The sequence below is a fragment of the Curtobacterium sp. PhB170 genome, assembly GCF_003752345.1.
In the GTDB taxonomy this organism is placed as follows: domain Bacteria; phylum Actinomycetota; class Actinomycetes; order Actinomycetales; family Microbacteriaceae; genus Curtobacterium.
Genome location: NZ_RJUM01000009.1, coordinates 399,966 through 456,706, shown reverse-complemented (window position 1 = coordinate 456,706; position 56,741 = coordinate 399,966). Strand labels below are relative to the sequence as shown.

The following is a 56,741-nucleotide window of genomic DNA, read 5'->3' as shown; positions in this document are numbered from 1 at the left end:
GGGACCCGGAACACCGCGGCCGACTCGCGCTCGTCGACGACCCGGATCGGGGACGGCTCGCGCCACCACCCCAGCACCGGGCGCACCAGGTGGTTCGAGAACGCCAGCGGCACCGCGGGCAGCGTGCCGAGGACCTCGACGCCCGTCGGGTCGAGCCCGGTCTCCTCCTGCGCTTCGCGGAGGGCTGCGGCGACGGCGTCGGCATCGCCCGGGTCGATCCGTCCGCCGGGGAACGCGACCTCGCCCGGGTGCGCGCGCAGGGTCGTGGCACGGGCGAGCAGCAGGACGTCCAGGTCACGCTGGACGTCGGCGGCGACGGCCGGACGGTCGCTGGGGGTGCGGTCGAGCGTGCCGAAGAGCATCAGGACGGCGGCGTGCCGCGGGCTGGCCGTGCCGCCCGGTTCGACGAGCGGCTCGGCGTCGCCCCACCCGGTCGCCGCGACCCCCGCCAGTGCTGCGCGTGCGCGCCCGTCGTCCATCACCCGCCCACCCTAGGCGTGCGGCGCCGGTGGCCGTGCGGCGTGCGCCTGCGCCGTGCTTCGTGAGCAGAAATGGTCGGGTCGGGAATCGGCACTCGACCATTCCTGCTCACGAAGTCGCTGGAGGTGCCCGGGTGCAGTCAGCCGGACCGGCCCGCTCGCCAGTAGCCGGTGAAGGCGATCCGCTCCTTCGGGATGCCCGCACCGACCCAGTGCCGTCGCGCTCCGCCGGCGAGGGACTGCTCGCCGGCGACCCAGGCAGCGTGGTCGGGGCTCACCGACGATCGGGTGACCGCGTCGAGCGCCGCGGCTCCGGGACGTCGACCGGGTTCGCGGGTGATCCACGTCACGTCGATGCCGGTCGGGGCATCGACAGTCCGCACGTCGGCGTCCGTCGGGACCTCGAGGATCGCGGTGCCCTTGGTCGAACCGGGGAGCGATTCGAGGATCCCGGCTGCAGCGGGCAGGGCGCTCTCGTCCGCGACGATCACGATCGGACGACCGAGGGCGTCCCGGTCGAAGCCGATGCCCTCGTCGATGAGCCCGGCCACGTCGCCGGGCTGTGCGACGAGCGCCCACCCGGCCGCGGTCGGTCCGGTCGGTGCGTGGTCGTCACCACTGCCGTGCACCACGAAGTCGACGTCGAGCTCGTCGCCCTGGTGCAGTCGGCGGAGGCTCCGGACGGTGTAGCTGCGGAGGATCGGTCGGCTCGCCTTCGCCACCGTCAGGAACTTCAGGTAGCTCACCGTGTCGAGCTTCTGCGGGGCCCGCGTGAGGTCAGGGCCGTCCACCGGCAGGAACAGACGGAACCACTGGTCGTAGCCCATGTGGGTGAAGCGGCTCAGGTCGTCGCCGCCGAACACCACGCGGATGAAGGACGGCGAGATCCGTTCGGTCCGCACGACGTGCAGGGTGAGGAGCTCGACGCGTTCCGGCTTCGTACGGGTCGCCTGCATGTTCGTCCGTGCCATGTAGGTAAGGCTAACCTAACTAATACCCGAGCGGGAGGTTCAGTCGACTCCCGGGAGCCGTCGGCATGGTGGAGGAACCGAGGAGCACTCGCACATTCGATGAGGAGACACCGTGGACCGCTTCCGAAGACTGCCGCTGCCGGCGCTGCTGCCCATCCTGTTCGTGCTGGTCGGCGGACTGTACTTCGCCATCGGTCTTGCTTCGAACCCCGACGGTGGCGGTCTGGCCGCCCGCGCGATCGGATCGCTCTTCTCCGCCGTCTTGATGACGGTGTTCTTCGGCTTCCTCATCGCCTACCGTCGCCGCCGAGCGGGTGGCACCGAGGGTGCTGCCGCGATCCAGCGAGCGGTGCGCTCGGGAGACCTGCCGGCTGACATCGACCACGTCGTGTGGACCCGCGAGCTCGAGTCGACCCGCAAGCGGTACCGGAACAACCGGGTCATCGTGCCGATCATGGTCGTCGTCTTCGCGGCCTTCTCGGTCTGGGCTGCCATGACGGTCAGTCCGTTCTGGTGGGCGATCCTGGCGCTGTTCGTGGGGATGTGCGCGTACTCCGTCTGGGAGACCCGACGGGCACTGCGGAACATCGAGCAGCTGCTGACCAGCCTGCGCGGAACCTGGACCGTGCGCTGACGTCGCGGTCCTCATCCAGTGAGCAGAAGACGTCGGGTACCCGTGCGGGACCCGACGTCTTCTGCTCACTGTGGGCCGAACGCTCACTCCGTGGTGGAGACCCAGTCGATGAGCAGGTTGCCCCGGTCGCCCCAGTTGCCGACCTGGAACATGAAGCGGTGCGGGGTCGTCGGCACGTCGTGGGTGATGGTGTCGAGGACCTTGCCGTCGACGCTGTAGGTGACCGACTCTCCGGGCACCCAGTCCACCGTGTAGGTGTGCCAGTCGCGCCACGAGACACCGGTGCCGATCTGGACGCGGTCGGCTTCCTTGCCCGGGGTCATCGAGTGGTGGAAGGCCGAGGGGCTGTCCTCGAAGTTGCCCTCGGGGAAGTCGATCTCGCCGTCGGACCAGGTGCCCGACGTCGGCCACAGCATGAACGCCGCGCCGTTGCCGTCGCCACCGGTCGCCTTGGCGCGGACGGAGAACGAGCCGCCGACGTGGTCCCAGGCTCCAGCGGAGGAGCCGAACGTGCCGGCCGCCCCCGCTCCGGTGCCGAGGGCGACGTCCATGACGCCGTCGTGCACCGAGACGGTCTTGCTCGGCGCGTAGATGCCGGAGGTGCCGTCGGGGTAGGGCTGCCACGACTGCGGGTAGAGCCGCGAGACGAGGCCGGTGACGGCGTCGGTGGTGAAGTCCTCGACGAACGAGGCGTCCGGCGCAGCGGAGGTGTCGGCGACCTCGTTCTGCGGTTCGGCCGAGGCCTCGGCCTCCGGCTCCGCGGCTTCGGTCGGGGTGGTGTCCTCGATCGGTGCGGCCTCGGCGGTCGGCGCGGGCGTCTCCGTCGGCGTCGCGTCCGACTCCTCGTCGTCCGAGGGGGCCGGGGTCGCAGTGTCCGAGGGGGTGGGAGTGGGGGTCACCGGGGCGTGCTGCCCGTGGCGGTGTCCGCCCCAACCCCACCAGCTGTCAGCGGAGGCGGCGGAGGCGGTGGGGACTCCGAGTGCCAGGCAACCGGCGGTCGCTGCCGCCAGGATCGCGCGACGGCGGCTCATCGGGTGTGCCGTTCGGTGGTGGGGGTGGTGGGGGTGTTGGGCGTGGTGGTCGCGGGGGTCGTGCCGCGCATGGGCGTGCACGTGCTTCGGGTCGAGATGTCGGGCTCCTCGTGGTGCTCGGGCGCAGGATGCGGGGAGGGGACGGCGCGCCAGGGGGCAGGATGCCGAGGGGTTCGGTGACGCGTCCACGGACATCTTGCATCATTTGTGCCCCGTTCGGGGGTAATCGCCCGAATCGGCACTCGAACACGCGGTGAACGGCGGGCACACGAGACTCGGGGTGGGCGACCGGGCTCGCGGCCGAAGCCGCGGGAACCGTCGCCCACCCCGAGTCTCGGGCCAGCCCGCAGCCTCAGCCGCGCGGCACCGGCTGCAACCGCTGCAGCTGCGTCACGTGCCCGGGCTCGAGCTCGTCGAGCGACGTGACCCCGAGCAGCCGCATCGTGCGCTCGATCTGCTCCGACAGGATCTGGATCATCCGGTCGACGCCGGCCTCGCCTCCCGCCATCAGCCCGTACAGGTACGCCCGGCCGACCATCGTGAACTTCGCACCGAGTGCCACGGCGGCGACGATGTCCGCGCCCGACATGATGCCGGTGTCGAGGTGCACCTCGGTGTCCATGCCGACCTCCTTGACCACGGAGGGCAGCAGGTGGAACGGCACGGGTGCGCGGTCGAGCTGGCGTCCGCCGTGGTTCGACAGCGTGATCCCGTCGACGCCCATGTCCGCCAGACGACGCGCGTCGGCCAGGGACTGCACGCCCTTGACGACGACCTTGCCCTTCCACTGGTCGCGGATCCAGGCGAGGTCCTCGTAGGTGACGGTCGGGTCGAACATGTGGTCGAGGAGCTCCCCGACGGTGCCGGACCACCGGTCGAGCGACGCGAACGCCAGTGGCTCGGTGGTCAGGAAGTCGAACCACCACCACGGCCGCGGGATGGCGTTCAGCACGGTCCGGGCGCTCAGTTGCGGCGGGATCGAGAAGCCGTTGCGCTTGTCACGCAGTCGCGCGCCGGCGACGGGCACGTCCACGGTGACGAGCAGCGTGTCGAACCCGGCCTTCTCGGCGCGGGAGACCAGCGCCATCGACTTCTCGCGGTCCTTCCACATGTACAGCTGGAACCAGTTGCGGCCGTTCGGGTTGGCGTCGCGGACGTCTTCGATCGCCGTGGTGCCCATGGTGGAGAGCGAGAACGGGATGCCCGCGCGTCCCGCTGCTTGGGCCCCGGCGCGCTCGCCCTCGGTCTGCATCATGCGCGTGAACCCGGTGGGGGCGATGCCGAACGGGTACGCGACCGGCGCGCCCAACACCGAACGTGACGTGTCCACGGACGACACGTCACGCAGGATCGCGGGTGTGAACTCGATGTCCTCGAACGCCTGGCGGGCGCGGGCGAGCGAGATCTCGGCCTCGGCGGCGCCCTCGGTGTAGTCGAACGCGGCCTTCGGCGTGCGGCGGGCGGCGATGTCGCGCAGGTCCCAGATCGTCAGGGCCTGTTCGAGGCGCTGACGCCGACCGGGCAGCGAAGGCTTCTTGAACTGCATGAGCGGCGCGAGGTCACGCACGGTCGGCAGCTGCCGCTTGATCGGTGTCCGCCGGGTCGACGGCGCCCCGGGGGTCGCTGCCGGAGCCCCGGTCGCGGGGTCGACTCGGTGCTGGTCGTCGATCGAGGTCATACAGACATCCTACGTCTCGGTGTGGATTGTGGGGAGGTGTGATCGGCCCGCGGGGTGTACCGGACGGGCTCGACGGTGCGGGCGATCGTCGCGCGCAGGGCCTCGAGCGAGGCGCCGCGCAGGCCGCCGAGTCCGGCTGCCCGCGCCTGCACCAGGATGTTGCCGAGTGCCGTCGCCTCGACGGGCCCGGCCAGGACGGGCACCCCGGTGCGGTCGGCCGTCAGCTGGCAGAGCAGCCGGTTCTGCGATCCGCCGCCGACGATGTGCACCTGTCGGACGTCTTTGCCCGTGATGGTGCTGATCGTCGCAAGTGTCTCCGCGTACGCGGCGGCCAGCGACTCGAGGATCGAGCGCACGAACTCGGCCCGCGACGCGGGCGCGCTCAGCCCGTGGTCGCCGCACCAGGCGGCGATGCGCGCGGGCATGTCGCCGGGCGCCGTGAACGACTCGTCGGCGGGGTCGAAGACGGGGACCGGGGCCGTGACGGCCGCGGCGGAGGCGAGCAGGGCCTCCAGGTCGATGCTCGCGCCGTCACGTTCCCAGGTGCGGACGCTCTCGGAGAGCAACCACAGTCCGGACACGTTCTTCAGGAACCGGACGCGGCCGTCGACCCCGCCCTCGTTGGTGCAGTTCGCGTCGCGCGCCGCGTCCGACAGGACGGGTGCGTCGAGCTCGACGCCGACGAGTGACCAGGTGCCGGAGGAGATGTACGCGAAGTCCGGTTCGGTCGCGGGGACCGCGACGACGGCGGAGGCCGTGTCGTGCGAGCCGACGAGCGTGACGGGTGCCTGCCCGCCGACCGCGTCGGCGACGGACGGCAGCAGGGGCCCGAGTCGGTCGCCCGGGTCACGCAGGGTGGGCAGGAGGCCGGCCGGGAGGCCCGCAGCAGCCCGCAACGCCGGGTCCCACCCGCGGGTCGTCGCGTTCAGGACCCCGGTCGTCGACGCGTTCGTGCGCTCGGCCGCCTCGACACCGGTGAGCCAGTAGCCGAGCAGGTCGGGGACGAGCAGCGCCCGCTGCGCGAGCTGCAGCGACGGGTCGGCAGCGAACTGGAACACCGTGTTGAAGGGCAGGTGCTGCAGGCCGTTCCGTGCGTACAGCTCGGCCGCGTCCATCCGTCGGTGCACGCGGTCGACGCCGCCCTCGTGCCGCTCGTCGCGGTAGTGGTACGGCAGCCCGAGCAGCCGACCGTCGCGCAGCAGGCCGTAGTCCACCGCCCACGAGTCGATGCCGATGCTGACGATCGCCGGGTGCGTGGCGAACGCCTGACGGAGGCCGTCGGTCACCTGTCGGTGGAGCTCGACGACGTCCCAGTGCAGGGCCTCGCGGTCGTGCTCGTGCAGGGTCACGGGGCCGTTCGGGAACCGGGCGACGTGCTCCATCCGGACGCCGTCGGTGTCGACGTGCCCGAGGATCACGCGGCCGCTGGTGGCCCCGAGGTCGACGGCGGCGACGGTGCCGCTGGTGGACACTGCTTCTACCTCAGGAACGCGGCGGCGACACCCGCGTCGACGGGCACGTGCAACCCGGTCGTGTGCGAGAAGTCGTCGGTGCAGATGGCGTAGACGGCGTTCGCGACGTTCTCGGGCACGACCTCGCGCTTGAGGATGGTGCGCTGGGCGTAGAACGCGCCGAGGTCCTGCTCCTCGATGCCGTAGGTCTTCGCGCGGTTCGCTCCCCAGCCGCTCGCGAAGATCCCCGAGCCACGGACGACGCCGTCGGGGTTGATCCCGTTGACGCGGACACCGTGCTCGCCGAGCTCCGCCGCCAACAACCGGACCTGGTGCGCCTGGTCGGCCTTCGTCGCCGAGTACGCGATGTTGTTCGGACCGGCGAACACCGAGTTCTTCGACGAGATGTACACGATGTCACCGCCGAGGCCCTGCTCGATGAGGACCTTCGCCGCCGCCTTGGACACCAGGAACGACCCCTTCGCCATGACGTCGTGCTGCAGGTCCCAGTCCTGTTCGGTGGTCTCGAGCAGGCTCTTGCTGAGCGACAGTCCGGCGTTGTTCACGACGAGGTCGAGGCCGCCGAAGTGCAGCAGCGTCTCTTGGATGGCCTGCTCGATCTCCGCTGCGGACGTCACGTTCGCCGCGACGCCGATGGCCCTGTCCGTGTTCCCGATCTCCGCGGCAGCGTCTTGCGCCTTCGCCAGGTCGAGGTCGGCGATGACGACCGCGGCACCCTCGGCGGCCAGGCGCTTCGCGATCGCCTTGCCGATGCCGCTCGCGGCTCCGGTGACCAGGGCGATGCGGGTGGCGAGCTTCTTGGGGGCCGGCATCCGCTGCAGCTTCGCCTCTTCGAGGGCCCAGTACTCGATGCGGAACTTCTCGGCCTCGTCGATGGGGTCGTAGGTGCTCAACGACTCGGCGCCGCGCATGACGTTGATGGCGTTCACGTAGAACTCGCCGGCGACGCGGGCGGTCTGGGCGTCCTTGCCGTACGAGAACATCCCGACGCCGGGCACCAGCACGATGAGCGGGTCGGCACCGCGGATCGCGGGGGAGTCCGGGTTCGCGTGGCGGTCGTAGTAGGCCTGGTAGTCCGCGCGGTACTGCTCGTGGAGTTCGTGCAGGCGGGCGGTCTGCTCGTCGACGCTCGCGGTGGCGGGCAGGTCGAGGATGAGGGGCTTCACCTTGGTGCGCAGGAAGTGGTCGGGGCAGCTCGTGCCGAGCGCGGCGAGCTCCTCGGCGCGCGACGACGCCAGGAAGTCGAGCACGACGTCGCTGTCGGTGACGTGCCCCACCACCGGCTTGTCGCGCCCGGCGATGCCGCGGATCGTCGGTGCGAGGGCGGCGGCGCGTGCGTGGCGTTCGTCGGTCGGCAGCGCCTCGAAGCCTGCTCGGGTCCCGCCGAACGGGTCGGCCTTCCCGTGCTCCGCGATGTACTGCTCGGCGGTGTCGATGATCCAGCGCGAGTTCGCCTCGGCCTCCTCGCTCGTCTCGCCCCAAGCCGTGATGCCGTGGCCGCCGAGGATCGTGCCGATCGCCTGCGGGTTGTCCCGCTTGATCGCGGCGATGTCGAGCCCGAGCTGGAACCCGGGTCGGCGCCACGGCACCCACACCACCGTGTCGCCGAAGATCGTCGACGTCAGAGCCGGTCCGTCCGCCGCCGTCGCGATGGCGATGCCGGCGTCCGGGTGCAGGTGGTCGACGTGCGCGGCGTCGACCAGGGCGTGCATCGCCGTGTCGATGGACGGGGCAGCACCGCCCTTGCCGTGCAGCGTGTAGTCGAACGCGGCGACCATCTCGTCCTCGCGCTCCACCCCCGGGCCTGTGTCTGATGCGTACATGTCCTGGAGGGCACGGACGCGGTCGACGCGCAGGACTGCGAGGCCCGCCGGGGTGAGGGTGCCGAGGTCGCCCCCGGAGCCCTTCACCCAGAGCAGCTCCACCGGCTCGCCCGTGACCGGGTCGGTGTCGGTGCCCTTCGCCGAGGTGTTCCCGCCGGCGTAGTTCGTGATCCGCGGATCCGAGCCGAGCGCGTTCGAGCGCGCGATGAGTGCACTGATCGTGGTGTCTGCGTCGGTGCCGTGCGTTGCGGGGTCCACCCGAGCCTCCAGTGTGTGTGCCATGTGTCTACGCGCCCCAACCGGCCTGGACGCCGCCGACGCGGTCCTCGGCGATCGACTGCTGGTACCCGGAGTCCAGGTACGCGCGCATCGGGTTCGCCGGCAGACCGCGGGATTCGCGCCACGCGGCGAGGTCCGCCCGGACGTCGGTCTGGTACGCGTCCATGAAGACCTCGTTCGCGCCGAGGACGTCGTGGGCCTCCTGCGCTGCGGTCAGGGCCACGCGGTCGAGGAGCAGTGCCCGGGCCGTCATCTCCTGCACGTTGAGCACGGAGCGGATCTGACCGGGGATCTTGTCCTCGATGTTGTGGCATTGGTCGAGCATGAACGCGACGTCGTGGTTGTCGTAGCCGCCGCCGCGGATGACCTCGACCAGGATGCGGAACAGCTGGAACGGGTCCGCTGCGCCCACGATCAGGTCGTCGTCGGCGTAGAACCGCGAGTTGAAGTCGAAGCTGCCGAGCTTCCCGAGGCGCAGGAGCTGCATCACGATGAACTCGATGTTCGTGCCGGGGGCGTGGTGGCCGGTGTCCAGGCAGACCATCGCCTTGTCACCGAGCGCGGCCGTCTGCACGTAGCTCGTGCCCCAGTCCGGAACGTCGGTGTGGTAGAACGACGGCTCGAAGAACTTGTACTCGAGCACCAGGCGCTGGTCGGCACCGAGGCGGTCGTAGATCGTGCTGAGCGACTCGTGCAGGCGGTCCTGGCGGGAGCGCATGTCCTCCTGCCCGGGGTAGTTCGAGCCCTCGGCGAGCCAGATCTTCAGGTCGCGGCTGCCGGTGGCGTCCATCACGTCGATGCAGCGCAGGTGGTGGTCGATCGCCTTCTGCCGGATCGTCTCGTCGACGTGGGTCAGCGCGCCGAACTTGTAGTCGTCGTCCTGGAACGTGTTCGAGTTCACGGTGCCCAGGGAGACGCCGTGCTCTTCGGCGTGCCGCTTGAGGTCGCTGAAGTCGTCGACGAGGTCCCAGGGGATGTGCAGTGCCACGGTCGGTGCGAGGCCCGTGTACTTGTGCACCTGGGCGGCGTCGGCGATCTTCTCGTACGGGTCGCGCGGGGTGCCGGGCGTGCTGAACACCTTGAAGCGGGTGCCGGAGTTGCCGAAGGCCCAGCTGGGCAGCTCGATCTGCTGTCGTGCGAGCTGGTCGGCGATGCCGGTGAAGGTCGGGGTCGATGTCATCGTGTCACTTCCTCGTGTGCGATTGAATCGTTTCATACAGTACGGGTCGCGGCGGGCTGCCGCAACCGTGTGGGGTGGTGCTGCGTCGCGCGCCCCGTTGCGGTCTTCGCGCCCCGGAGAGTCGGGGCGCGATGCGCGCACGGGGGCGCGACACGGGACGGGCGGGGGTCGGGCGCGACACGGGACGGGCGCGGGACGAGCGCGGGGCGGGCGCGGGGCGGGCGCGGGACGAGCGCGCTGGCGGGTTGCGCGCCCCGTTGCGGTCTTCGCGCCCCGAAGAGTCGGGGCGCGAAGACCGCCCGGGGGCGCGACGCCGGGCGAGCGCCGTCAGGCGTCCCACGCGCCCACGCGCCCGCGCGCCCACCGTGACCGGCCCATCTTCCGCGCTCCCCCCCCCCTGCTACGCCGCGGGGACCGCAGCCGGCGCGCGCAGCTCGTGCGAGCCGGCGCCGAGCTGCTGCTCCGCTGCACCAGGCAGGCGCACAACCGCGGTGACACCCTCCGGCACCTGTGCACGGACGAGCAGCTCGCCGTCGACGAGCTCCCACCGCACCGCGATGTGCCCGTGCACGGAGTCGAGCGACGTCGACGCCCACGTCAGGCCGCCGCCCGGCTGCGGCGCGATGAGCACGGAGGCGTACCCCGGCTCGAGCGCCGACAGACCGCCGACCACCCGGTGCATCCAGTCCGCCACGGCACCGAGTGCGTAGTGGTTGAACGAGGTCATCTCACCCGGGTTGATGGTGCCGTCCGGCAGCATCGAGTCCCAGCGCTCCCAGACCGTCGTCGCACCCATCGTCACCGGGTACAGCCACGACGGGCACTCCGTCTGCAGCAGCAGCCGGTACGCGTCGTCGAGGTGGCCGGTCTGCGTCAGCGCGTCGGTGATGAACGGCGTACCCGCGAAGCCCGTCGAGATCCGGTACCCGGACTGCTCGGCCAGCTCCGCCAGGCGGTCGCCCGCACGGCGCTCGTCGTCCTCGTCGAGGATGCCGAACACGATCGCGAGCGCGTAGACGGTGGTGCAGTCGCTCCGGATGCGGCCGTCGGTCACGTAGTGCTGACGGAACGCGGCCTGGAGGCCCGTGGCGAGCTCCTCGGCCTCCGTCGCCTCCGCCTCGTGGCCCGTCAACCGCGCCGCCTGCGCCACCAGGGTCGCGCTGCGGTACGCGCACGCCGTCGCGACGACGCCCGGGTCGGCCTTCGCCTTGGCGGCGTCCTCCGGCGGGGCGTCCGGGTCGAGCCAGTCGCCGAACTGGAAGACGGTGTCCCACAGGCCCTCGGGTGACAGGTGTCCCTTGATGCGGTGGAGGTGCGCCGTCATCGAGTCGAGCTGCTCCTCGAGCACCGCGGTGTCGCCGTACGCCTGGTACAGGGTCCACGGCACCCACACGCCGGCGTCCGACCAGATGGCGGTGGCGTCGGGGGTGCCGAAGTCCTCGGCCGGGGAGTACTTGAGCACGTCCGGCACCACGAACGGGATGACACCGTCGGCGTGCTGCTGCTCGAGCCACACGTCGCGGAGCCAGTCGCCCAGGAACGCGCGGGTGTCGAACAGGTAGGACGCCGTCGGCGCGAACGCCGCGATGTCGCCCGTCCAGCCGAGGCGCTCGTCACGCTGCGGGCAGTCGGTCGGGACGCTCAGGAAGTTGCCCTGCATGCCCCGGATGACGTTGTCGTGGAACGTGTTGAGCAGCTCGTGGCTGGACTCGAAGGTGCCCGTCCGGGTCAGGTCGGAGCCGACCTGCACCGCGGTGACGGCCGATCGGAGTTCGTCGAGCGTGCCGGTCCATCCGTCGACCTGGGCGTACCGGAAGCCGTGGAAGGTGAAGCGGGGCTCGAAGTGGTCCTCGCTGCCGCTCAGGGTGAAGTGGTCCGTCGCCTTCGCGGTGCGCAGCGGGCGGGTGCCGAGCTCGTCGTGTTCGAGCACCTCGGCGTGCTTCAGGGTCAGCACCGTGCCCGCGGGCCCAGAGGCGACCACGCGGAGCCAGCCCACCAGGTTGACCCCGAAGTCGATCAGCGTCGCGCCGGACGGACTCGTCCAGACCTCGACGGGGGCGATCTCGGCGAGGGGCCGGACCGGCGGCACGGTGTCGGCGACGAGTTCGCGCTCGCCGATGTCGACGGTGCGCACGGCGCTGGTGCGTCCCTCGTGTCCGTCGACGCTCGGTGTGGTGACCTCGCCGGGCGTCAGGAAGGAGGCGTCGCGGAGCCGGGCGTCGATGTCCTCGCCGTCGTACAGCTGGTCGTCGGTGATCGCGCTGGACAGGGCCTGCCAGTCCGTGTCGGTGGCGACCAGCTGTTCGTGGCCGTCGGCGAAGGTGATGCGGAGCTCGGCGAACCCGGCGGCCTCGTCGGCGTACCAGCCGCCGCCACCACCCCAGGCGAGCCGACCGGCGGCCCAGCCCTTGCCGAGCACGAGTGCCAGCACGGCGGCGCCACCCGCGGGCGTCTCGGTCAGGTGCGCCGTGACGTCGTGCGAGACGACGCGGATGCGCCACTCGTAGCTCGTCCACCCCGGTTCGAGCAGGTGGTCGGAGACGCGTTCGCCACCGAGCCACGCCTCGACGACGCCGAGGGCGCTGACGTCGAGGGTCGCTCCGGTGACCGCGCCGTGGCCGTCGTCGAGGGTGAACTCACGGCGCAGGATCGGTGCGCTCCCGAGGTCGGCGTCGCTCGTGATGAACGGTGCTGTCCAGGCGGTCATGTGGTGTGTCCTTTCACGCGACCGGTCGTCGTCGACCGGTGCGGGGTCCGGGGCCCGGCCGCCCGCCCGGGTGGGCGGTGCGGCGGAGGCGGGTCGCGCCTCCAGGCCGGGGTCGGGCGTCAGCCCTTGACGGCGCCGCTGGTCATGCCGGCGACGATCTGGCGGTTGAAGAAGATGTAGAGGATCAGCGGCGGGATCGTGATGAGCAGGACGTCGGTGAACAGCAGGTTGAGCTGGCTGACCGACTGGCTCTGGAACGAGTAGAGCGTCTGCTGCACCGTGGCGTTCTCGGACCCCGGCAGGAAGTACAGCGGGTTCGTGAAGTCGTTGAACACCGTGACGGACTGCACGAGCACGACCGTGATGATGACCGGCTTGAGCAGCGGCAGTACGACGCCGAAGAACAGACGGATCGGTCCGGCGCCGTCGAGGACGGCTGCCTCGTCGAGCTCCTTCGGGATCGTCGCCACGAACGCCCGGAAGAGCAGGATGCAGAACGACAGGCCGAAGGTCGCCTCGATGAGGATCATCCCGCCCATGGTCTTGAACAGGTTGAGCCCTTGCAGCACCCAGATCGTCGGGACGATCGCGGGCGGGACGATGAGGCCCGCCAGGACGAAGAAGTTGATCACACCGTTCCACTTGCTCGGACGACGCTGCAGCACGTACCCGACCATCGCGGAGAACACGACCATCACGATCACGCTGCCCACGGTCAGGACCGCACTGTTCAGGAACGCGCGGACGATCACGCCGTCACCGGATCCGAACACGGCCTGCAGGTTCTGCCAGAGCTGCCACTCGGTCGGCAGGCTGAAGCCGAGCTGGTTCGCCTCGGCCGGGTTCTTCATGGCTTGCAGCAGGACGAAGACGAACGGCACCAGGAACACCACGAAGCTGACGACGATGGCGATCGAGCCGATGATCCATCGGCGGGTCCGGCCCGGGTGGCGGTTCTGGCTCGCCGGCGTCGGCGCACGGCCGGCGGTCCGGCGGGGGCTGGTGACGGCGGTCACAGGTCCGCCTCCTTGCGGTTGAGGAGCCACGAGATCGGGACCATGATCGCCGTGACGACCACGAACAGGACCACGTTGCCGGCGGTCGACAGGCCGTAGAACCCGGCCTGGTACTGCTTGTAGATGACGCTCGCGATGACGTCACTGGTGAACCCTGGCCCACCGCCGGTCATCGCCCAGATGAGGTCGAAGGACCGCAGCCCGCCGATCAGCGACAGGATGATGACGGTGCCCATCGCGGGACGCGACAGCGGCAGGGTGATGTTCCGGAAGATCGACCACGCGCTCGCGCCGTCGACCCGTGCGGCCTCGAAGTACTCCTGCGGGATCGCCACGATGCCGGCGATGAAGATGAGCGTCGCGATGCCGACGCCCTTCCAGACGTCCACCGCGGCGACGCTCCACAGGGCGAGTGCCGGGTCGGTCAGCCACCCCGGAGTGGGGAGGCCGACCGAGCCGAGGACGCCGTTGATGATCCCGTGGAACGGGTCCATCAGCGCCTTGAACGTGATGCCGATGCCGATCGTCGACACGAGCACCGGGAAGAACACGACCGCCCGCAGGTAGCCGCGCCCCAGCACGGGCGACGTGAGGAGCAGGGCGAGGGCGAGTCCGATGACCACCTTCGCCGCGCTCGTCACGAAGCCGTACTGGAACGTGTGCACGAACCCGGAGACGAGCTGCGGGTCCTGGAAGAACCGGACGAAGTTGTCGAAACCGATGAAGGTCTGGTCGAACAGCGTCCAGCGGGTGAGGGAGAAGTAGAACCCGGCGAAGGTGGGGACCGCGAAGAACACGACGTACAGCGCGATCGCGGGGATGAAGAACCACGCGGGGTAGAACGAGCGCATCCGCTTGCGCGCGGGACCGGTCCCGCCGGAACCCGCTCGGGTCTTCGCCGGCTCGAGTGCCGTCGTGAGTGTCGCGGTCACCGTGTCACCAGCCCTTGATGCCGAGCTGCTGGGCCTGCTGGACGACGTCGTCGTCGTACTGGTCAGCACCCTTGGCTGCGTTGGTGATGCCCGAGCCGACCTGCACGCAGATCTTCTCGAGGTTCGGGCCCTTGATCGGGGACAGGAACTCGAGCGCCGGGCTCGCCTTGCCGTCGTCCAGGTACTTCTGCAGGTCGTCGATCATCGGGGGCACGTCGTCCGGCAGCGAGCAGGTCGAGATGACGTACGGGCCACCGGGCGTTCCGGTGTCGTTCTGCACCTTGCAGCCGTCGGCCGAGTTCGCGAAGGCGATGAACTTCTTCGCCGCGGCGAGCTTGTCGCCCTCGGTGGTCTTCGGGATGTACAGGCCGTTCGGTTCCCAGATGGTCAGGTTCGTGTCGTCGGCGTCCTCGGCCGGCAGCGCGAACGCTCCGATGTCCTTGACCGCGTCGGGGCTGTCCTGCTGCAGGGTCGAGATCGCGTTCGTCAGCATCGGGTACTGCGCCCCCGTGCCGTCGGCGAGCATCTTCAGGCCGTTCGCTTGCGTGGCCGAGGCGTAGTCCTCGTTGTAGAGGTCCTTGTCCTTGCCCTCGGCGAGGTGGTCGAAGCCGGCGAGTGCGGGTTCCTTGGCGTAGGACTCCTTGTTGGCGGTGTAGTTCTCCGCCCAGTCCTTCTGCTGCGCCGTGATGTTGGCGAAGTCGCCGAGCACGAACAGCTGGCTGGTCCAGGTGTCGCCGTACGTCTGGATGATCGGGGCGACCTTGCCGGCGTCCTTGATCTTCTCGCTGTTGCTGATGAACTCGTCCCACGTGGTGGGGACGCTGAGGCCGAGGTCGGCGTAGACCTTCTTGTTGTACATGACGCCGCCGCCGAAGCTCGTGCCGAACGGAGCGCCGTAGACGCCCTTGTCGGTGCTGACGACCTTGGTGAACTGCTCGTCGACGTCCTTCGTCCAGCTCTCGTCGGACAGGTCCACCAGGGTGTTGTCCGGGTTGAGGGCCTGCATGAGCGAACCGGAGTTGTAGTTGAAGACGTCGGCCATCTCGCCGGTCGACAGCTGGGTCTTCACCAGGTTGTCGCCGTCGGTGCCCTGCGGGCGGGTGTCGAACTTGACCGTGATGTCGGGGTTGGCCTTCTCGAACGCCTCGATGAGCGGCTTCGCGGTGGCTGCGGTCGCGGGTGAGTTGTCGGCCTGGTAGGTGATCTGCACCTTGCCGCCGCCTTCGTCGGCGGAACCGCCGGACGAACACGCCGCGAGCCCGCCGATCAGGACCGTGGCGCCGCCGATGGCGACGAGCCGTTTGACGACGGCGCGCTTGGTGAGCGTCCTCGTGGTCAGGGAACGAGCTGACATTCCTTACCTCCTCGTAAGGCCCGGGGCGGGGTACCCCGGGTGAAACGGACCCGGATCCCGCGTCGTCGTGGGCTCCGGTTGTTGCTGTTTAGAACGTTTCAATCAGGATGGAACCACGTGGATTGAAGCGTGTCAATCGCTGTGCCGATTTCGTTACGGGAACGCGCATGCCTGGTGCGCGCGGTCCGCGTTGCCCGGCCTGCCCGCCCCGCCCCCATCCCGCCCCACCCGCGAAAGCGACAGAGTGCCGCGAACTGTTCGCGTGGATCTGTCGCTTTGCCGGACCAGACGGCGTCCCGTGACGCAGGACTGTCGTTTTCGGGCGCTCAGGCCTCGGTGCGGCGCGGGTCGCTCGGCGCCGTCGCCCGCGCGGCCGCTGCACCGGCTCGGCCGAGCGTGCTCTCGCGGGGGACGAGCTCGCTGCCGAGCACCACGGTGCGGTGGACGTGCATCGGGTCGGAGAGTTCCTCGAGCAGCAGGGCCACGGCGGTCGCGCCCATCTCCTCGCCGTGCATGGTGACCGAGGTCAACGGCACCGCGCCGCCCCACGCCACCGAGTTGTGGTCGCACCCCGACACCGGGATGTCCTCCGGCACGCGGATGCCGGCGGCTCGGAGCTCGGAGACGACCGCCATCGCGAGCAGGTCGGTGACACCCAGGACACCGTCGGGCCGCTCGGCGACCGGCATCGCGGCGATCCGCGCGCCGGCGTCGGTACCGCCGGGCGGGTCGATGTCACCGGCGTCGACGTCGACGAGTTCGACTCCGGGGTGTTCCGCGATCGCGCGGAGGAGCCCTGCACGACGACGGGCCACCGGCTGCAGGTCGGGGCGGGCACTCACGAAGCCGATGCGTCGGCAGCCCTGCTCGATGAGGTGCTGCGCGGCGACGTACCCGGCCTGCTCGTTGTCGACGACCACCGAGCAGGCGTCCACCTCGGTCGGTTCGTAGTTGACGTAGACGACGGGCAGGCCGTGCTGCTTCGCTGCCTCGACCTGTGCGCGGGACTCCGTCATCGAGGCCAGCAGGATGCCGGACACCCGGGTGCTCTCGAGGAACGCGAGGTGTTCGCCCTGCGCCTCGAGGTCGTTCTCGCTGCTGGCGACGAGCAGGGTGCGCCGGCGTTCGCGGGCGGTCGTGTGCGCGCCGCTCACCACGTCGGTGAACAGCGAGTTGCGGAGCGAGGCGACCACGAGACCGATCGCCCGGGTGCTGCCGGACACCAGTGCTCGGGCGTTGCGGTTCGGCGTGTACCCGAGTTCGGCGATCGCGTCGTGCACGCGTGCGGCCGTGGGCTCGGCGACCCGCTCGGGGTGGTTCAGGACGTTCGAGACCGTCGCCAGCGAGACGCCGGCGCGAGCTGCGACGTGGTGCACGCTCGGCGGGCCGTCGCGCCGCGGGACATGCACCATGCTCCGATCGTAGGCCGCAGCGGCGGCCGATCCGTGCCGCAGAGCCGGGCCGGCTGGTGGGTAGACGCGAGGCGGTCGGCTACGCGTCGGCGACGGAGGACTGCCGGACCACGAGCTCCGGCGTGAACTCGACGTGCTCGAGGTCGATGCCCTGCCCGAGCTCGACCTGCTTCGTCAACAGCTCGATCGCCTGGCGCCCGAGGTCCTGCGCAGGCTGACGCACCGAGGTCAACGGGACGACGGCTGCCTCGGCGAAGGCGATGTCGTCGTAGCCCACGATCGCGATCTCGTCCGGCACCGCGATCGTGCCGCGCATGATGAACGCCTGTTCGAGACCGACCGCGAGCAGGTCGTTCGCCGCGAACACCGCGTCCGGCCGTCCGGCGCGGGGGCGTGCCTGGAGTTCTTCGCCGATGCGACGCCCTTCGAGCACCGACAGTGACGCGGTCGGCAGGACCTCGAGCTCGATACCAGCTGCCCGGGCCGCCGACAGTGCCCCGGCATGCCGGTCGGCAACCTGGCGGATGCTGGACGGGCCACCGACGAACGCGATGCGCGTCCGCCCGATGGCCGCGAGGTGCTCGACCGCGATGCGACCGCCCGCGACGTCGTCCACCGACACCGAGGCGAAGTGCTCGTCGTCGGCGCGGCGGTCGACGAGCACGACGGCGGTGCCCTGGTCGCGCAGGCGGGCGAGGCGGGACAGGTCGTCACCAGCGGGGGAGATGAGCAGGCCGGCGACGCGGCGTTCCTCGAACAGGTCGACGTAGGTGCGCTCGCGGTCGGTGGACTCGTCGGAGTTGCCGATCAGGACGGCCAGGCCCTTGTCCATCGCGGCGTCTTCGGCACCGCGGGCGACGTCGGTGAAGAACGGGTTGCCGCCGTCGAGCACGATCAGGCCGACGGTGGAGCTGCGGCCGGCCCGGAGCTGGCGTGCGGAGTCGTTGCGGACGAACCCGAGTGCGGCGATGGCCGACTGCACCCGGTCGACGGTGGTCGGGGCCACCTTGTCGGGGCGGTTCAGGACGTTCGACACCGTCCCCAGGGACACGCCGGCGAGCGCTGCCACCTCTCGCACACTGACCGCCATGTGGCCATCCTGGCATCGCACCTGCGCTTCCGGGCGGTGCGCGCCGTGATCTGTGGAAAACGGCGGACGGGAGGCACGGTGCGGGCTGGACCCGGGCCTCCCGTCCGGTGGGTGGTCGCGTCCACCGCACGGTGCTGGATCGTGGGTGCGGCCGCGCCTCGTGCGTGCTCTGCTCCGGCGTCGCACCGTGCGTGCTGCGCCGCCACGTGCGAGGTTGGCCGCTCGGTGCGCGCTTGCAGCGCCGCACGGAGCGGCCAACCTCGCACCAAGTGAGCGACCACGCACCGTGCGGACGCGGGCCCGCACCGCACCGTGCGGACGTGGGCCCGCACCGCACCGTGCGGACGTGGGCCCGCACTGCGTGGCGCGGACCCGGACGCACGGGCGGACTTGCCAACGCCCGCCGGGGCGCACTATCGTCTCGCTGTCCCGTTGAAACGATTCACTGACGAACACGCGAACGGAGGACCAATGGCGGTCCGCATCGGAGCCCGGAGCACCAGGGGCTGGAAGGCGACCGTCTCGGTCGCCATGTCGAACTACATCGAGTCGGGGTCGATCATCGCGATCGCCACGAGCCTCAGCCTGTGGCAGGCGCAGTTCCACGTCGGCGACCTCGAGGTCGGTCTGCTGGCGAGTCTGTCGGCGAACGCGTTCGGTGCCGCCGCCGGCGCCATCATCGGCGGACCGCTGTGCGACCGCTACGGCCGGAAGTTCATCTACACCTACGACCTGCTGCTCTACATGCTCGGCATCCTGCTCGCGGTCTTCGCCGGCAGCTACGGCATGCTGCTGGTCGGCTTCATCCTGACCGGCATCGCGGTCGGCGCCGGGGTGCCGGCGAGCTGGACCTACATCGCCGAGCAGGCACCAGCGGACAAGCGCGCCGCCCACGTCGGCACCGCGCAGCTCGCCTGGTCGATCGGCCCGATGGTCGGCTTCGCGTTGGCCATCGCCGCCGCACCGCTCGGACTGCTCGGCAGCCGGCTCATCTTCGCGCACCTGTTCGTCGTCGCCGCCGTCGTCTGGTGGCTCCGCCGCGGGCTGCCGGAGTCGGCGATCTGGAAGGACGAGCGCGCCGCGACCGGCACCGCGAACTTCTTCCACGGGATCACCCAGCTGTTCAGCCGGCGTCGGAACCTGACCGCGATGCTGTTCCTGTTCGGCGTCTACGCGCTCTGGAACACCGTCGCCGGGCAGGCCGGTATCTTCCAGCCGCGGGTGTACTCGGCCACCGGGGTCACGAGCGTCACCGAGCAGTACGGCCTGCAGATCCTGGTGTGGGGCTGCACCGTCGCCGCGACCTCCTTCGGCTTCATGCGCTACGGCGATCGGGTCAGTCGACGGTTGCTGTTCGCCCTCGGCGCGGTGCTGGCGATCGTCGCCTGGGCCGTCCTGATCTACGCACCGGCGAACCTCGGCACGCTGCTGTTCTTCGCCGTGGCGTGGGGCATCTCGTCGGGCATCGGCGCCCAGGCGTTCTACGGCCTCTGGACGAGCGAGCTCTTCGCCACCCGGTACCGGGCCAGTGCCCAGGGCGTGCTCTTCCTCGCCGCGCGGGTCATGGTCGGTCTGCTGAGCATCTGGTTCCCGCTGCTGCTGTCGGACATCGGACTCCGTGCGCTCGGCGGTCTCATCCTGGGGCTCCTCGCGATGTCGTTCCTGGTCGGCACCATCTGGGCGCCGCGCACGCAGGGCAAGACACTCGAGGCGATCGAGGCCGAGCGGTACGGCACCGTGACCACCGTCACCGGTACCGTGCGCACCGCCGACGAGCGCGCCGTGCAGGACGCCGAGCAGCGCCGCCGCGCCGAGGCCGACCGGTGACCCGCGTCTGCTTCCGACTGCAGGTGCAGGCCGTGCACCTGGACGCCTACCGCGAGCGGCACGCCGCGGTCTGGCCGGCGATGCTCCGGGCGATCGCCACGGCGGGGCGGCGGAACTACTCCCTGTTCCTCGACGACGACGGCCTGCTGATCGGCTACTACGAGACCGACTCGGTGGCCGATGCCGACGCGTCGCTCGCGGCCTCCGAGGTCGCGAGCGCATGGGAGGCGCACATGCAGGACCTGTTCGACGGTGCCACGGGCCGCGCGGACCAGACCGCGCGGGTGCTGCCCGAGGTGTTCAACCTGGAGGACCAGCTGGCCGCCGCCGCCGAGTGAGGAGCGCTGGAAACCTTGAACGGGGAGTCGTGCGTCGTCGGTCCGCGGCCCTACGGTGGCGGGATGCGATTCCTGCGTGGCCGAAACCCGTTCCAGTTCGCCCTCGGTGCCCTCGCGATCCTGGGCGCGGTGATCCTCGTCGTGCGGTGGATCACGAGCTTCGTCGCGCCGCACACGTACAGCTACGCCTACATCGCGGGTGCCGGTGTCGCGATCGACCTGCCGTTCATCGTGGTCGTCGAGCTCGTCACGATCCTGTCGTTCGTCGGGTGGCTCGTCGTCGGCGCGCTGCACTGGGGACCGCGGCGCACCGACGGCTGAACACCACGGGTAGCGTCCGGTCCATGGCCGACGTGACCCACGCCGCGGACCTCGGGATCGACCTGTCCGACGGCAAGCCCCAACAGCTCTACCGGTGGTTCCTCGCGAGCATGCTCTTCGGCCGGCCCATCCGGCAGGAGCAGGCGGCGGAGACCTACCGCGTCCTCATCGACCACGGGTTCACCAGCCCGGGGAAGTTCGCGGGCGCCGGACGCGAGCAGCTGCGGAGGGTCCTGGACGAGGGCGGCTACGCGCGCTTCGACTACCAGATGACCGATGCCCTGCACGAGACGATGCACACGCTCGACGCCGACGAGGGCTCCGTGTCGCACCTGGTGAAGACCGCGGCGTCGCGGAAGGACCTGCGCGAGCGACTCGGCGCGCTCACGGGGATCGGTCCGAAGACGATCGAGATCTTCCTGCGGGACATCCCGGACGCGGTGCTGCCGGACTGACCGCGAGTGCGTGCCCGGGTGACTTCGTGAGCAGAAACGGTCGGGTGGGGTGACCCGACCCGACCGTTTCTGCTCACGAAGCGCCCACGAAGCGCCCACGAAGCGCCACGACCCGCCACGAAGCGCCCCCGCCCCGCCCAGCCCAGCCACCGCCCCCGTGGCTACCGTGGACCGCATGCAGCCGCCCGCAGCAGGAACCCTCCGCGTCCTCCACCTCTCCGACACCCACCTGACCGGCGACGGCGCTCTGCACCAGGGGTCCGTCGACACCACCGCAGCGCTGGACGGCGTGCTCGCCCGCGTCGACGGAGTGCCCGGCATCGGCCTCGTCGTCATCTCCGGCGACGTCTCCGAGGACGGCAGCCCCGAGTCCTACGCCGCCGTCCTCGAGCGGGTCGGCGGATGGGCGGAGCGTCACGGCGCCGCCCTCGTCGCGGTCCCGGGCAACCACGACCTGCGCGAGGGCTTCCGCCAGGTCCTGTCCAACGGCCACGTCCTCGGCGAGGGCGGTCGCCCCGTCATGCACACGATGGAGTACCACCCGCCGACCGTCCCGGTGTGGGGGCAGTCGCTCGTCGCCGGCCGGAGGATCGTCACGGTCGACACGAGCGTGCCGGGTGCCGGCTACGGCGAGCTCAGTGATGCCAGCCTCGAACGGCTCCGCACCGCGCTCGCCGGGGACCACGCCCCGCACGGCACGGTCGTCGTCCTGCACCACCCGCCCCTGCCGGCCCCGACCGAGCTGCACGAGGCGCTCCGGCTGCAGAACCCCGAGGCGCTCGCCGACGTGATCCGGGGGTCCGACGTCCGCGTGGTCCTGGGCGGGCACTACCACCACCACTTCGCCGGATCACTGGCCGGCGTCCCGGTCCTCGTCGCTCCCGGGGTCGCGAACGACACGGACGTGACCGGCGCCTACGACGAGGAATCCGCGTACGCCGACAGCGGCGCCCTCGTCGTCGACGTCGCCGAGGACGGCTCCGTCTGGTCGACGCCGCTGCGCGTCCCACGCCCCGACGCCGACCCGCTCGCGTTCCACCTCGACGCCGAGACCGTCGCGGCCGTCATCGCGGCAGCCGGCAAGCACTGAGCGGCAGCCGGCAAGCACTGAGCAGCCGGCGTGCAGTGAGCATGCGAGGCGCACTGGACGTGCGCGACCGACGGACGGGAGGCCCGTGGCGACGCCGCCACGGGCCTCCCGTCCGCTCGTCGGTACAGCCCACTGCCGGTACCCCGCCTGCTCGGGCTGCACGCGGGGAAACCGAGTAGGCCGGAGGCACACGCCAGCGAAGGAGCACCCATGCGGAACGGCAAGGCAGTCCAGTACGACCGGTACGGCGACTTCAGCGTGGTCGAGCTCGTCCCGCAGGAGAAGCCGACGGCCGGCCCCGGCGAGATCGTCGTCGAGATCGTCGCCGCCGGGTTGAACCACATCGAGCGCTTCCTGCGCGAGGGGAAGCTCCGGGACCACATCGAGCTCGAGTTCCCGGCACGGCAGGGCGTCGACTTCGCCGGCATCGTCCGGGCGCGGGGCGACGGCGTGAAGGACCTGCGGGTCGGTGACGAGGTCATGGGGCACGCACCCCAGGGCGGCTCGCACGCGAACTGGATCGCGGTGCCGCGTGGTGCCGTCATCAAGAAGCCGGAGTACGTCGGGTGGGAGGTCGCCGGTGGTCTGTACCTGGCCGGGTGCACGGCGGTGTCGGTGGTGCGATCGCTCCGCCTCGGACCGGACGACACCGTCGTCATCACCGCTGCAGCTGGCGGTGTCGGCCACATCGAGAGCCAGCTGGCGCACGACGCCGGTGCGACCGTGATCACCCTCGGCAGTGCGCGCAACCACGACTACCTGCGGCAGATCGGCACGCTGCCGGTCGTGTACGGCGAGGGCGAGGAGGACCGCATCCGAGCGATCGCGGACGGCCGACCGATCACCGCCTTCATCGACAACCACGGGGAGAGCAACGCCGAGCTCCTGGCGGAACGCCTCGGGGTCGGGGCCGAGCGCTTCGTGTCGTCGGACGAACGCCGCGACATCGAGCTCCGGTTCCTGCGCGCCCCGGCAGAGGACGAGGAGACCCGGGAACTCCTGACCCTGCTGGCGAAGGCCCTGCAGGAACGTCGTTTCCAGGTGCTCATCTCGGGCTTCTACCCGTTCGAGTACATCGTCGAGGCGTACGAGGACCTCGCCGAGATGAAGTCACGCGGCAAGGTCGTCATCGGGATGCAGACGGTCGAGACCGGGGCGCGGCTCGACTGGTACCGCTCCGAGAAGGCCCGCGACCTGCGGGACCGGTACGCGGATGCGCGCGGCTCGGAGGCGGAGACGATGGCGGGCGGCTCAGCGACCCCGGCGAGCTGACGGCGGTCGGGCCCGGCGGTCAGACCCGGCGGTCGGGCCCGGCGGTCGGGCTCAGCTCAGGATGTCCTTCGAGGCGAACCGGCTGTACGCCAGCGCGCCGAACACGACGACGTAGCCGAGCTGCAGCAGCGCGTTCGACCCGAACGAGTCGAACGAGATCGGGTCGCGGAGCAGGTCGCCGAACTCCAGCCACTGGTGCGAGAACAGGTACGGGTGCAGCCAGTCGAGCTGGGGGAGCTGGTCGAGGACCTGGGAGGCCCCGGCCAGCACCACCGTCGCGGCCATCGCCCCGACCGGCACGTTCGTCAGCGTCGACGCGAACATGCCGATCGCCACGAGTCCGAGCATCGACATCGCCACGTACAGGGCGAGGAGCAGTGCCCGACCGGCGTACGACGCTCCGCCGACCTGGGTGCCGGACAGCAGGGTGACCGGACCGATCGGGAACAGCACGGCACCGATCGCCGCACCGACGAGCACCACGAGCAGCGTCGCTGCCAAGCAGAACGCGACCGCGCCGGCGAACTTGACCAGGATGAACCGCACCCGGCCGGTCGGGGCGACGAGCAGGTAGCGGATGGTGCCGTGGCTGGCCTCGCCCGCGACGGTGTCGCCCGCGACCACGCCGACCGTGAGCGGCAGGAACAGCGGGATCGACACCGTCAACGCGGTGAACGCCACGAACAGGCCGTTGTTGGTGATGTCGCCGAGGAACGCCGGGCCGCCGTCGTCACCGTCGGTCGTCAGCTTCACGGCGACCGCGATCAGGACGGGGACGAGCGCGAGCGCCCCGAGCATCGCCCAGGTCCGGCGGCGGCGGAACACCAGCGCGAGTTCGGAGCCGAGCAGGGCGAAGGGACGCTGGCGGCGCGGTGTCTCGGCACCGGCGTCGGCGGCGGGCAGTGCACGGGCAGTGTCAGGCAGCGACATCGAAGCCCTCTCCGGTGAGCGCGACGAACAGGTCCTCGAGCGTGCCGCCGCCGACCGTCAGCCCACGGACGCGGACGTCGGCGCGGACGAGTTCGGCGGTGATGGTCTCGGGCAGCAGCTCGTGCGGCAGGTCGGCGACCAGGACGTCCGCGCCGCCGTCGTGCCGGGGGACGAGCCCGAGCCGGCTCAGCACGCTGCCGGCCTGCCCGACGTCGGGCGTGCGGACGGTCACGGTGCGCGCCCCGGCCGAACGGAGTTCGTCGAGCTCGCCCTGTGCCACGAGCTTGCCGGTGCGCATCACCGCGGCGTGGGTGCAGACCTGCTCGATCTCGGCGAGCAGGTGGCTCGACACGAACACCGTCGTGCCGTCGTCCGCCAGGGACCGGATGAGGTTGCGGACCTCGCGCGTGCCCTGCGGGTCGAGGCCGTTCGTCGGCTCGTCGAGCACCAGCAGGTCGCGCGGGGAGAGCAGTGCGTTCGCCAGGCCCAGTCGCTGCTTCATGCCGAGCGAGTACGCGTGCGCCTTCTTGTCCGCCGCGTGTGTCAGGCCGACCCGGTCGAGGGCACTGGCCACGCGGGCCTTGCGGGTGCGCGGGTCCGACGTGGGGTCCGCCGCGTCGAAGCGCTGCAGGTTCGCGCGCCCGGACAGGTACGGGTAGAAGGCCGGCCCCTCGACCAGGGCACCGACGCGCGGCAGCACCTGGTGGAGCGCCTTCGGCATCGACTGGCCGAGCACCTCGATCGTGCCGCCGGTCGCGCTCGACAGCCCGAGGAGCATCCGGATCGTGGTCGTCTTGCCGGAGCCGTTCGGCCCGAGGAACCCGAACACCGCACCGCGCGGCACCGACAGGTCGATGCCGTCGACGGCGCGTTGCTTGCGGAAGACCTTCTGGAGGCCCGTGGTGCGGATCGCGAGCTCGGTGCCCGTGGTCGGACGGGTCGCGTCCACGGCGGCCGGTGCCGTCGTGCACACGGGTTCCGGTGTGCTCACTTCGCGGCGGCGACCAGCGACGACACCGGCACGGCGCCGGCGAGGACCCGGCCGTCGTCGGTCAGGTAGACCGACACGAGCGAGGTCTGGACGGCACGGCCGCCGTCGACGGCCTTCGTGAGCTGGCCGAGCAGGCCCGACGCCTCGTCACCGAGGGACGACTGGTCCACCGTGCCGGCGGGGAGCTCGGCGATCGTGCCCCAGCCCTCGCCCGTGAAGGTCGGCTCGTCACCATCGTGCGCGCCGCGGGCGTGGTCGCTCTTCGCGTGCGCACCGTGCTCGGCGTCGGACAGGTCCTTCTCGGTGACCTTCGCGTTCGACGGGGGCGTGAAGTCGAAGAGCCGCGCGGCCGGGGCGCCGTAGTCGAGGCTCGTGAACCCGACCTGCACCGCGGGGTCGTCCTGCCCGGCGGCCTGGATGGTCGCGCGCAGCGGCAGCCCGGTCTGCTGGTCGACCGCCAGTCGGACCGTGCCGACCAGGGTGTCGGAGGACTTCGGCGTCAGCGTGATCTGCCAGGCGTCGTGACCCGCGACGCTGACCTCGGTCGGCTTCGAGACCGTGGTGCTCGGGGTGATGGCGTCGATGGCCTGCTCGGCGATGTCGGTCGGCGTGGTGGTGCCGTCCTGCGGGTCCTTCGCCGAGTCGGAGGGGAGGGTCACGTGCGTGGCCGTGCGCTCCTTCGAGTCCCAGGTCCAGACCTCGGACCCGTTGCGGACCACGTCCTGCTCGGCGAGCTGCTGTGTCAGCTGGACACGCTGCTTGTCGGCGCCGTCGACGTACACGCGGGCGGTGTGCGACGAGGTGAGCAGCCCGAGCACGTCCGAGGCGTCGCCCTCGAGTGAGGAGCCGCCGGAACCGGTCGGCAGTTCGGGGAGTCCGAGGTCGCTCGACTGCGAGAGCTTGCCGGAGTACTGCGCGTCCGAGGACTTCGCGATGCTGGCGATGACGTCGGCCGCGGTCGGGTTCGTCCCCGCGATCGGGTCGTTCGCCGCGTTCGCGATCATCGGGGCGGCGACGGCGCCGGCGACGACCACCGGCGCGATGACTGCTGGCAGCCAGGCTGACTTCTTCATCGGGTTCCCCTCGTGGAGCATCGGAGTCGTGAGTACGGTACGTCCGGCCCCCGACAGGACGCTGGGCGTCGACGGATCGCGATCGTTCGTAGACTCGGGAGGCGACCGACGGCGGTCGTGTGGCGGCGAAGGAGGCGGCATGCGGGCGGTGCTCGGTCTGGACATCGGGACGTCGAGCACGAAGGCGCTGCTGGCCCGGTTCGACGGCACCGTGATCGCCGAGGTGAGCCGCCGACACGAGGTCGACCGTCCCGAGCAGGGATTGGTCGAGATGGATGCGGCCGTGTGGTGGGACGAATTCACGACGTTGACGCACGAGCTCCTCGCGCTCGTCCCCGATGCCGACGTGCAGGCGGTGGGGGTGAGCGGCATCGGCCCCTGCGTCCTGCTGACCGACGACGCGGGTGATCCGCTGCGCCCGGCGGTCCTGTACGGCGTCGACACCCGGACGGCCGACCTGCTCGACGAGGTCACGGCCGAGCTCGGGGGCGAGGATGCGATCCGTGCTCGCTGCGGCTCTGCATTGAGCACCCAGGCCGCCGGGGCGAAGCTCGCGTGGGTCGCCCGCCACGAGCCCGACGTCTGGGAGCGGGCGGTCCGGTTCACGATGCCAGCGTCCCGCGTGGTGGAGCTGCTGACGGGGGAGTACGTCCTCGACCACCACTCGGCCAGCCAGACCACGCCGCTCTACGACGTCCACGAGAACACTTGGATCACCGAGTGGTGCGAGCAGCTCGCGCCCGGCCTGCCCATGCCGCGGCTGCTGTGGTCCGGCGACCAGGCGGGCGTGGTGACGCGCGAGGCGGCCGCGGCCACGGGCCTCCCGGTCGGTATCCCCGTGACGGCCGGGACCATCGACGCGTGGGCGGAGGGCGTGAGTGTCGGGGAGTCCGTGCCGGGCCGGATGTTCCTGCAGTACGGCACCACGATGTTCATGATCGCGCCGACCGCCGAGCCGACGCCGGTGCCGGGCATGTGGACGACGGTCGGGACGCACCCGGGGCAGCCGAGCGTGTCGGGTGGGATGGCGACCTCCGGGGCGATCACCGACTGGCTGCGTCGGCTGGTCGACGGCGAGTGGCCGACGATGCTCGAAGAGGCTCGGTGCGCCGGGATCGGCGCGAACGGGCTGCTGATGCTGCCGTACTTCGCGGGGGAGCGGACGCCCATCGCCGATCCGGACGCGCGCGGGGTGATCGCCGGGCTGACGGTGCGGCACACGCGTGGGGACATCTACCGAGCGACGCTCGAGGCGACGGCCTACGCGGTCCGGCACAACGTCGAGGTGCTGCGTGCGGCCGGGGTCGAGGTCCGCGAACTCGTCGGGGCCGGCGGCGGGTTGCTCGGACGGCTCTGGCCGACGATCGTGAGCGACGTGACCGGGCTGCGACAGACGGTGCCGAGCGTGACGATCGGGGCGTGTTACGGCTCGGCGTACCTGGCAGCGCAGCTCGTGGCCGAAGCGGGCGACCCCGTCGACATCACCGCGTGGAACCCGCCGGCCACCGTCATCGAGCCGGATCCGGCGGCGACGGCGGCCTACGAGGCCGGGTACCGCGACTACCGCGAGCTCTACGAGGCGACGAAGGCCGTCGTGCACCGGTTGGCCGCGCGCAGCTGACCGTTCGACCCCGCGCAACGGACACAGCACCGCGCAGATGCACGGTGCTGTGTCCGGAACCTGGTTCCGCGGGAGTGCGCTCGCGCCTACGCCGGGGCGTCGACGCCGGCCGGGGCGCTGCCGTCGTACTCGCAGATGGCCTGGACCTTCGAGGCGCTCGCGCTCGTTCGGTCGAACTCGTAGCCCAACCACTCCTTCGCCATCCGGCGCGCGACCTCGACGCCGACGACGCGCTGGCCCATGCAGAGGACCTGGGCGTCGTTCGACAGGACCGAACGCTCGACGCTGAACGAGTCGTGCGCCGTGACGGCCCGGATGCCGGGGACCTTGTTCGCCGCGATCGCGACGCCGAGGCCGGTGCCGCAGATCAGGATCGCGCGGTCTGCCTCGCCGTTCGCCACGAGTCGCGCCGCATCGACGGCCACGTGCGGGTAGGCGGTGTGCCCGTCCGCGTCGACACCGACGTCGACGACCGACGCCACCCGCGGGTCTGCCTGCAGGTCCTGCTTGATGATCTCCTTGTAGTCGAACCCGGCATCGTCCGAGCCGATCACGAGACGGTACGTCATGCGTGTGTTCCTTCCAGTTCGTTCGCACGGGCAGCGAGGACCTCGCCGACCCGCGTGAGGATCATCCCCATCGAGGTGGCACCCGCGTCGGGTGTCCCCAGGCTCTTCTCCGCCAGCGGTCGGGCGCGCCCGACCTTCGGCGTGAGGTCGGCTGTCTTGTCGGCCTCGTCACGAGCGACTTCCGCTGCAGCCTGCCACGCGTCGGTGAGCGAGGAGCCAGCCGACACCGAGGTCCGCAGTGCATCCACGAACGGCAGCAGTGCGTCGAGCAGCGTCTTGTCCCCGCGGGACGCTCCGCCCAGGTGGACGATCGAGTCGGCGAAGGCCTGCGCGGCCTCGGCGACGTCGGACGCCTCGTACGCGGAACGGTCGTCGCGCAGCGACCGTCCGAAGGCCTCGAGTGCCGCACCCCACAGGACTCCCGAGGTGCCGCCCGCGAACTCGGCCCACGCGTCACCGGCGCGTCCGAGGACGAAGGCGACCCCTGCCTCCTGGCCGACCCGGTCGACCGCCTTCCGGGCCGCGCCGATCCCCTTGACCATGCCGCGTCCGTGGTCGCCGTCGCCAGCGACGGCGTCGATGCGGCCGAGCTCCTGCTCGTGCTCCCGCAGGAGCGCGTCGATCGCCTCGATCGCGTCGCGTGCCGTCTGCGCGGCCTGCCGGGAGGCATCACTCGCGTCCGGTACGGCCGTCGCCTCGTCCTCGGCGTCGTCCACGGCGTCGGCCGGCAGCAACGCCGCGATCGGCGCGGCAGCCTTGCGGTAGGCCGGCGTGTAGGTGTCGGCGCGCCACAGGGGGTCGAGCTCGTCGTCGAGCCACTGCAGGGTCAGCGAGCAGCCGCCCATGTCGAGGCTTGTGACGAGTTCGCCGACCTCGGGTTCGACGATCTCGAGGCCGGCGTCCTGCAGCAGCGGGAGCACGCGTCCCCAGAGCAGGAACAGTTCCTCGTACTTCGTGTCGCCGAGGCCGTTCAGGATCGGGGCGACCCGGGTGCCCGCGCTCGCCGGTCGGTCGGCGAGCAGCCGTTCGACGAGCAGCGCCGCGAGTTCGGTGGCGCGGAGCAGTGGGACGTCCTCGATGCCGGGTTCACCGTGGATGCCGAGCCCGAGTCCGAGGTGCCCCTCGGGCACGGTGAAGAGCGGCTCGGTGGCGCCGGGCATGGTGCACCCGGAGAACGCGACACCGATCGTGCGGGTGGCGGCGTTCGATGCGTTGCCGAGGCGCTCGACCTCGTCGAGGTCCGCGCCTGCGGCGGCCGCGGCACCCATTGCCTTGAAGACCGAGAAGTCCCCGGCGATGCCACGGCGCTTCGACTCCTCGTCGGCGCTCGCGATGTCGTCCGTGACCACGACGATCCGGGTGTCGATGCCCTCGGCACGCAGCCGCTCGGCGGCGAGCCCGAAGTTCATCGTGTCACCGGCGTAGTTGCCGAACGACAGCACGACGCCCTTCCCCTGGTCGGCCGCCTTGGCGACCGAGTACACCTGCGCGGTCGACGGCGAGGTGAAGACGTTGCCGACGACGGCGCCGGTGGCGAACCCCGGGCCGACGATCCCGCAGAACGCGGGGTAGTGGCCGGAACCGCCGCCGACGACCACCGCGACCTGGGGGTCGGCGCCGTCGGTGGGCAGGGCGACGACGCCGCCGTGGACGCCGCGGACGCGGTCGGCGTAGAGCGCGAGCCAGCCGGCGAGCTGGTCCTCGGCGAACTCGTCGGGGGCGTCGTGGATCGTGGTCATGCTCGAGTCCTTCAGTGGGAGGTACGGGTGCCCTGCGGCACCTTGAGGAAGTGGATCATCACGAACGCGCAGGCGTACAGACCGACGAAGGTCCAGGTCGCGGCCTGACCGCCACCGCCGAGCGCGAAGACCGCTGCGACCACACCGGTGCCGAGGAACGCCGCGCCACCGGCCGCCGTCGTGTACATCGCCATCGCGGCGCCCTTGTGCTCGGGGGCGAGCGCCGGCATGATCGCGCCCATCGGCACGAAGCCGGCGAGCAGGCAACCGAACACGCAGCCGGCGATGACGGAGAGCACGTAGCCCCAGTCCGAGCCGGCGGGGACGAGTTGCGGGACGTACCACCAGGCGATGAGGCCGAGGGCGGACCCGACGATGCCGAACCACTTGACGGTGCGCTGCCAGCCGATCTTGTCGCCGACCCAGCCGAACAGGGCGTTCACCAGGATGTTCGTCGCGTAGACGCACACGGTCATGAGCAGCCAGCGGCTCTGGCCCCACCCGCGCTCGTTCGCGATCACGGCGGGCAGGACGACGAACATGCCGAACTCGGGCGCGGTGTTGATCAGGCGGACCAGGAAGCCCATCAGGATCTTCGGCCGGGTGACGGTCAGGCGGATGCCGCTCGTCAGCACCTGCCAGGCGCTCTCGCCGGCCGGGGCGATGCGGGAGAACCCGTTCGGCAGCCGGACGCCGAACAGCATGATGAGGAACCCGACGACGACCAGGCCGATCGAGGCGACCATCGCGCCGGTCTCACCGATCGTGCCGCCGCCGAACACCGGGATGGCGCCGATCGCGAAGAGGGAACCGAGCGTCGGCAGACCACCCGTGAAGGCGACGTAGAACCAGCCGACCGCCGAACCGTTCCGCTCGACCGGAGTGGTGATGTTCACCCAGACCAGGAACGCGAAGGCGAAGAGCGGGTAGCCGAAGCCCCGGACGGCGTAGGCGACGGCCGCGAACGGCACACTGCCGATGTTCAGCGCGAGCAGGAACAGCACCTCGAAGACGACCCAGACGGCGAACCCGAGGATCATCACCCGACGCGGCCCGATCAGGTCGGAGAGGGCGCCGGAGACGTAGCTGCCGATCAGGGCGGCGAGGCTGTAGAAGGTCACGATCGTCGCGACGGTGGCCTCGGGGCTGCCGAGGACCGCGACCATGTGCGGGGTGATGAAGTTCGACTCGACGCCGTTCCCGGTCATGAAGACCAGGACGGCGACGAACCCGAGGGCGAGCGGGCGGGGGATCCCCATCCGGTCGAGGCGGCCCTCGGCGCGAGGGGTCGTGGGCGCACCGGTGGCGCGCTGTGTCGTCGTTGACATGCTTGCTGACTCCAGGGGTCGGCGGGCTCAGGCCTGCAGGGACGGGAGGATCGAGACCTTGACGCTCGCGCCGGCGGAGTCGCCGACCAGGTCGAGGGCCTCTTGGAACCGCTCGAGCGGGAACTGGTGCGTGCAGATCTCCGACATCGGCAGGGTCTCGGCCTCGAGCAGCTTGATCGCCGCCGGCCAGGTGTGCGGGCCGAGGTGGGCACCCCGGACGTCGAGCTCCTTGTCGTCCGAGATGATCGACCAGTCGACGGAGACGGCGTCCTTGAACACGGAGTACTCGACGAAGGTGCCGAGCTTGCGCAGCAGGTTGAGGCCCTGCGGGACCGCGGACGGGTGGCCGGTCGCCTCGATGTAGACGTCGGCGCCGTACCCGTCGGTGAGCTCCTTGACCCGGGCGACGGCGTCGTCCTCGGCGATGTTGATCGTCAGGTCCGCGCCGACCTTGCGTGCCAGCTCGAGCTTCGCCTCGACCACGTCGAGGGCGATGATCCGGAGCGGGTTCTTCTGTCGAGCACCGGCGATCGCGGAGAGGCCGATCGGTCCGGCGCCGGCGATCACGACGGTGTCGCCGAACTTGATGTCGCCCCGCTCGACGGCGTGGAACGCGCAGGACAGCGGCTCGGCGAACGCGGCGACCTGACCGGGCAGGGCGCTCGACACCGGGTGGGTCAGGGCCTTGGCGGGCACGAGCACGTACTCGGCCATCGCGCCGTCGTAGCCCTTGAAGCCGAACATGTCGTGGACGTTGCACATCCAGTACGCGCCCTCGAGGCAGTACCGGCACTCCCAGCACGGCACGATCTGCTCGCACGCGATGCGGTCCCCGAGCGAGACCTTCCGCTTCGCCAGGGTGTCGTCGTCGCCGGAGACGATCGTGCCGACGAACTCGTGCCCGGGAATGCGGTCCGTCTCGGCCCAGGCGGCGCGGTTCTCGTCACCCCAGAACTTCGCGGCGCCGTGGTAGCACTTCAGGTCGCTCGCGCAGATGCCGACGGCGTCGGTGCGGAGGAGGAGCTCGCCGGGGCCGGGCGTCGGTACGGGGCGTTCCTCGAGCCGGTAGTCGCCCGGGCCGTGGACGACGACGGCTCGCATCGTCGTGGGGATGGTCGTGGTGGCGGACGTGGCCGCGTTCTCGGTCGTCGTCGACATGCGCTGCTCCTTCGTTGGATGGCTTCGGCGACGACTGTACACCTCGCGGAACGTTTGTCCAGAACACAATTTCTGCTAGGTTCGACCCGACGCAAAGGAGCGAACATGACGACCAGCAGCACCACCGACTTCGCCGCGGCCCTGCGCCCGGGCCCGGACACCGTCGACCTGACGAACGACTTCACCGGCCGCACCGCGGTGGTGACCGGCGGCGTGTCCGGCATCGGGAACGCCATCGCTCGGGCACTCGCCGGACGGGGTGCGCGGGTCGCGATCGTCGACGTCCGTGGGGACGGCGCCACGGCGGCGGCGGCCGACCTGCCGGCTGCGACCGATGCCCCGGGCGCGGCCGACCTGCCGGCTGCGACCGATGTGCCGGGCGCGGCCGACCTGCCGGGCGCGCCCGATGCGCCGGGCGTGGCCGACCTGCCGGCGGCGACCGATGCGCCGGGCGCGGCCACGGGCCTCCATGCCGGGTTCGGCTGCGACGTGACGGACGAGACGTCCGTGGCGCGCACCGTCGCCGACGTCGTCGCGCACTTCGGTCGCGTCGACGTGCTCGTCAACTGCGCCGGGATCGCCGCACTCGCTCCGGCGGACGAACTGTCCGCCGAGACCTGGTCGAGGACGATCGACGTCAACCTGACCGGCACCTTCCGCGTCGCCCAGGCCGTCGGTCGGCACATGCTCGCCGCCGGGTACGGGCGCGTGGTGAACATCGCCTCGCAGGCCGCCCACGTCGGCATCGACGGGCACGCCGCGTACTGCGCCTCGAAGGCGGGCGTCATCGGCCTCACCCGGGTCCTCGCGCTCGAGTGGGGCGGTCGCGGCGTCACCGTCAACACCGTGTCGCCGACCGTCGTCCTCACCGACCTCGGCCGTGCCGCGTGGGCGAACGAGAACGGCATCCGGCACCAGGACGAGATCCCCACCGGCCGCTTCGCCACCCCCGACGAGATCGCCGCCGCGGTGCTGTTCCTGGCGGGGGAGTCGAGCGCGATGGTGAACGGCGCCGACCTCCGGGTGGACGGCGGGTTCACGATCCGCTGACGTGTGCCGGGGATACGATCGGCGCATGTCCGCCGAGAACCCTGCCGCCGAGGGTGCCCGGACCCGGTTCCCGCTCGACACCGTGTACCAGGCGGCTCGGATGTACTACCTCGAGGACGCCACCCAGGTCGAGATCGCCTCGCGCCTGGGTGTCTCGCGTCCGACGGTGTCGCGGCTCGTGGCCGAGGCGCGCAAGGCCGGACTCGTCCGCATCGAGGTCGTCGACCCGTTCCAGGACGAGACCGTCGCGCTCGCCGAACGGCTGCAGGTCGTGCTCGGCATCCGAGCGGTGCACCTGGCCGCCGTCACGCACACCGCCACGCTCGGCGCCGACCTCGCCGCGCCCCTCGCCGCAGCGGTCGAGGGCATGGGGCTCGTCCCCGGCGACGCCGTCCTGATGTCGTCGGGCCGCACGGTGTACGACGTCGCACACGCCGGCATGCCGAGCCTGCCCGGCGTGCAGCTCGTCCCGACGGTGGGCGGCCAGGCCGACCCGATGCCGTGGTTCCAGACGAACGAGATCACCCGGACCGCTGCGGAGCACTCCGGAGCGATCCCCGCCTTCCTGTTCGCGCAGGCTCTGCCGTCGCCGGCGATGCGCTCCTCACTCGACGAGGACCCGGCCTTCCAGCACGTCGTCGGGCTCTGGGGCCGGGCGAAGGGCGCGATCCTCGGCATCGGGGCACCGACCCCGACGCGTGACGCGCTGGCACGGGGTGTCCCCGTCGAGGACGCCGCGTTCGACCGCGCCGCCGGTGACGTCTGCCTCAACTTCTACGCCGCGGACGGCTCGCCCATCGAGTTCCCCGGCAGCGACCGGATGGTCCGGACCTCACGAGAGGTCCTGTCCGGTGTGCCGCACGCCGTCGGCGTCGCCGTCGGCAGCGCCAAGGTCGGCAGCATCGTCGGCGCGGTGCGCGGGGGACTCGTCAACGAGCTGGTGTCGGACGCCGCGACGGCCCGCGCCGTGCTCGACGCGCTCGCCTGAGCGGTCTGCTCGGCGCCTGGCAGGTGCGCGTTCCTTCCCAGAACGGGCGCGATGGAAGGCGCTTTCGGGCATACCTGGTCGTTTCTTCGTGGCAGGTACGCCCGATTCGGGCAGGTACGCCCGAACCTAGTGCGTGCGCCGCACGTCCCACAGGTGGTGGACGGGGTCGTGCGCGTAGTAGGTGGCGAGCGTCGCGACGGTGAAGGCGCTGCCGTCCGACCGCAGTCCGGTGCGCTCGAGCTGGTCGTCACGGACCTCGTCGAACGCCCGCGCTGCCCGGTGTGCGGCCTCGCCGAGCTCCCGGACGACGACGGCCGGGTCCTGCTCGCCGTACCGGTCCTGGACTGCGGTGGCGTCCTGGTCCCAGTTCGGGAACGTCGGGGCGTCCTCGGCGAGCATCAGGGCGAGCCGCTCGGTCATCTTCCGGTGCACGTCGCGCACGTGGGCGCCGTACTCGAGTGCCGACCAGGTGTGGTCGTCGGGACGCTCGCGCACGTCATCCCGGCCGAGTTCGGTCGGCCACGCGGTCGTGTTCGCGTCGATGATCCCCGGCACGTCGCGGATCGACACCGTGGTGCCGTCGTAGCCGCACTCGGGGCAGGTGCCCTCGATGACCCAGGTCCAGCTCTTCGTCTCGGGTTCGATCGCCATGCGCCGATGTTATGTCCTCGTTACTCAGCCTGGCGGATCCGCAGCCGCATGCGGATCGGGCCCTCCCCCCGTTCGGGTGACACGCCGCTGCCTGGGAATCACCGGCCAATGACATTTCGGTCGCTCGGTAACGTCGCTCGCTGTTCCTGAGCCGGTCTCCACCGGCCCGAGCCGGTCCCTGCCGGCTCGTCACGATCCTCGAGGAGAGACATGGGCTCCGATCCCAGCCATACCCCGACCCGGCCGCACCGACGTCTGCGCGAGAGCGACGTCACCGTGGTCGACAAGAGCATGATGCGCCGCGCGGTGAGCGGCATGGTCGTCGGCAACACGATGGAGTGGTACGACGTCGGCGTCTACGGCTACCTGGCGGTCACGATGGGGAAGGTCTTCCTGCCGACCGCCGAGCCTGCCGTGCAGATCCTGTTCAGCCTCGGTGTCTTCGCTGCGACGTACATCGCCCGTCCGCTCGGCGGCATCGTCTTCGGCCGTCTCGGCGACCGCATCGGGCGCCAGAAGGTGCTCGCGACGACGCTCATCATGATGGCGGCGTCGACGTTCCTCATCGGTGCGCTGCCCGCCTACGCGACGATCGGGGTGTTCGCACCGATCGTGCTCGTCGTGCTGAAGCTGGCGCAGGGGTTCTCCACCGGCGGTGAGTACGCCGGTGCGACGACCTTCGTGACCGAGTACGCCCCGGACCGTCGCCGCGGGTTCTTCGCGAGCATCCTGGACTTCGGCAGCTACCTGGGCTTCGCGCTCGGTGCGACCGTGGTCTCGGTGCTGCAGATCACCCTCGGCGAGGACGCGATGGTCGCCTACGGCTGGCGCTTCCCGTTCCTGGCGGCCGGTGTGATCGGCGTCGTCGCGATCTGGTTCCGTCTGCGCATCGAGGAGTCGCCGGTGTTCCAGGCGACCCAGGCCGCGCAGGAGGCCGCGTCCGAGACCCGCGCGTCCTTCGACGGGGAGCGTCCCGCGAACGTGCTCGTGATGGTCCGGGACCACTGGCGGCCGATCGTCATCGCGATCATGCTCGTCGCGGCGTCGAACACCGTCGGGTACGCCCTGACCTCGTACATGCCGACCTACCTGACCGACTCGCTCGGGTACTCCCCGCTCGACGGCACACTGCTGACGATCCCGGTGCTCCTGCTGCTGGCGGTCATGCTCCCGCTCACCGGCAAGCTGTCCGACAAGCTCGGTCGACGCGTCGTGATGTGGATCGGTGCCGCGACGACCGTGGTGCTCGTCGTGCCGGCGTTCATGCTGATCGGGCACGGTGCGCAGTGGTCCACGCTCGCCGGGCTCGGGCTGCTCGCACTGATGACCGCGCTGTGGGTGTCGAACCAGGCGGCGTCGCTGCCGGCGCTGTTCCCGACCTCGACGCGGTACGGCGGCATGGGTTTCGCCTACAACATCGCCATCGCCGTCTTCGGTGGGACCACGCCCCTGATCGTGCAGGCGCTGCTGACCGTGACCGGGGACGAGCTCGCCCCGGCGTACTTCCTGATGGCGATGAGCGTCGTCGGTGCGATCGGTGTCTTCTGCATGAAGGAGTCCTCGCGGCGTCCGCTGCCGGGTTCGATGCCGGCGGTGGAGACCGAGGCCGAGGCGAAGGAGCTCGTGCTCACACAGGACACGAACCCGAACCTGGACCTGGGGGACCTGCCGTTCGCCGCCCAGGACGCTGCCGCCCGGGCCGCGGGCGACGCCGCCGAGGCCGAAGCCGTGCCGGCGCGCTGACGCTGGGGGGCGCTCGCGGGTCGCTCGACTCGGAACGACGAGGTCGATGTCGTACGACATCGGCCTCGTCGTTCGTTGCACGCGCGCGCCGTTGCACGGGAGTGGGAACGACATCGTGGTCGTCGCACGACGTCGAGGATGTCGTTCGGAGTCGGAGTCGGAGTCGGAGTCGGAGTCGGAGCAGGCGCCGCTCCCGCGTCACTCGTGCCGGTGCTCGGACGCCGGGTCCACCGCCGGCCACACGGGGAACGGGTCCGCCCACCCGCGCCACAGTTCCGGCCCGGCCAGCAGCTCCGGCGGCGTGAGCAGTGCGCCGTCGAGGGCTCGTTCGATCGCCCGCACGTCGAGCCGCTCGCCGACGAACCACAGCGCCTGCCCGATCGGGGCGTCGGCGTCCCACGACGGGTTCGCGGTGGGGTCGAGCGCGAGCATCGCCCCGAAGCTCGACCACGAGCCGACGTGGTCCGGGCGTGATGCCAGCCGGAAGAACCCCTTCGAGCGGAGCACCCGGCCCGAGGCCCCGGCGGCCAGGTCCCGCTCGATCACGGTGGCCAGTCGCCCGGGGTGGAACGGCAGGGGCTCCCGGTAGCGCATCGCGACCAGGTCGTCGCGGGCATCCCGGCCGGTGTCGGCTCCGCTCGACAGGGCGCGCATCCACCCGGCGCCCGAGGTCAGGACCCGAGCGGCCCCGCCGTTCGAGGCGGGCAGGTCGCGCGCGGTCCGGAGGGCGGGCAGCGCCACGATCACGGCCTGCGGCGCGAGCCGGTGCAGCAGTGCGACCAGTGCGCGACGGCGGCGCAGGGAGAGTGGCGCGAGACGGTCGAGCGCGATGACGGTCGCGTACTCGACGAGGGATGCCACCCGGTCGGCGGCCACGAACGCGTCGTCGACGTCGGACCACAGCAGTTGTGCGACGTCGTCGGCGCGCAGTACCCCGACCACGTGTCGGAGCACCCGGTCGTCTCCGGTCTCGCTCCGGGCGGCGTTCGCGAGCATCATGCCCACGGCGCGGGCGTCGGAGCCGGGTCGCAGGGTGACGACGAGGCCGTGGTCGGCGTCGGGGCCGCAGGCGCGGTCGAGGTGGTCGGCCCGCTCGGCGACCGCGCGGGCCGCGGCGAACGCACTCCCGTCCACGTGCATCCGGTGCCCGGTGGTGATCCGGGCGGCGACGCGGTCGGCGTCGGCCTCGTGGAGGGCGGTGACGAGGGTGATGGCAGCAGCACGCATGTCGGGTACCCTACCTGAAAACCGTTCTCAACAAGAGAGCACTGACGGAGGAGAACCATGAAGGTCCGCAACTCGCTCAAGGCACTGAAGAAGATCCCGGGCTCGCAGGTCGTCCGTCGCCGCGGCCGGGTCTACGTCATCAACAAGCAGAACCCCCGCTGGAACACCCGCCAGGGCTGACGTCGGCGGTGGTCCGTAGGGTGGATCCATGCGACTGCTGCTCATCCGCCACGGCCAGACCCCCGCGAACGTGAACGGTGTCCTCGACGCCGTGGTGCCCGGACCCGGCCTGACCGAGCTCGGCCAGCAGCAGGCGGACGCCCTGCCGGCAGCCCTGGCCGACCGGGGGATCGAGCGGCTCTTCGCCTCCACCATGGTCCGGACGCAGATCACCGCGGCACCCCTGGCGGCGTCGCTCGGGCTCGAGCCCGTCGTGCTGCCCGGTCTGCGTGAGATCGAGGCCGGGGACACCCAGGGCAAGAGCGACACGGTGTCCGTGCAGCTGTACATCTCGACGGTGCACGGCTGGTCCGGCGGGGACCGCACGACCCGGATGCCCGGCGCGGAGAGCGGGCTCGAGTTCTTCGAGCGGTACGACGACGCCGTGCGGCAGATCGAGGCCACCGGCGTCGGCGTGGCGGCGGCCGTGAGTCACGGTGCGGCGATCCGTACCTGGGCGAGCGCGGCCGCCGACAACACCCCTGACCACTTCGGCACCAAGCGCCACCTGGAGAACACCGGCATCGTCGAGCTCGAGGGGTCCTTCGCCGACGGCTGGCACCTGGTCGACTGGGAGGGTGAGCCGATCGGTGGTGACCAGCTCATCGACCGCACTGCGCTGGACCCGACCGGCGAGCGGTTCTGACGCGCGATCGCGACCGGGCGAACGGAACGAGACCAGACGAACGACGGGAGGTGGGCCCCACCCGCCGGTACCGGCGCACCGCGCCAGCGGGGTGACGGCCGAGACGGGAGGGACGGTACCAGCTGGTACCGGGCCTCCCGTCCGAATGCGGTCGCGTCGACTACGCGAGCTGCGACGCCGACGCCTGTGCCGTTGCGGACGTCAGCGGCACGATCACGCGGTGCGCCTCGCGCAGCACGTCGAGCGTGCGCTGGACCTCGTCCGCGCGCTCCTCGGGCGTCCAGTCGAGCGCCCCGGCGAGCACGTCGGCCAGCTCGTCGAGCAGGTCGATCGTGACACCGCCGACGAACGCGAGGTTCGTGCGGCGCAGCACCACGTCGACCAGGTGGACGGCCTGCTCGTGCTCGGCGAAGTACGCGACCTCGGCGCGGGTGAGCGACGGGTCGGACTCGAGCGCCTCGACGGGGCCGTCGGTCAGGACGTCCACGACCTCGGAGGCACGGGTGCCGTAGCGCTCCAGCAGGCCTTCGACCAGGGACTCGTCCAGACCGTCACGGTGCGAGGTGATCCACAGGGCGCGCTGTGCGTCGGTGGTCGGGAACTCCTTGCCACCGCCGATCGCCATGCCGGTGGTGTCGACCTTGCGGGTCATCCCGAGCTTCGTGGTGGCCTCGGTCGACAGGTGTGCGGCGAGGGCGCGGAACGTCGTCCACTTGCCGCCGACGAGCGACAGCACGGTCGAGTCCGGCAGTCCGGCGATCTGCGTGTCCACGATCCGGTAGTCACGCGACACGAAGCCGGGGGCGGTGTCCTCGTGGCGGGGGAGCGGGCGGATGCCGGAGTAGCTGTAGACGATGTGGTCGCGGGTGACGTCGATCTGCGGGAACACGTGCTTCACGAGCCCGAAGAAGTAGTCGATCTCCTCGTCGGTGGTCGTGACCGGCTTCGAGGGGTCGGCGTCGATGTCGGTCGTGCCGATGAGGACCCGGCCCTTGAGCGGGTAGATGAGGACGATGCGTCCGTCGTCGTTCTCGAAGAACAGCTCGCGGCCCTTGGTGGCCTCGAGCAGCTCGTCGTTCTGGACGACGATGTGCGAGCCCTTCGTGCCGCCCATGAACTTCGTCTCACCGCCGAACGCCTCGTTCGTCAGGTCGGTCCAGGGGCCGGACGCGTTGATGACGACCTCGGCGGTGAACACGAACTCCTCGCCGGTCTCGCGGTCGCGCAGCAGCACGCCGCCGTCGCGGGTGCCGGCTGCCTCGACGTAGTTCGTCGCGCGGGCGGTCGCGGCGGAGCCGGTCCCGGTGCCCGCGGCGATGCCGTCCTTGAGGACGTCGAGGGCCAGGCGCTCGGGCTCGTGCACGCTCGCGTCGTAGTAGGTGCCCGTGTACTTCAGGTCCTTGTTGAGGGCGGGCATGTCCTCGAGCGCGGCCTTCTTGGTGCGGAAGACGTGCTTCGGGACGGAGCCGCCGTCGCGCGAGAAGGAGTCGTAGATCGTCATGCCGATCTTGATGAGCATCGCGCCGCGCTCCTTGGTGGAGCGCTGCTTGTGCGTCAGCATGCGCAGCGGGGCGTTCATGATGCCGGAGAACGTCGAGAAGATCGGCATCGTCGTCTGCAGCGGCTTGACGTAGTGCGGGGCGATGCGGATGAGGCCGTTGCGCTCCTGGACGCTCTCGCGCACCAGGCGGAACTCGCCGTTCTCGAGGTAGCGGATGCCGCCGTGGATCATGTGGCTCGACGCAGCGGACGCACCGGAGGCGTAGTCGCCGCGCTCGACCAGGGCGACGTCGACGCCCTGCAGCGCGAGGTCGCGGAACGTGGCGATGCCGTTGATGCCGCCGCCGACGACGAGGACCTGCGCGTTCGGGCGCTCGGTGAGGGCGGTCACCGTGTTCCGGGGCTGTGTCTTCTTCGACATGGTTCGTCGCTTCCTTCGTCGGTTCTCGTGGTCAGGATCGATCGTGCGCTGGTTTGGGAGGTCGGGCAACTTGCGTGCACGAACGTGCAGCACACGTGTCGTGCGCTCCGATCCGGGGGCCGGGAGGCGCGACAGGGGTTGCAGAGGCCGTGCACGTCCGTGCATGGTTGCGTTCGACAGATCGGAGCACCATGAGCGATGCGGCTCAGCCCATGCGCACGCAGCAGGCGCTGCGCGCCGCCCACCTGTACTACCTGCAGGACCTGACGATGGACGCCATCGCGGACGAACTCGCGACCTCGCGCTCCTCGGTGTCGCGTCTGCTGAAGTACGCCAGGGACACCGGCCTCGTCGACATCCAGATCCGCTCACCCTTGGACCAGGCCGCCGCGCTGAGCCGCAGCATCCGTTCGCGGTTCGGCGTGCACGCGCACGTCGTCCCGGTGCCGGACCACACGAGCGACGTCGACCGCCTGGAACGGGTCGCCCTGTCCGCCGCCCGGATCCTGACGCAGTACGTCGAGTCGAACATGGTGATCGGGATCTCGTGGGGCTCGACGGTGAGCGCGGTCAGCCGGTACCTCGTGCCGAAGACCACGCACGGGTCGACCATCGTGCAGATCAACGGCGCCGCGAACACCCGGACCACGGGCATCGTCTACGCCTCGGAGATCCTGCGGCGGTTCGGCGAGGCCTACGGCGCGTTCGTGCAGCAGTTCCCGGTGCCCGCGTTCTTCGACGACCCCGCCACGAAGGAGGCGCTGTTCCGCGAGCGCTCGATCCGCCGCGTGCTCGACCTGCACGAGCGGATGGACCTGGTCGTGTTCGGGGTGGGCGCCCCGCAGGCCCCGGTGCCGTCGCACGTGTACTCCGGCGGCTACCTCGACCCCGCCGACCGCGACGAGCTCACGAAGGCCCAGGTCGTCGGGGACGTCTCGACCGTGTTCTACCGGGCCGACGGGTCGTGGCGGGACATCGGCGTGAACGCACGCGCCGGCGGGCCGGACCTCGACACCATCAAGCGCGCTCCGCGTCGGGTCTGCGTCGTCGCGGGCCGGTCGAAGGCCGCGTCGTTGCGGGGTGCGCTGGCGTCCGGGCTCGTCACGGACCTGATCCTGGACGAGAGCGTCGGGCAGGCGATCCTGCAGCCCTGAGTCAGGATGTGACCCGGTTCTGTCGGGGGCGCCGGGTAGGTTCTCGGCCATGGTGATCTCGATGGACCGACCGGGCGGCCGGTACTCCCGTCGCGTGGTCGGCACTGACGTCGACCAGGCGCTCGCCTTCTTCGGGCGCGACTACGACTTCCGGGCACCCGCGGTCCGGCGCACCCGCCCCACCGCGCACTGGGACTTCGCCGGCGTCGGCGACGACCGGATGTCGCTGCGGTCGTCGCGGTTCATGGTCGACCTGCGCAGCGAGAGCCAGGTCGACGACGAGTTCCTGGTGGCCTGGATGCGGAGTGGCTCCAGCCGGATCACCTGCGGCGGCGAGACCTGGGCGCTCGAAGCCGGCGTGCCCGTCGTGCTGCCGTTCGCCGAGCCGTACTCCCTGCACCACCGCGACATCGCGCTGAACCTCGTGCACCTGGACCGCGACTTCGTCCGGGCGCTGGTCGGTGAGGACGACTTCGCCTTCGAGCCGATGCAGCGCCCGACGGCTGCGGGCACGGCTGCATGGCAGGACGTGGTCCGGACGCACTCGTCGACGTGGCTCGACGTCGACCACGACCTCGACCCGATCGCGCAGCGCGACATCGCCGAGGCCTTCGCGACCGCTGCGATCAGCGCGTTCCCGCAGCGCGATCGCTGGCGCTCGACCGTGGCCGGCGGCGGTCCGGAGCACGGACGCGTCCGCCGGGCGCTCGACTTCGTGCACGAGCACGCCCGCGAACCCATCGGCACACCGGAGATCGCCGCGGCGGCGGGGCTCAGCCCGCGCGGGCTGCAGCAGTCCCTGCGACGGCACCTCGACCAGACGCCCGGCGACCTGCTGCGCGAGGTGCGGCTCGACGGTGCGCGGGCGGACCTGCTCGGGGGTGCGCGCGACGAGACCTCGGTCGCCGAGATCGCGCGGTCGTGGGGTTTCGGACACCTCGGGCGGTTCTCGGCGACGTACCGTGCCCGCTTCGGCGAGCTGCCGAGCGAGTCGCTCCGCACGCGCTGACCGCCGTGGGGGCACCGAGCCGGGGAGTCCACTCGGCGGCGGTAGCGTGACGACATGGACACCGTCGTCACCGAGCTCCGCTCCGCCCTGCAGGACCCCGACGGCACCGTCGTCCGGACCGAACCGGGCGTGCTCGACGCCGCGCGGACCGACAAGTCCGGCTGGATCGCACCCGGCGGTCCGGTCGCCGTCGTCGAGGCCCGCACTGTCGAGCACGTGCAGGCGACACTCCGGACCTGCTCGGCCCTGGGCGTCCCCGTCGTCCCGCGCGGCGCCGGCACCGGTCTGGCGGGTGGCGCGAACGGCACCGAGGGCACGGTGGTGCTCAGCGTCGCGCGGATGGACCGCATCGTCGAGGTGTCCGTCGAGGACGAACTCGCCGTCGTCGAACCCGGGGTGCTCAACGGTGCGCTGAACGCCGCCGTCGCCGAGCACGGGCTGCGCTTCGCACCGGACCCGGCGAGTGCGGCGATCGCGAGCGTCGGCGGCAACATCGCCACGAACGCCGGTGGCCTGCGGTGCGTGAAGTACGGCGTCACGCGCGAGGCCGTGCTCGGACTCGACGTCGTGCTGGCGGACGGCCGGCTCGTGTCGACCGGCCACCGCACCGTCAAGGGGGTGACCGGTCTCGACCTGACGGCGTTGCTCGTCGGGTCCGAGGGCACGCTCGGCGTCATCGTCGGCGCGACGGTGCGCCTCGTGCCCATCCCGGCGGGGGAGCCTGCGACGCTCGGGGCCGTCTACCCGTCCGTGCAGCAGGCCGCCGCCGCGGCCGCCGCCGTGGTGGCGGGAGCGGATCGGCCCTCGACGGTCGAGTTGCTGGACGCTCTGGCCCTCGAGGGGATCGCGGCGTACCTCGGATCCGAGGTGATCGTCGAGACGGTGGGGAGCACCGCGGCGGGCGGGGTCTTCCTGCTCGTGGAGTTCGACGGCCCGGGCGCGACCGAGGCGGCGCTGGGAGCCGTGCCGCGCCTCCAGGCCGAGGGCGGGACCGTGCACCTGGCCGGGTCGGCGGCGGAACGCGAGCGCCTGCTGACGATCCGCCGGTCCTTCCACGCTGCGATGGAGTCGCGCGGTCGGGTGCTCATCGAGGACGTCGCCGTGCCGCGCAGCCGGCTCGCCGAGATGTTCGCGCGCGTGGAGGAGATCGGCCGCGAACACGGGGTCCCGATCCCGACCGTGGCGCACGCCGGTGACGGCAACCTGCACCCGAACTTCGTCTTCGACGGCGACGTGGCGCCTGCTCACGTCTGGGACGCCGCCGATGCGATGTTCCGTGCCGCGATCGAGTTGGGCGGGACCCTGACGGGCGAGCACGGCGTGGGGGTGTTGAAGCGTCGGTGGATCGGTGACGAGCTCGGTGACGACGTCCTCGAGCTGCAGCGGGGGATCCGACGGGTGTTCGACCCGGCAGGCATACTGAACCCGGGCAAGGTCTTCTGAGTGGCCATCCGCCGAATCTCATCGCACCGATGCGCCGTGCGTCATCAGGATCTTCGGCTGTAACGTCACCGCAACGAATCCAGCGCTGAATGGTGTGGACGAGAGCACCACCCACGAAGGAGTCTGCGATGCGCATCGGCGTCCCCACCGAGATCAAGAACAACGAGTACCGCGTGGCGGCCACCCCGGCGGGTGTCGCCGAGCTGGCGTTGCACGGCCACCAGGTCCTGGTGCAGGCCGGGGCCGGCACCGGGTCGGCGTTCCCCGACGACGAGTACCGCGCCGCGGGCGCCGAGATCGTCGACACCGCGGACGAGATCTGGGCGCGCGCCGAGCTGATCCTGAAGGTCAAGGAGCCGGTGGCGTCCGAGTATCCGCTCATCCGTCCTGGCCAGGTGCTCTTCACGTACCTGCACCTGGCGGCCGACCGTCCGCTGACCGATGCACTCATCGACTCCGGGGCCACCGCGATCGCCTACGAGACCGTGCAGCTGCCGGACCGCTCGCTGCCGCTGTTGTCGCCGATGTCCGAGGTCGCCGGGCGGCTGTCCGCCCAGGTCGGCGCCTACAACCTGATGCGCACGAACGGCGGACGCGGGCTGTTGCTCGGTGGGGTGCCCGGCACGCCGAAGGGCCGCGTCGTCGTGATCGGCGGCGGGGTCGCGGGCGAGCACGCCGCGACGATGGCGCTCGGCATGGGGGCCGACGTGACGGTCTTCGACATCAGTCTGCCGCGGCTGCGCGCGCTCGATGCCCGGTTCGACGGACGCATCACGACGCTCCGGTCGTCGGCGCACGCCATCGCTGCAGAACTCAGGGAAGCGGACCTGGTGATCGGTTCCGTGCTCATCCCCGGGGCGTCCGCGCCGAAGCTCGTCACCGACGCCATGGTCGCGGACATGCGGCCGGGATCGGTGCTCGTCGACATCGCGATCGACCAGGGCGGCTGCTTCGAGGGCTCGCACCCGACCACCCACGACGACCCGACGTTCGCGGTGCACGACACCGTGTACTACTGCGTGGCGAACATGCCCGGCGCCGTCCCGCGCACGAGCACGATCTCGCTGACGAACGCGACGCTGCCGTACGCCGTCGCGATCGCCGACCGCGGGTGGGAGGCCGCGCTGGCCGCCGACCCGTCGCTCGCCCTCGGCCTGAACGTGCACGCCGGCCAGGTCACGAACGAGGCCGTGGCGGCTGCGCACGGCTTGGTGGCGTCCGCGCGGTAGGCCCCGGCTGCGCTGCGCCGGGCCCCGGCCCCGGCCCCCGGCCCCCGGCCCGCGGCCCGCGGCCCCCGGCCCCCGGCCCGCGAAAGCGACAGTCTGCCGCGGAACATCCGCGGCAGACTGTCGCTTTCGCGGCACGGACCGGATCGGCGCCGCGAGAAGTGTCGGTTTGCCGGGACGGACCCGGACGGACCGCGACGCACCGTGGCGCCCCGCCCCCGAGACTCGGGCTGGGCGACAATTCTCGCAGCCGAGCGCCCGAGAAGTGTCGCTCAGCCCGAGACTCGGGCCAGGCCACGCGTGCCGGACCACCCCGCCCGCGCCCGCACGGCGACCGTCACCACCACGATCGCGGCGGCTGCGACCACCGCGGCCACGGCGGTCGGCGTCGACACCAGCGGACCGTCGAGCCGCGCGACCGCCACCCACGCCAGCCCCCAGGCCAGGGAGAGCATCGGCGCCAGGCGACCCCGACCCCACACGGCCAGCAGCAGCCCGACGAGCCCGGCCACCGCCGCGACGAGCACACCCCAGACGTCCTGCCCGAGGTCGAAGCCCCGGAAGCCCGCTGCCGTCAGCACCGCGGCCGTGTTCGCCGCCGTTGCGACGCACACCCACCCGAGGTAGAGGCCGAACGTGCCGTCGGTGACGATCGCCTCGACGACGCCGGAGGGCTTCGTCCGCCGCAGGATCGTGAACGTCCAGACCAGCACCGCGAGCAGGGCCACGATGATCGGCTCGCTCGCCCACAGGAACCCGAACTGCACCGACAGGATCCACGCCGCGTTGAGCAGCAGCGACAGGATCGCCGGCACCGCCAGCTTCGCGTGCCGGTCATCGTCCGACGTGCGGAAGAGCTGGCGGATGGCGTAGGCGATGAGGCCGACGTAGACGACGCTCCAGATCGAGAACGCCGGACCGTCCGGCGCGATGGCGGTCGACGACGCGGACAGTGCTCCGCCGGCAGCGTCCTGGATCGGTGTCCCGCCGGCCGCGCCGGACCCGACGAACGCCCCGACCACCGCGACGACGGCACTCACGGCGACCGCGATGCGCTTCCAGATCCTCTTCATGACCGTTCCCTTCGTCAGCATGCTGATTACCTGCACCGTAGGCGGGCGGTCCTGTCGGGCGCGCAGCGTGCGTTCAGCCTGTGGGGGACGGACCTGGAGGCGCGTGGCGGGCCCGCCACGGGCCTCCCGTCCGAAAGCCGGACACCTGCGTACGGTGGTCGCGTGAGCGTCGAGATGAACACCGTGTACGTCGACCGGATCGCCCCGATGGCGAGTCCGTCGCTGGACGACACCTTCCGGATGCTCGACGAGCAGGGCGCGAGCGCCTGCATCGTGCTGTACCAACCGGACGCGCAGGAGCTCGGCGACGTCGCGGTCGCGCTCGGCCTGCACGAGCTCGCGGTCGAGGACTCCGCCGAGGGACACCAGCGACCGAAGCTCGAGCGGTACGGCTCGACGCTCTTCGTGGTCCTCAAGCCCGCGCTCTACAACGACGGGCAGGAAGAGGTGGCGTTCGGCGAGGTGCACGCCTTCGTCGGCGAGGACTTCTTCCTCGTCGTGGTGAAGGCCGACCCGCGCGGCAAGCCGACCGTCCCGCGAGCGCTGCAGCGGATGAGCGGCAAGCCCGGCCTGGTGACGGTCGGACCGCAGGCGCAGCTCTGGGCGCTCATGGACACGATCGTCGACGGCTACGTACCGGTGATCGACGGGCTGGAAGAGGACATCAACCAGATCGAGGACCAGCTGTTCGCGGGCGAGGCCGGGGTCTCTCGGCGCATCTACGAACTCTTCGGCGAGGTCGTCGACTTCCAGCGTGCGGCACGCCCGCTCATCCACATCATCGAGAACCTGCACCGCGGCGCCGAGAAGTACCACCTGCCGATCGAGATGCAGCGCCGGTTCCGCGACGTCCTCGACCACGCCATCCGCACGGTGGAGCGGCTGGACACGTTCCGGCAGCTGCTGCAGAACGCCCTGACCGTCGACTCGACCCTGGCGGCGCAGAAGCAGAACGACGACACGAAGCGGATCTCCGGCTGGGCGGCGATCCTGTTCGCCCCGACGCTCATCGCCGCCATCTACGGCATGAACTTCACGCACATGCCCGAGTTGACGTGGACGTGGGGGTACCCGCTCTCGATCGTGGGGATGGTCCTGTTCGCCGCGATCCTGTGGGTCGTGTTCAAGGTCAAACGCTGGTTCTGAGGAAGACTGGGGTTGTGACCTCGTACGACCTCGTCCACCTGACCGCCGGGGGCGTCTCCCTCGTCCTCGACTGCCGTGACCACGCGCTGCCCGCGGTGGTGCACTGGGGAGCAGCCCTCGGGCCGCTGGACGACGACGCGCTCGTCGCACTCGCCGACGCGGACGTCGCTCCCGTGGCCCAGAACGAGATGGACGACCCCGTCCGTGTCGCCGTGCTGCCCGAGCCGAACCGCGGGTGGAGCGGACGACCCGGCCTGGCCGGACACCGCGACGGCCACGACTGGTCGCCGGCGTTCACCGTGCGGTCGCTCGACGTGACCGACACGATCGTCACGGCCGAGGCTGCCGACGACACCGCGGGCCTTGCCGTCCGGCTGACGATCGAGGTGCTCGTCTCCGGACTCGTCCGTGCCCGGGCTGCCGTCACGAACACCGCCGACGGCGTCTACACGGTGGACGACCTGACGGTGGCGATGCCGATCCCGTCCGGTGCGCGCGAGGTCCTGGACTTCGCCGGTCGATGGGGCAAGGAACGCACCCCGCAGCGCCGCGAGCTCGTCGTCGGCACCCACCAGCGCGAGAGCCGGAAGGGCCGGACCGGTGCCGACGCCGCGACCGTCCTGACGGTGGGGGAGCCCGGCTTCGGCTTCGCCCGCGGTCAGGTGTGGGGCGTGCACACCGGTTGGAGCGGGAACCACCGGCACCACGCCGAACGCCTGTCGACCGGGCGCCAGGTGATCGGCGGCGGCGAACTGCTGCTGCCGGGCGAGGTCCGGCTCGGCACGGGCGAGACGTACGAGGGGCCGTGGGTGTGGTTCGCCCACGGTGACGGGCTCGACGACCAGGCCCGACGCTTCCACCAGTGGCTCCGCAGCCGGCCGCAGCACCCGACGACGCCGCGGCCGATGACGATCAACGTCTGGGAGGCCGTGTACTTCGACCACGACCTCGCCCGGCTGACCGACCTGGCGGAGCGCGCCGCGGCCCTCGGGGTCGAGCGGTACGTGCTCGACGACGGGTGGTTCCGCGGCCGCCGGAACGACCACCTCGGGCTCGGCGACTGGTACGTCGACGAGGACGTCTGGCCCGACGGGCTCGGGCCGATCGTGGACCGTGTCCGGGCGCTCGGCATGGAGTTCGGCCTGTGGTTCGAACCCGAGATGGTGAACGAGGACAGCGACCTCGCCCGCGCCCACCCGGAGTGGATCATGCAGGCGGACGGCCGACTGCCGATGCGGTCCCGCGACCAGCAGGTGCTCGACCTGGCGATCCCCGAGGCGTACGCGTACGTGCTCGAACGGATGACGGCGATCATCGGCGAGTACGGCATCGAGTACGTCAAGTGGGACCACAACCGCGACCTGGTCGAGGCGGGGTTCCCCGGTGGCGGCGCGGCGGTGCACGAGCAGACCCTGGCGACGTACCGGCTGATGGCGACCCTGAAGGAGCGCTTCCCGACGCTCGAGATCGAGTCGTGCGCGTCGGGCGGCGCACGGGTCGACCTCGGCGTGATCGAGCACACCGACCGCGTCTGGGTGTCCGACGACATCGACCCCCTCGAGCGGCAGCAGATGCACCGGTGGACGCAGCAGCTCCTGCCCCCGGAACTCCTCGGCGCGCACATCGCGAGCGGCAGGAACCACTCGACGGGCCGCGTCCACGACCTGGCCTTCCGGGCCGGCACCGCGCTCGTCGGGCACCTGGGCATCGAGTGGGACCTCACCGAGGCCACGGCGGAGGAGTCGGCGTCGCTGGCGGAGTGGATCGCGCTGTACAAGGAGCTGCGCGGGCTGCTGCACGGCGGCGACCTGGTGCGCATGGACGAGGTCGACGACTCCCGGCTCGTGTACGGCACGGTCACGCCGGACCGGCAGCACGCCGTCTTCTTCCTGGCGAGCATCGGGCGGTCCGAGGTGTCCGGCACCGGTCGGGTCACGTTCCGCGACCTCGACCCGGACGTCTCGTACCGCGTCGACCCGATCGTGGTCGGCGACGGGCACGGGATCGTCCGACCGGACTGGTGGAGCGGCGCACGGGTGTTCAGCGGTCGGGTGCTCGGCACGGTCGGCCTGCACCCGCCGCTCATGCCCGCCGACTGCGTGGTCCCGTTCCGGCTGACGGCCGTCTGACGGCAGGTGGGACGACCGGGAGGCCCGGTGCCGGTGATCGGAGCCGCTAGGGTTTTCGACATGCCGCGCTCCGGACACGCGACCCCCGTCTGGGCGCTCAAGCTCGCCGTCGTCACCGCCCTGGTGGGCGTCTCCGGCGGCATCGCCGGCATCGCGGTGTGGCTCGCGCTGCAGCTCATCCAGTTCGTGGCCTTCGGGTACGGCTTCGGTGGGCACCTCGAGGCGGCGGACGCCCCGTCGGCGCTGAACCGCTTCCTCGCCCTCGTGGCCGCCGGTGTCCTGACGGGCTTCGCCTGGTGGGCGCTCCGGCGCTGGGGGCGTCCGATCGTGTCGGTCACCGCGGCGGTCGGCGGCAAGCGGATGCCCGCACTCGCGACCCTGGCGAACGCCGGCGTGCAGATCCTGGCGGTCGGTCTCGGCGCCTCGATCGGCAAGGAGGTCGCCCCGCGCGAGGTCGGCGCCTGGCTCTCCCAGCTCGTCACCCGTCGTGCCGGTCTCACCCCGCGCGAGACGAAGATCCTGGTCGCCTGCGGAGCGGCAGCGGGTCTCGCCGCGGTGTACGACGTCCCGCTCGGCGGTGCGCTGTTCGCCGTCGAGGTCCTGCTCGGCGAGATCAGCTTCGCCACGGCCCTGCCCGCGTTCGCCACGAGCGCCGTCGCCGCGTTCGTCGCCCGGCTCGTGATCCCGGACGAGGTGCTCTACCACGTGCCGGCGATGCACATGTCGCCGTCGCTGCTCGTCTGGGCGATCATCGTCGGGCCCGTCCTCGGCCTGGCCGGCGTCGGGTTCGTGAAGCTCACCAACCGGCTGCAGGGCATCGCGCCCAAGGGCTGGCACCTGCTCGTCGTGCTGCCGGTGGTGTTCGCGATGGTCGGGCTCATCGCGGTGCCGTTCCCCGAGATCCTCGGCAACGGGCGGGCGCTGGGCATCGTCGCGATGAACGCCTCGCTCGACGACGACACCGTCGCCGGCCTGGCGCCGATCGTGCTGCTCCTGCTGCTCGGCGTCGTCCGCACGATCACCACGTCGGCCACCATCGGTGCCGGCGCGGTCGGCGGCACCCTGACGCCCTCGATCGCGATCGGTTCGGCGATCGGCGGCGGCCTCGGGGGCGCGTGGCTCCTGCTCTGGCCTGCTGACGGCCCGGGCCTGGCGGCCTTCGCGTTCGTCGGCGCCGCGGCGTTCCTGGCGACCACGATGCGGGCCCCGTTCACGGCCCTCGTCCTGGTGGTCGAGTTCACGCAGGAGGGAACCGACATCCTCATCCCGTCGCTGCTCGCGGTGTCCGGGGCGGTCGCGGTCGGGTACGTCCTGGCACGTCGACGCAGCGCACAGATGGTGTGAACACTTCGTCACGTTCCGGGACAGACGGCGGCTCTGCGGCCTACGATCTGCGGCATGACGGAGCGACGGGCTCCGCACCGAGCTGAGGAGCAGGCCATGGCGGGGTTCGACGACATCACGAAGAAGGCCCAGGACTTCCTGAAGGACAACAAGGTCCAGGACGCCCTGAAGAGCGAGAAGGCCGAGGACATCAGCGACAAGGTCCTCGGGGGCGTCGCCGACGCGGTCAAGAAGGCCACCGGCGGCAAGTACGACGACAAGATCGACGGTGCCCGCGACGCTGCGGACAAGAAGATCGGCAACGAGTAGCCACACCGTGCGACGGCCCAGGACCCGGCGTGGTCCTGGGCCGTTCCCGTGCCGACTGGACGCCGTCGGGAACAACGGCCACCATTGACGGGTTGCTCCGGACAGCAACACCAGGAGGACGAGACGTGACAGTCGTGGCGCCGAACCAGCCGCTCACCGAGGCCGAGGTCGAGACGATCAAGTCGGACTTCCCGATCCTCGCGCAGGACGTGAACGGGCAACCGTTGGCGTACCTGGACTCCGGGGCGACGGCGGAACGCCCGACCCAGGTCCTCGACGCCGAGCGCCGGTTCCTCGAGCACGACAACGCCGCCGTGCACCGCGGCGCGCACACGCTCGCGGCCCTGAGTACCGATGCCTACGAGGACGCCCGTGCCACCGTCGCCGACTTCATCGGCGCTGCCGGTCCGAGCGAGGTCGTCTGGACCGCGAACGCCACCGACGCCCTCAACCTCGTCGCCTACGGCATCGCGAACGCCAGCCGTGGCCGCGGCGGGGTCGACGCCGCTCGCTTCCGCATCGGACCGGGCGACGAGATCCTGGTCACCGAGGCCGAGCACCACGCGAACCTCGTGCCCTGGCAGGAACTCGCCGCGCTGACCGGTGCGACGCTCCGCTGGGTCCCGGTCGCCGACGACGGCACCTGGACCGCCGAGGACGCCGCTGCCCTGATCACCGACCACACCAAGGTCGTCGCGTTCGCGCACGTCTCCAACGTCACCGGCATGGTCGCCCCCGTCGAGCAGATCGTCGGTCTCGCCCACGCCCGTGGCGCGCTGGTCGTCCTCGACGCCTGCCAGTCCGCGCCGCACCGGCCGCTCGACGTGCAGCAGCTCGGCGTCGACTTCGCCGCGTTCTCCGGGCACAAGATGCTCGGCCCGAACGGCATCGGCGTCCTCTGGGGCCGCAGCGAGCTGTTGAACGCGCTGCCCCCGTTCCGCACCGGTGGGTCCATGATCACCACCGTGACCATGCAGGCGTCGGAGTTCATGCCGGCACCCGAGCGGTTCGAGGCCGGCACGCAGCCCGTGTCGCAGGCCGTCGCCCTGGCCGAGGCCGTCCGCTACCTGCAGGGCATCGGCATGGAGCGTGTCCGAGCGCACGAGGAGCACCTCGCCCGGCGCATGCTCGACGGCCTGGCCGCCGTCCCCGGCATCCGCGTCGTCGGTCCGCCGGTCGGCGTCCCGCGATCGGGCCTGGTGTCGTTCGACGTCGACGGCGTGCACGCCCACGACGTCTCGCAGTACCTCGACGCGCAGGGCATCGCCGTCCGCTCGGGGCACCACTGCGCCCAACCCCTGCACCGCCGCCTCGGCCTGGTCGCCACCAGCCGCGCGAGCACCTACGTCTACACGACCGAGCACGACGTCGACCGGTTCATCGCGGCCGTCGGCGAGGTCCGCGGCTACTTCGGAGCGACCGCGTGAACGCCCTCGACAGCCTGTACCAGCAGGTCATCCTCGACCACGCGAAGGCCCGGCACGGCGACGGCGACCTGCCCGACGCCGACGCCTCGCACTTCGAGCGCAACCCCACGTGCGGCGACGAGATCACCGTCCGCATCCGCCTCGAACCGGGCACCGACCGCATCGCCGGTCTCGCCTGGCAGGGCGACGGCTGCTCGATCTCGATGGCCTCGGCATCGGTCCTCACCGACATGGCCGTCGGCCGCACGGTCCCGGAGCTCCTCGCACTGACCGACGAGTTCCGCACGATGATGCGCTCCCGCGGCGTCGGCGAGCCCGACGAGGACGTCCTCGAGGACCTCATCGCCTTCCACGGCGTCTCGAAGTTCGTCATGCGGGTCAAGTGCGGCATGCTCGCCTGGGTCGCGGCGGAAGCCGCCGCGCGTGAGGCGACCGCGTCCCGCTGAGCCGGGTGCGGCTCGCGTTCGCGACCACCGGACGGCCAGGAGGCCCGGTACGGGCCCGCCCCGCGCCTCCCGTCCGTCGCCGGCAGCGTCTCGAGCGTCCGGAGCGACGAACGGAGGACAGCAGTGATCGTCGAGGTGCGCCGCCCCGGAGGGGCGGAGTCCGACCTGATGGTGCGGACGTACCTGACCGAGGTGGCCTCGCGCTGGTACGGGCGCGACGCGACGCCTTCCGAGGTCGATCTCGCACTGGCCGACGAGCCGTACGACGACCTGCAGGGCGACAGCGGCGTGTTCCTGGTGGCGTCCGACGGTGGACGGCCGATCGCGTGTGCCGGCGCCCGGTTCCTCGGCGACGTGGCGGAGCTCACGAAGGTGTTCACGCTGCCGAGCCACCGTGGGCGGGGCGTGGGGTCGGCGTTGCTGCGCCGGCTCGAGGCGGAGTGTCGTGCGCGGGGGATCGCGTCCCTGCGACTGGACACCCGGGCTGCGCTCGCCGAGGCCTGCGCGCTCTACGAACGACTCGGGTTCGTCCGGGTGCCGCCGTTCAACGAGGATCGGTACTCCGACCGTTGGTACGCGAAGCCGTTGTAGGCCCGGGTCAGGGGCAGACGTCCTGCGTCGAGGCCTTCGTGTCGTTGACCACGACCGTCGTCACGATGTCGTCGGCTGCGGTGACACCGCCCGTCGTGTCGAAGTGCAGCCAGTGTCCGCCGGTGGTCGGTGTCACGTACTCGCGGTAGCCGCCGATCGTCGAGTCCCACGTGTCGATCGTCTTCTCGAGACCCGGGTACGCCGCGCGTACCTCGTCGGCGGTCGAACCGAGTGCGATGCCCGTGGTCGTGAGCACGGGCGACGAGAAGGCCCCGAGATCGGCGGCCTGTCCGGCCACGCGGACGTAACGGACGCCCGCCCCGGAGTCATCGGCCGCGACGAGGATCCGGTAGCCGGATCCGCTCGGGGTGGACAGGTCGGCAGACTCCCACTCCCAGAACGTCGGACAACCGCTGGACGGCTGACGCGTGAACCCGGCGGCCGGCAGGACGGTGCCGGCGTCGGCGGCGCCGAGCTGGACCGGTCCGAAGGACGCGTCCCCGAAGCGCCACGTCGACGGGCCGGTCGGGGCGGGCGACGCGGCGCCGGTCGGGGTCGGCGTGGGTGTCGACGCGCTGTCGGTCGCGGTCGGCGTGGGTGTCGACGAGCGGGTCGTCTCGGCGGCCGTCGCGCTCGTCGGCGCCGCGCTCGGAGCGCCTGTGCCGGACGCGGTCGCGCAGCCCGTGGCCCCGATGAGGAGCGTGGCGATCCCGACGGTGAGGACGGTGGTGCGGAGTGTGGTCATGGTCTCCCCCTTCACTGAGCAGTGTCGTCGTGCAGGCGATCCTGACACGCGGCGGCGTGTCGGCCTGCCGGCACGTCCTCGTGTCCGTCACGACCATCGGCGCGGCCAGGGAGCTGCCGTCAGCTCGCTCCGTGCGGTCCGCGGTCGGGATCACGGAGGGTCATGAAGACGTCGACGTCGTCCTCGGTGTCGACGACGAAGCCGTGCCGTTCGTAGAGCCGTCGTGCGGGGCTTCCCTGCAACACGTTGAGTCGGGTCGTGCCCGTGTGGGAAGCGGACAGGACGGTCCGGAGCACCGTGGACCCGATGCCGCGCCCCTGGGCGTCCGGCGCGAGGTAGAAGTGCTCGATCCACCGGGTGTCGGCGTCCGGACGCACGGTGATCGAGCCGCGATCGCACCCGTCGACCACGACGACCCGGGTGTGCTCGGGTGCGAAGGCATCACGCATCCGTCGGCGGACCCGGACCGCGTCGAAGCGGCCGAGACGCTCCAGGTCGGCACGGAGGACCTGCGCACGCAGCTCGACGAGCCACTCGATGTCCTCGGGGATGCTGTTCCGCAGTGTGACGTCCACCCGTCGAGCCTAGGAGTCGTCGGAGCGGATCCCGTGGTGGTGATCGGCTCGTACGCTGGTCCGATGGATCAGGACGGTGTCATCGACCTCGTGGCGGCACGCCGCGCCTCGGCCGGGCACCCCATCGTCGTCGGCATCTCGGGGTACTGCGGCTCGGGGAAGTCCACGCTGGCGCGCAGTCTGGCCGGGACGGTCCCGGGCGCGGTGCGGATCCGTGGGGACGACTTCCTCGATCCGGAGCGGTCCCACCGGCGGTCGGGAGACTGGGGCGGTGTCGATCGGGAGCGTCTGACGTCGTCCGTCCTCGAACCGCATCGGACGGGGCGAGCGAGCACGTTCCAGCGGTTCGACTGGTCGGTCCGGGCGCTCGGTCCCGCGGAGCCACTGCCGACGACGGACGTCGTGGTCGTCGACCTCATCGGCCTCTTCCACCCGGACGCGATGCCGCACATCGACGTGGCGGTCTGGTGCGACGTGGACCTCGACACCGCCGCTCGTCGCGGCATGGCGCGCGATCGCCGGCTCGGACGTGACCACCACGACCTGTGGCGGGACGTGTGGATCCCCAACGAACGCGACTTCGAAGCACAGTTCGCCCCGAGGGACGCTGCCGACGTCCTCTTCGACGGGTGACGGGCCCTTGCGCAGCGGCCGTGGTCAGACTGCTCGACCGGCGGTCGTGGCGGATCGGTCAGTGCGTCCGACGGTGACCCCGAGGGCGATCTGCACGATGCCGAACAGGATCAGGAAGCCGGCGATGGCGACGACGGCCAGCGCTGCCCCGATGGACGGCAGGTTGATGACGAGCACGCCGATGACGATGCTGAGCACCGCGGCGCCGATCGTCAGAGCACGGTTCGTCGGTGTCGGGGCGTAGAGCAGCGTGATGCCCTCCACCAGCCAGGCGAA

General features: G+C 71.2%; 51 protein-coding genes and 1 pseudogene (2 of these 52 cut by a window edge). 25 read left to right on the top strand and 27 right to left on the bottom strand.

The features are described from left to right. A protein-coding gene (locus tag EDF40_RS06350) for a CoA pyrophosphatase (protein ID WP_123338729.1) crosses the window boundary here: on the bottom strand, nt 1-479 show its 5' portion. The gene continues 244 nt to the left of window position 1, outside the view; only the first 479 of its 723 coding nucleotides appear in the window; its start codon is at nt 477-479; its stop codon lies off the left edge, out of view. A gap of 140 nt (nt 480-619) precedes the next feature. Beyond that, on the bottom strand, nt 620-1,450 hold the full coding sequence (locus tag EDF40_RS06345; RefSeq protein ID WP_185002833.1) for a siderophore-interacting protein: 831 nt from the start codon (nt 1,448-1,450) through the stop codon (nt 620-622). 112 nt (nt 1,451-1,562) lie between these two features. On the opposite strand from EDF40_RS06345, the gene EDF40_RS06340 reads away from it, so the two are divergent. After that, a complete protein-coding gene (locus tag EDF40_RS06340) occupies nt 1,563-2,084 on the top strand; it encodes a hypothetical protein (protein ID WP_123338730.1) in 522 nt (173 codons plus the stop codon). 83 nt (nt 2,085-2,167) lie between these two features. Here the strand turns inward: EDF40_RS06340 and EDF40_RS06335 are convergent, their stop codons facing one another. From EDF40_RS06335 to EDF40_RS06285, 11 genes are all read right to left on the bottom strand, one after another. Beyond that, entirely contained in the window at nt 2,168-3,115 is a 948-nt protein-coding gene (locus tag EDF40_RS06335) for a glycoside hydrolase family 16 protein (RefSeq protein ID WP_185002831.1), read from the bottom strand. Nucleotides 3,116-3,467: 352 nt separating this feature from the next. Next, nucleotides 3,468-4,661, bottom strand: a complete 1,194-nt coding sequence (locus EDF40_RS06330) for an alpha-hydroxy acid oxidase (RefSeq protein ID WP_123339032.1) — start codon at nt 4,659-4,661, stop codon at nt 3,468-3,470. 128 nt (nt 4,662-4,789) lie between these two features. Beyond that, on the bottom strand, nt 4,790-6,265 hold the full coding sequence (locus EDF40_RS06325; protein ID WP_123338731.1) for a rhamnulokinase family protein: 1,476 nt from the start codon (nt 6,263-6,265) through the stop codon (nt 4,790-4,792). 5 nt (nt 6,266-6,270) lie between these two features. Further along, nucleotides 6,271-8,370 (bottom strand): bifunctional aldolase/short-chain dehydrogenase, encoded by a 2,100-nt coding sequence (locus EDF40_RS06320; RefSeq protein WP_123338732.1) that lies wholly within the window; start codon nt 8,368-8,370, stop codon nt 6,271-6,273. A 4-nt stretch (nt 8,371-8,374) separates the two neighbouring features. Beyond that, on the bottom strand, nt 8,375-9,547 hold the full coding sequence (gene rhaI / locus EDF40_RS06315) for an L-rhamnose isomerase (protein WP_123291971.1): 1,173 nt from the start codon (nt 9,545-9,547) through the stop codon (nt 8,375-8,377). 400 nt (nt 9,548-9,947) lie between these two features. Then, nucleotides 9,948-12,254: an alpha-L-rhamnosidase gene (locus EDF40_RS06310; RefSeq protein ID WP_123338733.1), complete on the bottom strand. Its 2,307-nt coding sequence runs from the start codon at nt 12,252-12,254 to the stop codon at nt 9,948-9,950. 119 nt (nt 12,255-12,373) lie between these two features. Continuing rightward, nucleotides 12,374-13,180, bottom strand: coding sequence for a carbohydrate ABC transporter permease (locus EDF40_RS06305; protein ID WP_235036067.1), 807 nt, complete (start codon nt 13,178-13,180; stop codon nt 12,374-12,376). A gap of 86 nt (nt 13,181-13,266) precedes the next feature. Further along, on the bottom strand, nt 13,267-14,202 hold the full coding sequence (locus EDF40_RS06300) for a carbohydrate ABC transporter permease (protein WP_243649937.1): 936 nt from the start codon (nt 14,200-14,202) through the stop codon (nt 13,267-13,269). 4 nt (nt 14,203-14,206) lie between these two features. Beyond that, nucleotides 14,207-15,556 carry an ABC transporter substrate-binding protein gene (locus EDF40_RS06295; protein ID WP_123338734.1) on the bottom strand — a complete coding sequence of 450 codons (1,350 nt, stop codon included), beginning with the start codon at nt 15,554-15,556 and terminating at the stop codon, nt 14,207-14,209. A 326-nt stretch (nt 15,557-15,882) separates the two neighbouring features. Further along, nucleotides 15,883-16,968, bottom strand: coding sequence for a LacI family DNA-binding transcriptional regulator (locus EDF40_RS06290; RefSeq protein WP_123338735.1), 1,086 nt, complete (start codon nt 16,966-16,968; stop codon nt 15,883-15,885). A gap of 79 nt (nt 16,969-17,047) precedes the next feature. Beyond that, nucleotides 17,048-18,058: a LacI family DNA-binding transcriptional regulator gene (locus EDF40_RS06285; protein WP_123338736.1), complete on the bottom strand. Its 1,011-nt coding sequence runs from the start codon at nt 18,056-18,058 to the stop codon at nt 17,048-17,050. A 471-nt stretch (nt 18,059-18,529) separates the two neighbouring features. Between EDF40_RS06285 and EDF40_RS06280 the strand changes: the two genes are divergently transcribed. From EDF40_RS06280 to EDF40_RS06255, 6 genes are all read left to right on the top strand, one after another. Further along, a complete protein-coding gene (locus EDF40_RS06280; protein WP_221180441.1) occupies nt 18,530-19,885 on the top strand; it encodes an MFS transporter in 1,356 nt (451 codons plus the stop codon). Then, nucleotides 19,882-20,223, top strand: coding sequence for an L-rhamnose mutarotase (locus EDF40_RS06275; protein WP_123338737.1), 342 nt, complete (start codon nt 19,882-19,884; stop codon nt 20,221-20,223). Before EDF40_RS06280 ends, EDF40_RS06275 begins: the two co-directional genes overlap by 4 nt. Before the next feature lie 63 nt (nt 20,224-20,286). Further along, a complete protein-coding gene (locus EDF40_RS06270; RefSeq protein WP_123338738.1) occupies nt 20,287-20,544 on the top strand; it encodes a hypothetical protein in 258 nt (85 codons plus the stop codon). Between the two features lie 23 nt (nt 20,545-20,567). Further along, nucleotides 20,568-20,999 carry a DNA methylase gene (locus tag EDF40_RS06265; protein ID WP_123338739.1) on the top strand — a complete coding sequence of 144 codons (432 nt, stop codon included), beginning with the start codon at nt 20,568-20,570 and terminating at the stop codon, nt 20,997-20,999. 175 nt (nt 21,000-21,174) lie between these two features. Continuing rightward, nucleotides 21,175-22,089 (top strand): metallophosphoesterase, encoded by a 915-nt coding sequence (locus EDF40_RS06260; RefSeq protein ID WP_123338740.1) that lies wholly within the window; start codon nt 21,175-21,177, stop codon nt 22,087-22,089. A gap of 210 nt (nt 22,090-22,299) precedes the next feature. Continuing rightward, entirely contained in the window at nt 22,300-23,361 is a 1,062-nt protein-coding gene (locus tag EDF40_RS06255; protein ID WP_123338741.1) for an NADP-dependent oxidoreductase, read from the top strand. 51 nt (nt 23,362-23,412) lie between these two features. Here EDF40_RS06255 and EDF40_RS06250 read toward each other — a convergent pair whose 3' ends face one another. The 3 genes from EDF40_RS06250 to EDF40_RS06240 are packed head-to-tail and all read right to left on the bottom strand — an operon-like array spanning nt 23,413 to nt 26,355. Next, nucleotides 23,413-24,291, bottom strand: a complete 879-nt coding sequence (locus EDF40_RS06250; protein ID WP_185002826.1) for an ABC transporter permease — start codon at nt 24,289-24,291, stop codon at nt 23,413-23,415. Beyond that, nucleotides 24,278-25,264 (bottom strand): ABC transporter ATP-binding protein, encoded by a 987-nt coding sequence (locus EDF40_RS06245; RefSeq protein ID WP_260212516.1) that lies wholly within the window; start codon nt 25,262-25,264, stop codon nt 24,278-24,280. The genes EDF40_RS06250 and EDF40_RS06245 overlap by 14 nt, the downstream gene beginning before the upstream one ends. 14 nt (nt 25,265-25,278) lie before the next feature. Further along, complete coding sequence (locus EDF40_RS06240; protein WP_185002824.1) at nt 25,279-26,355, bottom strand: sigma-E factor regulatory protein RseB domain-containing protein; 1,077 nt, start codon at nt 26,353-26,355, stop codon at nt 25,279-25,281. 139 nt (nt 26,356-26,494) lie between these two features. On the opposite strand from EDF40_RS06240, the gene EDF40_RS06235 reads away from it, so the two are divergent. After that, nucleotides 26,495-27,976, top strand: coding sequence for an FGGY-family carbohydrate kinase (locus EDF40_RS06235; protein ID WP_123339036.1), 1,482 nt, complete (start codon nt 26,495-26,497; stop codon nt 27,974-27,976). An 86-nt stretch (nt 27,977-28,062) separates the two neighbouring features. Here the strand turns inward: EDF40_RS06235 and EDF40_RS06230 are convergent, their stop codons facing one another. From EDF40_RS06230 to EDF40_RS06215, 4 genes are read right to left on the bottom strand one after another with little or no spacing between them, the layout of a single operon-like run. Beyond that, a complete protein-coding gene (locus EDF40_RS06230) occupies nt 28,063-28,545 on the bottom strand; it encodes a ribose-5-phosphate isomerase (protein WP_123338743.1) in 483 nt (160 codons plus the stop codon). Then, the gene (locus tag EDF40_RS06225) at nt 28,542-30,284 is read right to left on the bottom strand and encodes a dihydroxyacetone kinase family protein (RefSeq protein WP_123338744.1); all 1,743 of its coding nucleotides are present in this window, start codon (nt 30,282-30,284) and stop codon (nt 28,542-28,544) included. Before EDF40_RS06225 ends, EDF40_RS06230 begins: the two co-directional genes overlap by 4 nt. An 11-nt stretch (nt 30,285-30,295) precedes the next feature. Next, the gene (locus tag EDF40_RS06220) at nt 30,296-31,612 is read right to left on the bottom strand and encodes an MFS transporter (RefSeq protein WP_221180442.1); all 1,317 of its coding nucleotides are present in this window, start codon (nt 31,610-31,612) and stop codon (nt 30,296-30,298) included. Between the two features lie 27 nt (nt 31,613-31,639). Beyond that, nucleotides 31,640-32,770, bottom strand: coding sequence for a zinc-binding dehydrogenase (locus EDF40_RS06215; protein WP_123338746.1), 1,131 nt, complete (start codon nt 32,768-32,770; stop codon nt 31,640-31,642). 105 nt (nt 32,771-32,875) lie between these two features. Here EDF40_RS06215 and EDF40_RS06210 point away from each other — a divergent pair, with 105 nt between their 5' ends. Both EDF40_RS06210 and EDF40_RS06205 read left to right on the top strand, forming a co-directional pair. Next, nucleotides 32,876-33,820, top strand: coding sequence for a GolD/DthD family dehydrogenase (locus EDF40_RS06210; RefSeq protein WP_123338747.1), 945 nt, complete (start codon nt 32,876-32,878; stop codon nt 33,818-33,820). Between the two features lie 25 nt (nt 33,821-33,845). Beyond that, complete coding sequence (locus tag EDF40_RS06205) at nt 33,846-34,808, top strand: sugar-binding transcriptional regulator (protein WP_123338748.1); 963 nt, start codon at nt 33,846-33,848, stop codon at nt 34,806-34,808. Between the two features lie 126 nt (nt 34,809-34,934). Here the strand turns inward: EDF40_RS06205 and EDF40_RS06200 are convergent, their stop codons facing one another. Continuing rightward, on the bottom strand, nt 34,935-35,459 hold the full coding sequence (locus EDF40_RS06200) for a DinB family protein (RefSeq protein WP_123338749.1): 525 nt from the start codon (nt 35,457-35,459) through the stop codon (nt 34,935-34,937). Nucleotides 35,460-35,669: 210 nt separating this feature from the next. Here EDF40_RS06200 and EDF40_RS06195 point away from each other — a divergent pair, with 210 nt between their 5' ends. Then, the gene (locus tag EDF40_RS06195; protein ID WP_123338750.1) at nt 35,670-37,202 is read left to right on the top strand and encodes an MFS transporter; all 1,533 of its coding nucleotides are present in this window, start codon (nt 35,670-35,672) and stop codon (nt 37,200-37,202) included. A 198-nt stretch (nt 37,203-37,400) separates the two neighbouring features. Here EDF40_RS06195 and EDF40_RS06190 read toward each other — a convergent pair whose 3' ends face one another. After that, the gene (locus EDF40_RS06190; RefSeq protein ID WP_123338751.1) at nt 37,401-38,429 is read right to left on the bottom strand and encodes a GTP-binding protein; all 1,029 of its coding nucleotides are present in this window, start codon (nt 38,427-38,429) and stop codon (nt 37,401-37,403) included. 57 nt (nt 38,430-38,486) lie between these two features. Between EDF40_RS06190 and ykgO the strand changes: the two genes are divergently transcribed. Together ykgO and EDF40_RS06180 are read left to right on the top strand one after the other, a co-directional pair. Further along, entirely contained in the window at nt 38,487-38,609 is a 123-nt protein-coding gene (ykgO, locus tag EDF40_RS06185; protein ID WP_022905672.1) for a type B 50S ribosomal protein L36, read from the top strand. 28 nt (nt 38,610-38,637) lie between these two features. Then, nucleotides 38,638-39,294, top strand: coding sequence for a histidine phosphatase family protein (locus EDF40_RS06180; protein ID WP_123338752.1), 657 nt, complete (start codon nt 38,638-38,640; stop codon nt 39,292-39,294). Nucleotides 39,295-39,454: 160 nt separating this feature from the next. Here the strand turns inward: EDF40_RS06180 and EDF40_RS06175 are convergent, their stop codons facing one another. After that, on the bottom strand, nt 39,455-41,215 hold the full coding sequence (locus EDF40_RS06175; RefSeq protein ID WP_123338753.1) for a glycerol-3-phosphate dehydrogenase/oxidase: 1,761 nt from the start codon (nt 41,213-41,215) through the stop codon (nt 39,455-39,457). 191 nt (nt 41,216-41,406) lie between these two features. On the opposite strand from EDF40_RS06175, the gene EDF40_RS06170 reads away from it, so the two are divergent. The 4 genes from EDF40_RS06170 (at nt 41,407) to ald (ending at nt 46,050) form a co-directional block, all read left to right on the top strand. Further along, nucleotides 41,407-42,369 carry a sugar-binding transcriptional regulator gene (locus EDF40_RS06170; protein WP_165901120.1) on the top strand — a complete coding sequence of 321 codons (963 nt, stop codon included), beginning with the start codon at nt 41,407-41,409 and terminating at the stop codon, nt 42,367-42,369. Between the two features lie 49 nt (nt 42,370-42,418). After that, a complete protein-coding gene (locus tag EDF40_RS06165) occupies nt 42,419-43,378 on the top strand; it encodes an AraC family transcriptional regulator (protein ID WP_123338754.1) in 960 nt (319 codons plus the stop codon). A gap of 54 nt (nt 43,379-43,432) precedes the next feature. Further along, complete coding sequence (locus EDF40_RS06160; RefSeq protein WP_123338755.1) at nt 43,433-44,821, top strand: FAD-binding oxidoreductase; 1,389 nt, start codon at nt 43,433-43,435, stop codon at nt 44,819-44,821. A 128-nt stretch (nt 44,822-44,949) separates the two neighbouring features. Further along, on the top strand, nt 44,950-46,050 hold the full coding sequence (gene ald / locus EDF40_RS06155; RefSeq protein WP_123338756.1) for an alanine dehydrogenase: 1,101 nt from the start codon (nt 44,950-44,952) through the stop codon (nt 46,048-46,050). Nucleotides 46,051-46,319: 269 nt separating this feature from the next. On the opposite strand, the gene EDF40_RS06150 is transcribed toward ald, so the two are convergent. Beyond that, nucleotides 46,320-47,120 carry a tryptophan-rich sensory protein gene (locus tag EDF40_RS06150; RefSeq protein ID WP_123339037.1) on the bottom strand — a complete coding sequence of 267 codons (801 nt, stop codon included), beginning with the start codon at nt 47,118-47,120 and terminating at the stop codon, nt 46,320-46,322. Between the two features lie 162 nt (nt 47,121-47,282). On the opposite strand from EDF40_RS06150, the gene EDF40_RS06145 reads away from it, so the two are divergent. The 7 genes and pseudogenes from EDF40_RS06145 to EDF40_RS06115 form a co-directional block, all read left to right on the top strand. Beyond that, nucleotides 47,283-48,266: a magnesium and cobalt transport protein CorA gene (locus EDF40_RS06145; protein ID WP_243698069.1), complete on the top strand. Its 984-nt coding sequence runs from the start codon at nt 47,283-47,285 to the stop codon at nt 48,264-48,266. A 14-nt stretch (nt 48,267-48,280) separates the two neighbouring features. Continuing rightward, nucleotides 48,281-50,395: an alpha-galactosidase gene (locus EDF40_RS06140; protein WP_260212517.1), complete on the top strand. Its 2,115-nt coding sequence runs from the start codon at nt 48,281-48,283 to the stop codon at nt 50,393-50,395. 60 nt (nt 50,396-50,455) lie between these two features. After that, complete coding sequence (locus tag EDF40_RS06135; RefSeq protein WP_123338757.1) at nt 50,456-51,739, top strand: chloride channel protein; 1,284 nt, start codon at nt 50,456-50,458, stop codon at nt 51,737-51,739. 54 nt (nt 51,740-51,793) lie between these two features. After that, nucleotides 51,794-52,048: an antitoxin gene (locus EDF40_RS06130; RefSeq protein WP_374102075.1), complete on the top strand. Its 255-nt coding sequence runs from the start codon at nt 51,794-51,796 to the stop codon at nt 52,046-52,048. Nucleotides 52,049-52,182: 134 nt separating this feature from the next. After that, nucleotides 52,183-53,475, top strand: a complete 1,293-nt coding sequence (locus tag EDF40_RS06125; protein WP_123338758.1) for an aminotransferase class V-fold PLP-dependent enzyme — start codon at nt 52,183-52,185, stop codon at nt 53,473-53,475. Then, nucleotides 53,472-53,921 carry a Fe-S cluster assembly sulfur transfer protein SufU gene (gene sufU, locus EDF40_RS06120; RefSeq protein WP_123338759.1) on the top strand — a complete coding sequence of 150 codons (450 nt, stop codon included), beginning with the start codon at nt 53,472-53,474 and terminating at the stop codon, nt 53,919-53,921. Before EDF40_RS06125 ends, sufU begins: the two co-directional genes overlap by 4 nt. A gap of 111 nt (nt 53,922-54,032) precedes the next feature. After that, nucleotides 54,033-54,512 (top strand): annotated as a pseudogene (locus tag EDF40_RS06115) (GNAT family N-acetyltransferase); the annotation flags it as partial. Nucleotides 54,513-54,519: 7 nt separating this feature from the next. Here EDF40_RS06115 and EDF40_RS06110 read toward each other — a convergent pair. Together EDF40_RS06110 and EDF40_RS06105 are read right to left on the bottom strand one after the other, a co-directional pair. Then, nucleotides 54,520-55,257, bottom strand: coding sequence for a hypothetical protein (locus EDF40_RS06110; protein WP_123338761.1), 738 nt, complete (start codon nt 55,255-55,257; stop codon nt 54,520-54,522). Nucleotides 55,258-55,376: 119 nt separating this feature from the next. Beyond that, entirely contained in the window at nt 55,377-55,832 is a 456-nt protein-coding gene (locus EDF40_RS06105) for a GNAT family N-acetyltransferase (RefSeq protein WP_185002822.1), read from the bottom strand. A 63-nt stretch (nt 55,833-55,895) separates the two neighbouring features. Here EDF40_RS06105 and EDF40_RS06100 point away from each other — a divergent pair, with 63 nt between their 5' ends. After that, a complete protein-coding gene (locus tag EDF40_RS06100) occupies nt 55,896-56,465 on the top strand; it encodes a uridine kinase (RefSeq protein WP_123339041.1) in 570 nt (189 codons plus the stop codon). Nucleotides 56,466-56,489: 24 nt separating this feature from the next. Here the strand turns inward: EDF40_RS06100 and EDF40_RS06095 are convergent, their stop codons facing one another. Next, nucleotides 56,490-56,741: the 3' end of an HdeD family acid-resistance protein gene (locus tag EDF40_RS06095; RefSeq protein ID WP_185002820.1), read on the bottom strand. The gene runs 324 nt beyond the window's last position; 252 of the gene's 576 nt are visible here — the last part of the coding sequence; its start codon lies beyond the right edge, outside the window; the stop codon is at nt 56,490-56,492.

What these genes read in the sequence shown, in the direction of transcription:
- EDF40_RS06220 (WP_221180442.1), bottom strand. Translation starts at nt 31,612, where the DNA reads ATGTCAACGACGACACAGCGCGCCACCGGTGCGCCCACGACCCCTCGC.
- EDF40_RS06295 (WP_123338734.1), bottom strand. Translation starts at nt 15,556, where the DNA reads ATGTCAGCTCGTTCCCTGACCACGAGGACGCTCACCAAGCGCGCCGTC.
- EDF40_RS06265 (WP_123338739.1), top strand. Translation starts at nt 20,568, where the DNA reads ATGGCCGACGTGACCCACGCCGCGGACCTCGGGATCGACCTGTCCGAC.
- EDF40_RS06320 (WP_123338732.1), bottom strand. Translation starts at nt 8,370, where the DNA reads ATGGCACACACACTGGAGGCTCGGGTGGACCCCGCAACGCACGGCACC.
- EDF40_RS06150 (WP_123339037.1), bottom strand. Translation starts at nt 47,120, where the DNA reads ATGAAGAGGATCTGGAAGCGCATCGCGGTCGCCGTGAGTGCCGTCGTC.
- EDF40_RS06310 (WP_123338733.1), bottom strand. Translation starts at nt 12,254, where the DNA reads ATGACCGCCTGGACAGCACCGTTCATCACGAGCGACGCCGACCTCGGG.
- EDF40_RS06175 (WP_123338753.1), bottom strand. Translation starts at nt 41,215, where the DNA reads ATGTCGAAGAAGACACAGCCCCGGAACACGGTGACCGCCCTCACCGAG.
- EDF40_RS06280 (WP_221180441.1), top strand. Translation starts at nt 18,530, where the DNA reads ATGGCGGTCCGCATCGGAGCCCGGAGCACCAGGGGCTGGAAGGCGACC.
- EDF40_RS06210 (WP_123338747.1), top strand. Translation starts at nt 32,876, where the DNA reads ATGACGACCAGCAGCACCACCGACTTCGCCGCGGCCCTGCGCCCGGGC.
- EDF40_RS06285 (WP_123338736.1), bottom strand. Translation starts at nt 18,058, where the DNA reads ATGGCGGTCAGTGTGCGAGAGGTGGCAGCGCTCGCCGGCGTGTCCCTG.
- EDF40_RS06110 (WP_123338761.1), bottom strand. Translation starts at nt 55,257, where the DNA reads ATGACCACACTCCGCACCACCGTCCTCACCGTCGGGATCGCCACGCTC.
- EDF40_RS06165 (WP_123338754.1), top strand. Translation starts at nt 42,419, where the DNA reads ATGGTGATCTCGATGGACCGACCGGGCGGCCGGTACTCCCGTCGCGTG.
- EDF40_RS06345 (WP_185002833.1), bottom strand. Translation starts at nt 1,450, where the DNA reads ATGGCACGGACGAACATGCAGGCGACCCGTACGAAGCCGGAACGCGTC.
- EDF40_RS06250 (WP_185002826.1), bottom strand. Translation starts at nt 24,291, where the DNA reads ATGTCGCTGCCTGACACTGCCCGTGCACTGCCCGCCGCCGACGCCGGT.
- EDF40_RS06215 (WP_123338746.1), bottom strand. Translation starts at nt 32,770, where the DNA reads ATGTCGACGACGACCGAGAACGCGGCCACGTCCGCCACCACGACCATC.
- EDF40_RS06200 (WP_123338749.1), bottom strand. Translation starts at nt 35,459, where the DNA reads ATGGCGATCGAACCCGAGACGAAGAGCTGGACCTGGGTCATCGAGGGC.
- EDF40_RS06255 (WP_123338741.1), top strand. Translation starts at nt 22,300, where the DNA reads ATGCGGAACGGCAAGGCAGTCCAGTACGACCGGTACGGCGACTTCAGC.
- ald (WP_123338756.1), top strand. Translation starts at nt 44,950, where the DNA reads ATGCGCATCGGCGTCCCCACCGAGATCAAGAACAACGAGTACCGCGTG.
- EDF40_RS06225 (WP_123338744.1), bottom strand. Translation starts at nt 30,284, where the DNA reads ATGACCACGATCCACGACGCCCCCGACGAGTTCGCCGAGGACCAGCTC.
- EDF40_RS06335 (WP_185002831.1), bottom strand. Translation starts at nt 3,115, where the DNA reads ATGAGCCGCCGTCGCGCGATCCTGGCGGCAGCGACCGCCGGTTGCCTG.
- EDF40_RS06190 (WP_123338751.1), bottom strand. Translation starts at nt 38,429, where the DNA reads ATGCGTGCTGCTGCCATCACCCTCGTCACCGCCCTCCACGAGGCCGAC.
- EDF40_RS06160 (WP_123338755.1), top strand. Translation starts at nt 43,433, where the DNA reads ATGGACACCGTCGTCACCGAGCTCCGCTCCGCCCTGCAGGACCCCGAC.
- EDF40_RS06100 (WP_123339041.1), top strand. Translation starts at nt 55,896, where the DNA reads ATGGATCAGGACGGTGTCATCGACCTCGTGGCGGCACGCCGCGCCTCG.
- EDF40_RS06270 (WP_123338738.1), top strand. Translation starts at nt 20,287, where the DNA reads ATGCGATTCCTGCGTGGCCGAAACCCGTTCCAGTTCGCCCTCGGTGCC.
- EDF40_RS06130 (WP_374102075.1), top strand. Translation starts at nt 51,794, where the DNA reads ATGACGGAGCGACGGGCTCCGCACCGAGCTGAGGAGCAGGCCATGGCG.
- EDF40_RS06230 (WP_123338743.1), bottom strand. Translation starts at nt 28,545, where the DNA reads ATGACGTACCGTCTCGTGATCGGCTCGGACGATGCCGGGTTCGACTAC.
- EDF40_RS06170 (WP_165901120.1), top strand. Translation starts at nt 41,407, where the DNA reads ATGAGCGATGCGGCTCAGCCCATGCGCACGCAGCAGGCGCTGCGCGCC.
- rhaI (WP_123291971.1), bottom strand. Translation starts at nt 9,547, where the DNA reads ATGACATCGACCCCGACCTTCACCGGCATCGCCGACCAGCTCGCACGA.
- EDF40_RS06180 (WP_123338752.1), top strand. Translation starts at nt 38,638, where the DNA reads ATGCGACTGCTGCTCATCCGCCACGGCCAGACCCCCGCGAACGTGAAC.
- EDF40_RS06330 (WP_123339032.1), bottom strand. Translation starts at nt 4,661, where the DNA reads ATGCAGTTCAAGAAGCCTTCGCTGCCCGGTCGGCGTCAGCGCCTCGAA.
- EDF40_RS06235 (WP_123339036.1), top strand. Translation starts at nt 26,495, where the DNA reads ATGCGGGCGGTGCTCGGTCTGGACATCGGGACGTCGAGCACGAAGGCG.
- EDF40_RS06135 (WP_123338757.1), top strand. Translation starts at nt 50,456, where the DNA reads ATGCCGCGCTCCGGACACGCGACCCCCGTCTGGGCGCTCAAGCTCGCC.
- EDF40_RS06205 (WP_123338748.1), top strand. Translation starts at nt 33,846, where the DNA reads ATGTCCGCCGAGAACCCTGCCGCCGAGGGTGCCCGGACCCGGTTCCCG.
- EDF40_RS06290 (WP_123338735.1), bottom strand. Translation starts at nt 16,968, where the DNA reads ATGGTGCATGTCCCGCGGCGCGACGGCCCGCCGAGCGTGCACCACGTC.
- EDF40_RS06195 (WP_123338750.1), top strand. Translation starts at nt 35,670, where the DNA reads ATGGGCTCCGATCCCAGCCATACCCCGACCCGGCCGCACCGACGTCTG.
- EDF40_RS06260 (WP_123338740.1), top strand. Translation starts at nt 21,175, where the DNA reads ATGCAGCCGCCCGCAGCAGGAACCCTCCGCGTCCTCCACCTCTCCGAC.
- EDF40_RS06240 (WP_185002824.1), bottom strand. Translation starts at nt 26,355, where the DNA reads ATGAAGAAGTCAGCCTGGCTGCCAGCAGTCATCGCGCCGGTGGTCGTC.
- ykgO (WP_022905672.1), top strand. Translation starts at nt 38,487, where the DNA reads ATGAAGGTCCGCAACTCGCTCAAGGCACTGAAGAAGATCCCGGGCTCG.